The organism is Pseudomonas sp. Root71 (genome assembly GCF_001429045.1).
Classification (GTDB): domain Bacteria; phylum Pseudomonadota; class Gammaproteobacteria; order Pseudomonadales; family Pseudomonadaceae; genus Aquipseudomonas; species Aquipseudomonas monachiensis.
Window position 1 is genome coordinate 173,015 of the sequence record NZ_LMHY01000026.1, and the last position, 56,794, is coordinate 229,808.

52 protein-coding genes and 2 pseudogenes (2 of these 54 cut by a window edge) are annotated in these 56,794 nt (G+C 59.6%); 30 read left to right on the forward strand and 24 right to left on the reverse strand.

The features are described 5' to 3' along the window. The 8 genes from ASD95_RS19230 to ASD95_RS19270 form a co-directional block, all read left to right on the forward strand. Positions 1-160, forward strand: partial view of a response regulator gene (locus tag ASD95_RS19230; RefSeq protein WP_056721050.1) — the end only. 842 nt of this gene lie to the left of the window's left edge; the window shows 160 of its 1,002 coding nt (coding positions 843-1,002); its start codon lies off the left edge, out of view; it ends in the stop codon at positions 158-160. 215 nt (positions 161-375) lie between these two features. Next, a protein-coding gene (gene prfB / locus ASD95_RS29220) for a peptide chain release factor 2 (RefSeq protein WP_109790603.1) occupies positions 376-1,471 on the forward strand; the annotation gives its coding sequence in 2 pieces (ribosomal slippage) (positions 376-447 and positions 449-1,471; 1,095 coding nt in all). Between the two features lie 114 nt (positions 1,472-1,585). Further along, entirely contained in the window at positions 1,586-3,088 is a 1,503-nt protein-coding gene (gene lysS / locus ASD95_RS19245) for a lysine--tRNA ligase (protein ID WP_056721048.1), read from the forward strand. A 98-nt stretch (positions 3,089-3,186) separates the two neighbouring features. Beyond that, complete coding sequence (locus ASD95_RS19250; protein WP_056721047.1) at positions 3,187-3,903, forward strand: TetR/AcrR family transcriptional regulator; 717 nt, start codon at positions 3,187-3,189, stop codon at positions 3,901-3,903. A gap of 121 nt (positions 3,904-4,024) precedes the next feature. Continuing rightward, positions 4,025-4,579, forward strand: a complete 555-nt coding sequence (locus ASD95_RS19255; RefSeq protein WP_056721045.1) for a hypothetical protein — start codon at positions 4,025-4,027, stop codon at positions 4,577-4,579. A gap of 32 nt (positions 4,580-4,611) precedes the next feature. After that, entirely contained in the window at positions 4,612-5,889 is a 1,278-nt protein-coding gene (locus ASD95_RS19260) for a flavohemoglobin expression-modulating QEGLA motif protein (RefSeq protein ID WP_056721043.1), read from the forward strand. Positions 5,890-6,015: 126 nt separating this feature from the next. Next, complete coding sequence (locus ASD95_RS19265; protein ID WP_056721041.1) at positions 6,016-6,930, forward strand: alpha/beta hydrolase; 915 nt, start codon at positions 6,016-6,018, stop codon at positions 6,928-6,930. Then, on the forward strand, positions 6,927-7,256 hold the full coding sequence (locus ASD95_RS19270) for a hypothetical protein (protein WP_046041078.1): 330 nt from the start codon (positions 6,927-6,929) through the stop codon (positions 7,254-7,256). Before ASD95_RS19265 ends, ASD95_RS19270 begins: the two co-directional genes overlap by 4 nt. A gap of 75 nt (positions 7,257-7,331) precedes the next feature. Here the strand turns inward: ASD95_RS19270 and ASD95_RS19275 are convergent, their stop codons facing one another. The 3 genes from ASD95_RS19275 to ASD95_RS19285 all read right to left on the reverse strand — a co-directional run bounded on the left by ASD95_RS19275 (position 7,332) and on the right by ASD95_RS19285 (position 9,200). Then, positions 7,332-8,129, reverse strand: coding sequence for an OmpA family protein (locus ASD95_RS19275; RefSeq protein ID WP_056721038.1), 798 nt, complete (start codon positions 8,127-8,129; stop codon positions 7,332-7,334). Positions 8,130-8,174: 45 nt separating this feature from the next. Then, on the reverse strand, positions 8,175-8,588 hold the full coding sequence (locus tag ASD95_RS19280) for a DUF4398 domain-containing protein (RefSeq protein ID WP_056721036.1): 414 nt from the start codon (positions 8,586-8,588) through the stop codon (positions 8,175-8,177). 267 nt (positions 8,589-8,855) lie between these two features. Further along, positions 8,856-9,200, reverse strand: a complete 345-nt coding sequence (locus tag ASD95_RS19285; RefSeq protein WP_056721034.1) for a hypothetical protein — start codon at positions 9,198-9,200, stop codon at positions 8,856-8,858. Between the two features lie 202 nt (positions 9,201-9,402). Here ASD95_RS19285 and ppc point away from each other — a divergent pair, with 202 nt between their 5' ends. The 6 genes from ppc to ASD95_RS19320 all read left to right on the forward strand — a co-directional run bounded on the left by ppc (position 9,403) and on the right by ASD95_RS19320 (position 15,978). After that, on the forward strand, positions 9,403-12,033 hold the full coding sequence (ppc, locus tag ASD95_RS19290) for a phosphoenolpyruvate carboxylase (RefSeq protein WP_056721031.1): 2,631 nt from the start codon (positions 9,403-9,405) through the stop codon (positions 12,031-12,033). Between the two features lie 288 nt (positions 12,034-12,321). Then, a complete protein-coding gene (adk, locus tag ASD95_RS19300) occupies positions 12,322-12,969 on the forward strand; it encodes an adenylate kinase (protein ID WP_056721029.1) in 648 nt (215 codons plus the stop codon). Between the two features lie 94 nt (positions 12,970-13,063). Further along, positions 13,064-13,738 carry a tRNA (adenosine(37)-N6)-threonylcarbamoyltransferase complex dimerization subunit type 1 TsaB gene (gene tsaB, locus ASD95_RS19305; RefSeq protein ID WP_056721027.1) on the forward strand — a complete coding sequence of 225 codons (675 nt, stop codon included), beginning with the start codon at positions 13,064-13,066 and terminating at the stop codon, positions 13,736-13,738. Positions 13,739-13,956: 218 nt separating this feature from the next. Beyond that, entirely contained in the window at positions 13,957-14,262 is a 306-nt protein-coding gene (locus tag ASD95_RS19310; protein ID WP_056721025.1) for a hypothetical protein, read from the forward strand. Then, positions 14,262-15,122 (forward strand): DUF72 domain-containing protein, encoded by an 861-nt coding sequence (locus tag ASD95_RS19315; protein ID WP_056721023.1) that lies wholly within the window; start codon positions 14,262-14,264, stop codon positions 15,120-15,122. Before ASD95_RS19310 ends, ASD95_RS19315 begins: the two co-directional genes overlap by 1 nt. Positions 15,123-15,156: 34 nt before the next feature. Then, entirely contained in the window at positions 15,157-15,978 is an 822-nt protein-coding gene (locus ASD95_RS19320; RefSeq protein ID WP_056721022.1) for an isocitrate lyase/PEP mutase family protein, read from the forward strand. A gap of 3 nt (positions 15,979-15,981) precedes the next feature. On the opposite strand, the gene ASD95_RS19325 is transcribed toward ASD95_RS19320, so the two are convergent. Further along, positions 15,982-16,602, reverse strand: coding sequence for a hypothetical protein (locus ASD95_RS19325; protein ID WP_056721020.1), 621 nt, complete (start codon positions 16,600-16,602; stop codon positions 15,982-15,984). 93 nt (positions 16,603-16,695) lie between these two features. Here ASD95_RS19325 and ASD95_RS19330 point away from each other — a divergent pair, with 93 nt between their 5' ends. Further along, positions 16,696-17,478: a class I SAM-dependent methyltransferase gene (locus ASD95_RS19330; RefSeq protein WP_056721019.1), complete on the forward strand. Its 783-nt coding sequence runs from the start codon at positions 16,696-16,698 to the stop codon at positions 17,476-17,478. A 131-nt stretch (positions 17,479-17,609) separates the two neighbouring features. Here ASD95_RS19330 and ASD95_RS19335 read toward each other — a convergent pair whose 3' ends face one another. Then, complete coding sequence (locus ASD95_RS19335) at positions 17,610-18,248, reverse strand: TetR/AcrR family transcriptional regulator (RefSeq protein ID WP_056721017.1); 639 nt, start codon at positions 18,246-18,248, stop codon at positions 17,610-17,612. 93 nt (positions 18,249-18,341) lie between these two features. On the opposite strand from ASD95_RS19335, the gene ASD95_RS19340 reads away from it, so the two are divergent. Both ASD95_RS19340 and ASD95_RS19345 read left to right on the forward strand, forming a co-directional pair. Further along, a complete protein-coding gene (locus ASD95_RS19340) occupies positions 18,342-19,442 on the forward strand; it encodes an efflux RND transporter periplasmic adaptor subunit (protein WP_056721015.1) in 1,101 nt (366 codons plus the stop codon). A 6-nt stretch (positions 19,443-19,448) separates the two neighbouring features. Next, positions 19,449-22,514 (forward strand): efflux RND transporter permease subunit, encoded by a 3,066-nt coding sequence (locus tag ASD95_RS19345; RefSeq protein WP_056721012.1) that lies wholly within the window; start codon positions 19,449-19,451, stop codon positions 22,512-22,514. A gap of 126 nt (positions 22,515-22,640) precedes the next feature. Here the strand turns inward: ASD95_RS19345 and ASD95_RS19350 are convergent, their stop codons facing one another. From ASD95_RS19350 to plsB, 7 genes and pseudogenes are all read right to left on the reverse strand, one after another. After that, positions 22,641-22,991 carry a YbaY family lipoprotein gene (locus ASD95_RS19350; protein ID WP_162252400.1) on the reverse strand — a complete coding sequence of 117 codons (351 nt, stop codon included), beginning with the start codon at positions 22,989-22,991 and terminating at the stop codon, positions 22,641-22,643. A 271-nt stretch (positions 22,992-23,262) separates the two neighbouring features. Continuing rightward, positions 23,263-23,364, reverse strand: a pseudogene (locus ASD95_RS29225) (DUF4197 family protein); the annotation flags it as partial. Between the two features lie 57 nt (positions 23,365-23,421). Beyond that, on the reverse strand, positions 23,422-24,063 hold the full coding sequence (locus tag ASD95_RS19355) for a hypothetical protein (RefSeq protein WP_056721008.1): 642 nt from the start codon (positions 24,061-24,063) through the stop codon (positions 23,422-23,424). A gap of 237 nt (positions 24,064-24,300) precedes the next feature. Beyond that, positions 24,301-24,958: pseudogene (locus ASD95_RS19360) on the reverse strand (DUF4197 domain-containing protein). 27 nt (positions 24,959-24,985) lie between these two features. After that, positions 24,986-25,387, reverse strand: a complete 402-nt coding sequence (locus tag ASD95_RS19365; RefSeq protein ID WP_056721006.1) for a YbaY family lipoprotein — start codon at positions 25,385-25,387, stop codon at positions 24,986-24,988. A gap of 246 nt (positions 25,388-25,633) precedes the next feature. After that, positions 25,634-25,978, reverse strand: coding sequence for a hypothetical protein (locus tag ASD95_RS19370; protein ID WP_056721004.1), 345 nt, complete (start codon positions 25,976-25,978; stop codon positions 25,634-25,636). A 117-nt stretch (positions 25,979-26,095) separates the two neighbouring features. Next, positions 26,096-28,591, reverse strand: coding sequence for a glycerol-3-phosphate 1-O-acyltransferase PlsB (gene plsB, locus ASD95_RS19375; RefSeq protein ID WP_056721002.1), 2,496 nt, complete (start codon positions 28,589-28,591; stop codon positions 26,096-26,098). A 236-nt stretch (positions 28,592-28,827) separates the two neighbouring features. Here plsB and ASD95_RS19380 point away from each other — a divergent pair, with 236 nt between their 5' ends. Then, positions 28,828-29,037, forward strand: a complete 210-nt coding sequence (locus ASD95_RS19380; protein WP_007954750.1) for a cold shock domain-containing protein — start codon at positions 28,828-28,830, stop codon at positions 29,035-29,037. A gap of 92 nt (positions 29,038-29,129) precedes the next feature. On the opposite strand, the gene ASD95_RS19385 is transcribed toward ASD95_RS19380, so the two are convergent. The 4 genes from ASD95_RS19385 to ASD95_RS19400 all read right to left on the reverse strand — a co-directional run bounded on the left by ASD95_RS19385 (position 29,130) and on the right by ASD95_RS19400 (position 34,400). Then, positions 29,130-29,507 carry a hypothetical protein gene (locus tag ASD95_RS19385; RefSeq protein WP_056721000.1) on the reverse strand — a complete coding sequence of 126 codons (378 nt, stop codon included), beginning with the start codon at positions 29,505-29,507 and terminating at the stop codon, positions 29,130-29,132. A gap of 83 nt (positions 29,508-29,590) precedes the next feature. Continuing rightward, positions 29,591-30,400 carry a putative RNA methyltransferase gene (locus ASD95_RS19390; protein WP_056720998.1) on the reverse strand — a complete coding sequence of 270 codons (810 nt, stop codon included), beginning with the start codon at positions 30,398-30,400 and terminating at the stop codon, positions 29,591-29,593. Next, on the reverse strand, positions 30,400-31,551 hold the full coding sequence (gene dapE / locus ASD95_RS19395; protein WP_056720997.1) for a succinyl-diaminopimelate desuccinylase: 1,152 nt from the start codon (positions 31,549-31,551) through the stop codon (positions 30,400-30,402). The genes ASD95_RS19390 and dapE overlap by 1 nt, the downstream gene beginning before the upstream one ends. Before the next feature lie 257 nt (positions 31,552-31,808). Next, on the reverse strand, positions 31,809-34,400 hold the full coding sequence (locus ASD95_RS19400; RefSeq protein WP_056848065.1) for a glycosyltransferase: 2,592 nt from the start codon (positions 34,398-34,400) through the stop codon (positions 31,809-31,811). 264 nt (positions 34,401-34,664) lie between these two features. Between ASD95_RS19400 and tcdA the strand changes: the two genes are divergently transcribed. Continuing rightward, positions 34,665-35,477, forward strand: a complete 813-nt coding sequence (gene tcdA, locus ASD95_RS19405; protein WP_056720994.1) for a tRNA cyclic N6-threonylcarbamoyladenosine(37) synthase TcdA — start codon at positions 34,665-34,667, stop codon at positions 35,475-35,477. A 75-nt stretch (positions 35,478-35,552) separates the two neighbouring features. Here the strand turns inward: tcdA and ASD95_RS19410 are convergent, their stop codons facing one another. The 8 genes from ASD95_RS19410 to map form a co-directional block, all read right to left on the reverse strand. After that, positions 35,553-35,960 carry a SufE family protein gene (locus ASD95_RS19410; RefSeq protein ID WP_056720991.1) on the reverse strand — a complete coding sequence of 136 codons (408 nt, stop codon included), beginning with the start codon at positions 35,958-35,960 and terminating at the stop codon, positions 35,553-35,555. Further along, positions 35,957-37,162 carry an aminotransferase class V-fold PLP-dependent enzyme gene (locus ASD95_RS19415; protein WP_056720990.1) on the reverse strand — a complete coding sequence of 402 codons (1,206 nt, stop codon included), beginning with the start codon at positions 37,160-37,162 and terminating at the stop codon, positions 35,957-35,959. Before ASD95_RS19415 ends, ASD95_RS19410 begins: the two co-directional genes overlap by 4 nt. A gap of 84 nt (positions 37,163-37,246) precedes the next feature. After that, positions 37,247-38,281 (reverse strand): 2,3,4,5-tetrahydropyridine-2,6-dicarboxylate N-succinyltransferase, encoded by a 1,035-nt coding sequence (gene dapD / locus ASD95_RS19420; protein WP_056720988.1) that lies wholly within the window; start codon positions 38,279-38,281, stop codon positions 37,247-37,249. Positions 38,282-38,313: 32 nt separating this feature from the next. Further along, positions 38,314-38,676 (reverse strand): ArsC family reductase, encoded by a 363-nt coding sequence (locus ASD95_RS19425; protein ID WP_007978403.1) that lies wholly within the window; start codon positions 38,674-38,676, stop codon positions 38,314-38,316. A gap of 580 nt (positions 38,677-39,256) precedes the next feature. Then, positions 39,257-39,985 carry a M12 family metallopeptidase gene (locus tag ASD95_RS19430; RefSeq protein ID WP_056720987.1) on the reverse strand — a complete coding sequence of 243 codons (729 nt, stop codon included), beginning with the start codon at positions 39,983-39,985 and terminating at the stop codon, positions 39,257-39,259. Positions 39,986-40,149: 164 nt separating this feature from the next. Continuing rightward, positions 40,150-41,349 carry a succinyldiaminopimelate transaminase gene (gene dapC, locus ASD95_RS19435; RefSeq protein ID WP_056720986.1) on the reverse strand — a complete coding sequence of 400 codons (1,200 nt, stop codon included), beginning with the start codon at positions 41,347-41,349 and terminating at the stop codon, positions 40,150-40,152. Between the two features lie 67 nt (positions 41,350-41,416). Beyond that, entirely contained in the window at positions 41,417-44,119 is a 2,703-nt protein-coding gene (locus tag ASD95_RS19440) for a [protein-PII] uridylyltransferase (RefSeq protein ID WP_056720984.1), read from the reverse strand. A gap of 41 nt (positions 44,120-44,160) precedes the next feature. Beyond that, a complete protein-coding gene (gene map / locus ASD95_RS19445; protein ID WP_008057306.1) occupies positions 44,161-44,943 on the reverse strand; it encodes a type I methionyl aminopeptidase in 783 nt (260 codons plus the stop codon). Between the two features lie 371 nt (positions 44,944-45,314). Here map and rpsB point away from each other — a divergent pair, with 371 nt between their 5' ends. The 11 genes from rpsB to lpxD form a co-directional block, all read left to right on the forward strand. Then, a complete protein-coding gene (gene rpsB / locus ASD95_RS19450) occupies positions 45,315-46,052 on the forward strand; it encodes a 30S ribosomal protein S2 (RefSeq protein WP_008052780.1) in 738 nt (245 codons plus the stop codon). Positions 46,053-46,241: 189 nt separating this feature from the next. Continuing rightward, positions 46,242-47,105, forward strand: a complete 864-nt coding sequence (tsf, locus tag ASD95_RS19455; protein ID WP_008052779.1) for a translation elongation factor Ts — start codon at positions 46,242-46,244, stop codon at positions 47,103-47,105. 211 nt (positions 47,106-47,316) lie between these two features. Further along, positions 47,317-48,060, forward strand: coding sequence for a UMP kinase (gene pyrH, locus ASD95_RS19460; protein WP_056720982.1), 744 nt, complete (start codon positions 47,317-47,319; stop codon positions 48,058-48,060). Then, the gene (gene frr, locus ASD95_RS19465; protein WP_008000041.1) at positions 48,057-48,614 is read left to right on the forward strand and encodes a ribosome recycling factor; all 558 of its coding nucleotides are present in this window, start codon (positions 48,057-48,059) and stop codon (positions 48,612-48,614) included. The genes pyrH and frr overlap by 4 nt, the downstream gene beginning before the upstream one ends. 13 nt (positions 48,615-48,627) lie before the next feature. Further along, positions 48,628-49,383 carry a polyprenyl diphosphate synthase gene (gene uppS, locus ASD95_RS19470; protein WP_046041127.1) on the forward strand — a complete coding sequence of 252 codons (756 nt, stop codon included), beginning with the start codon at positions 48,628-48,630 and terminating at the stop codon, positions 49,381-49,383. Next, on the forward strand, positions 49,383-50,189 hold the full coding sequence (locus ASD95_RS19475) for a phosphatidate cytidylyltransferase (protein ID WP_056720980.1): 807 nt from the start codon (positions 49,383-49,385) through the stop codon (positions 50,187-50,189). The genes uppS and ASD95_RS19475 overlap by 1 nt, the downstream gene beginning before the upstream one ends. After that, positions 50,186-51,376: a 1-deoxy-D-xylulose-5-phosphate reductoisomerase gene (gene ispC / locus ASD95_RS19480; protein ID WP_056720978.1), complete on the forward strand. Its 1,191-nt coding sequence runs from the start codon at positions 50,186-50,188 to the stop codon at positions 51,374-51,376. The genes ASD95_RS19475 and ispC overlap by 4 nt, the downstream gene beginning before the upstream one ends. A gap of 53 nt (positions 51,377-51,429) precedes the next feature. Continuing rightward, entirely contained in the window at positions 51,430-52,782 is a 1,353-nt protein-coding gene (gene rseP, locus ASD95_RS19485; protein ID WP_056720976.1) for a sigma E protease regulator RseP, read from the forward strand. A gap of 74 nt (positions 52,783-52,856) precedes the next feature. Next, positions 52,857-55,247 (forward strand): outer membrane protein assembly factor BamA, encoded by a 2,391-nt coding sequence (gene bamA, locus ASD95_RS19490; RefSeq protein WP_056720974.1) that lies wholly within the window; start codon positions 52,857-52,859, stop codon positions 55,245-55,247. A 45-nt stretch (positions 55,248-55,292) separates the two neighbouring features. Further along, complete coding sequence (locus tag ASD95_RS19495) at positions 55,293-55,796, forward strand: OmpH family outer membrane protein (RefSeq protein WP_056720972.1); 504 nt, start codon at positions 55,293-55,295, stop codon at positions 55,794-55,796. Between the two features lie 3 nt (positions 55,797-55,799). Continuing rightward, positions 55,800-56,794, forward strand: the 5' portion of a protein-coding gene (lpxD, locus tag ASD95_RS19500; protein WP_056720970.1) for a UDP-3-O-(3-hydroxymyristoyl)glucosamine N-acyltransferase. Its footprint extends 61 nt past the window's final position; the window shows 995 of its 1,056 coding nt (coding positions 1-995); its start codon is at positions 55,800-55,802; its stop codon lies off the right edge, out of view.

Below are 56,794 nucleotides of genomic sequence, written 5' to 3' on the forward strand. Positions count from 1 at the left end.
GCATAACTCGCCCACCGAAGGTTCGAGCCTGACCATCAGCATCGGCCTGTCGACCATCACGCCGAAAGCGGGCAGCAACTGCCGCGACCTGATCCTGGCGGCGGACAAGGGGCTGTATTCGGCGAAGAACAATGGGCGTAATCAGGTGGGGGTCGGGTGATCTGGTGAAATACCACGCTCTGCAGGAGCTGCCGAAGGCTGCGATCTTTTGATCTTCGCCGTTAAAGCAAGATCGCAGCCTTCGGCAGCTCCTACAAGTGCTCGCCGTGACTCCCAAAACCATTCGCCGGTAAACCCGCCATGCGGGCTGCCGGGGCCGCTTGATTACGGTATACTCGCCGGCTTTCAAAAGTTCGCCAACGAGTGCTGCCCGTCATGGAAATCAACCCGATCCTGAACACCATCAAGGACCTGTCCGAGCGCTCCGAAACTATTCGGGGGTATCTTTGACTACGATCAAAAGCATGAGCGTCTGACCGAAGTCAATCGCGAGCTTGAAGATCCGAGTGTCTGGAACAAACCTGAATACGCCCAGGAACTGGGCCGCGAGCGCGCCGCGCTGGCGCAGATCGTCGATACCCTCGACGAGCTGAACACCGGTCTGGCCGATTGCCGCGACCTGCTGGACATGGCCGTCGAAGAGAACGACGAAGGCGCAGTGGGCGATGTCGTCGCCGAGCTGGCCCGTCTCGAGGAAAGTCTGGCCAAGCTGGAATTCCGCCGTATGTTCAGCCACGAAATGGACCCGAACAACGCCTACCTGGACATCCAGGCCGGTTCCGGCGGCACCGAAGCCCAGGACTGGGCCAACATCCTGTTGCGCATGTACCTGCGCTGGGCCGACAAACGCGGTTTCGACGCCACCATCATGGAACTGTCCGCCGGTGAAGTCGCCGGGATCAAGGGCGCGACCGTGCACATCAAGGGCGAATACGCCTTTGGCTGGTTGCGCACCGAGATCGGCGTGCACCGCCTGGTGCGCAAGAGCCCGTTCGACTCCGGCAACCGTCGCCACACCTCGTTTTCCGCGGTGTTCGTCTCGCCAGAGATCGATGACAAGGTGGAAATCGAAATCAACCCGGCAGACTTGCGGATCGACACCTATCGTTCCTCCGGTGCCGGTGGTCAGCACGTAAACACCACCGACTCGGCCGTACGTATCACCCACGTACCGACCAACACCGTGGTCAGCTGCCAGAACGAACGTTCCCAGCACGCCAACAAAGACACCGCCATGAAAATGCTGCGGGCCAAGTTGTACGAGCAGGAAATGCAAAAGCGCAACGCGGCGTCCCAGGCGCTGGAAGACACCAAGTCCGATATCGGCTGGGGTCACCAGATCCGTTCGTACGTGCTCGATGCCTCGCGGATCAAGGATCTGCGCACCAACATCGAACGCAGCGACTGCGACAAGGTGCTCGATGGCGACATCGACGAATACCTGGAAGCGAGCCTGAAGTCCGGGCTGTAAAACACGCAATACAAGATGATCCCTGTAGGAGCTCAGGGGGACGCCTAGTCCCTGCTGAGCAATCCCCGGGCCGCAGGGCCCGGGGGCAACGAACCTGATGGAATATTTAAAGACATGAGCGACCTAGAACTCGACCCGCAAGCCCTGCAACAGGAAGAAAACTCCCTGATCGCCCTGCGCAAGGAAAAGCTTGCTGCCGAGCGCGCCAAGGGCAACGCCTTCCCGAACGACTTCCGTCGCGAAAACTACTGCGAACAACTGCAGAAACAGTACGCGGACAAGACCAAGGAAGAGCTGGCAGAGGCTGCGATCCCGGTCAAGGTTGCCGGTCGCATCATGCTCAACCGTGGCTCGTTCATGGTGATCCAGGACATGACCGGGCGTATCCAGGTCTACGTCAACCGCAAGACCCTCTCCGAAGAAACCCTGGCCGCGGTGAAAACCTGGGACATGGGCGACATCATCGCCGCCGAAGGCACCCTGGCCCGTTCCGGCAAGGGCGACCTGTACGTCGAAATGACCAGCGTGCGCCTGCTGACCAAATCCCTGCGCCCGCTGCCGGACAAGCACCACGGCCTGACCGACACCGAACAACGCTATCGTCAGCGTTACGTTGACCTTATCGTCAACGAAGACGTGCGCCAGACCTTCCGTGTGCGTTCGCAAGTCATCGCCCACATCCGCAGCTTCCTGATGAAGCGTGACTTCCTGGAAGTGGAAACGCCGATGCTGCAGACCATTCCGGGCGGAGCGGCAGCCAAGCCGTTCGAAACCCACCACAACGCGCTGGACATGGAAATGTTCCTGCGTATCGCGCCTGAGCTGTATCTCAAGCGCCTCGTTGTCGGCGGCTTCGAGAAAGTGTTCGAGATCAACCGCAACTTCCGTAACGAAGGCGTTTCGACTCGTCACAACCCTGAATTCACCATGTTGGAGTTCTACCAGGCCTACGCCGACTACGAAGACAACATGGACCTGACCGAAGAACTGTTCCGCGAACTGGCGCAGCTGGTCCTGGGCAGCACCGACGTGCCGTACGGCGACAAGGTGTTCCACTTCGGCGAGCCGTTCGTGCGTCTGTCGGTATTCGACTCGATCCTCAAGTACAACCCCGAGCTGACCGCCGATGACCTGAACGACATCGACAAGGCTCGCGCCATCGCCAAGAAGGCCGGCGCCAAGGTGCTGGGCTTCGAAGGCCTGGGCAAGCTGCAGGTGATGATTTTCGAAGAGCTGGTCGAGCACAAGCTGGAGCAGCCGCACTTCATTACCCAGTACCCGTTCGAAGTGTCGCCGCTGGCCCGTCGCAATGACGACAACCCGAACGTCACGGACCGTTTCGAGCTGTTCATCGGTGGTCGTGAAATCGCCAACGCCTACTCCGAGTTGAACGACGCGGAAGACCAGGCCGAGCGCTTCATGGCCCAGGTGGCCGACAAGGACGCCGGCGACGACGAAGCCATGCACTACGACGCCGACTTCGTTCGTGCGCTGGAGTACGGCATGCCGCCAACGGCGGGTGAAGGCATCGGTATCGACCGTCTGGTGATGCTGCTGACCAACTCTCCGTCGATCCGCGACGTGATCCTGTTCCCGCACATGCGGCCGCAAGCGTAAGTGTTTCAAATAAAAAGCCGCCTTTGAGGCGGCTTTTTATTGCCTGTCTGGTACAAACGTATCAACTTGTTACTTTCATCTGAGAGGAAATACCTGTCGTGATTCGTGCAATAGCTCAAGAAGGTGCAGCGGGTGTCGCCACTGCGGTCGCTGAAAGTGTTCAGTACCAGGGTCGCAAGGCCAGCCGACAGGGCAGCGAACAGCGACGACAGGAAATCCTGGATGCCGCCATGCGCATTGTCGTGCGTGACGGTGTGCGGGCCGTACGGCACCGTGCGGTGGCCGCAGAGGCACAAGTGCCGTTGTCGGCGACCACTTACTATTTCAAGGATATCGATGACCTGCTCACCGATACCTTCGCCCAATACGTGGAACGCAGTGCGGCGTACATGGGCAAACTGTGGGTGAACAACGAGGGCCTGCTGCGCGAGATGATCGACAGTGGCGATGGCAGCCCGCAGGCGCGCTCGAAACTGGCGGACGACATTGCGCGGCTGATGACCGATTACGTTCACCGGCAACTGGTCAATCGCCGTGAGCATTTGATGGCCGAGCAGGCGTTCCGTCAGGAGGCATTGCTTAACCCGCGCCTGGCCGAACTGGTGCGCTCGCATCAGCAAATCCTGTTGCAGGGCTCTTGCCAGCTGTTCCAGGTATTGGGCTCGCGCGAGCCGCATCAGGATGCCAAGGTGTTGACGGCGATTATCGGCCGGATGGAATATCAGGGCCTGCTCAACGTAGACGAGCCTGCCGCCGAAGAGGAAATGCTCGGCATCCTGACGCGCTACATGCACCTGGTGCTGGCGTCGGTCTAATCCCCGTAGGAGCTGCCGAAGGCTGCGATCTTTTGATCTTGATCCTTTGAAAAACAAGATCAAAAGATCGCAGCCTGCGGCAGCTCCTACAGGTTAGCTGTGTGTTCATAGGGAGTTTCGAATGAAAGCCTGGCGTGTCGTTGTGATCGCCTTGTCGTTCCTGCTGCTCAGTGGCTGTCTGGTGACCTTCAAGGAGCCGCTGCCTGTCAGCGAACCCGCGCCCAAGGGATTGCTCGGCAAATGGACCAGCACCAATGCCTGGGGCGAGCCGCTCAACCTCGAACTGACCCGCATCGGCGACAACCGCTATCAGGCCGTCAGTTATTACCGGGCCAGGCCCAGGGAGCGGGAGGCCTATCCCTTCACAGTGACGCGCCATGGCAACCGCTGGTATCTGTCGGCGAAGGTGCCGGCACAGTTCGGCGGGCATTTCACCATTGGCGGGTTTGAACTGACCGACAAGCATGAATTGGTGGTCTACAACCTCGACCTCGACCAGATCAACCAGGCCATGAAGCAGAAAGCCCTGAGCGGTGAAAGCTTCCAGACCCACGACGGTGATGGCGTATTGGTCGACAGCCACATGGATCAAGTCGCAGCCTACCTCGACGACCCGGCCAATTCCGATGTGTTCGTCGAAGCCGTGCGCTACCAGCGTCAGGCCAAAGCCAAATAAGCAGTACAAACAGGTTTCTACAGGAGTTTCGGGTGGACGATTACCAACAGTCGATACGCATTTTGTCCGATCGCATCGTGCTGGCGCAGACGCCGATCCGCGTCCTCGATGCGGTCAAGTGGGACGACAACATTCGTAAGGGCTTCCTCAAGGCCAAGGGCAAGGAAATGCCGGCGGTGGACCGCGACTACTACCTCAATCGGCCGCTGGCGTTCGATTCCAGCAAAGTGAAGCTGGAGTTCCAGAACATCGAGCGCGACATCACCCGCCAGCTCGGCCAGTTCAACCCGGTCGGCCAGATCATGCGCCGCATGTGCAAGGAATACCGCATGGTGATCCGCATGCTCGAAGCGCGTGGCACCGAGGATTTCGGCCTGATCTCCCAGGAGTTGTACGGCGCCGCGTCCGACGCGTTCCACGCTGGCGACCCGACACTGTCCGACCTGGGCATGATGTTGTCCGAATACCTGAACAACATCGACGGCCGTGGCGACCTCAAGGATGAGCCAAAGACGCTGACGGCCAAGGATGCGGTCGACCTGTTGCAGCATCGCTTGAACAAGGTGTTTGGCGAAGCCGAGGAAACCATCCGGGTGTTCGAGTCCGACGGGATCGTCGCCGATGCGGCGGCCGGCGCCGATTACATCAAGATCCGCTCCGATGCGATGTTCAACCAGCGCGATGTACGCGCCCTGGAAGTCCATGAAGGGCTGGTGCACGTCGGCACCACCCTCAACGGCCTGAATCAGCCGATCTGTACCTTCCTCGCCAAGGGCCCGCCATCGTCGACGGTGACCCAGGAAGGCCTGGCGATCCTGATGGAAATCATCACTTTCGCCTCCTACCCGAGTCGCCTGCGCAAACTGACCAACCGCACCCGCGCCATCCACATGGTGGAGGAGGGAGCCGACTTCCTGCAGGTGTTCGAGTTCTTCCGCGAGCAAGGTTTCGAAATGCCCGAGAGCTACAGCAACGCCAGTCGCGTTTTCCGCGGCTCGGTGCCGACAGGTCTGCCATTTACCAAAGACTTGTCCTACCTCAAGGGCTTCATCATGATTTACAACTACATTCAACTGGCCGTGCGTAAAGGCAAGCTGGAGCAGATACCGCTGTTGTTCTGCGGCAAGACCACCCTGGAAGACATGCGTACCTTGCGCCAGTTGGTGGACGAAGGCCTGGTGGTGCCGCCCAAGTACCTGCCGGAACAGTTTCGCGACATGAACGCGCTGTCGGCGTGGATGTGCTTCTCCAACTTCCTCAACCACCTGAGCCTGGACCGGATCGAGGCGGATTACTCGAACATCCTGTGATGCTGTCAAAAGATCGCAGCCTTCGGCAGCTCCTACACTGATCCCCTGTAGGAGCTGCCGAAGGCTGCGATCTTGGCAATTGGAGCTTCACCGAAAATCCTTCCTTCCATCGCGAGGTTTCACCGGATGAGAACCCTCGGCATTCTCTGCCTTCTCCTGGCCTTGAACGGTTGCAGTTCGCTGCTGTTCTACCCCGAACCCGGCCAGTTGTTCACGCCGGAAAAGGCCGGGCTCGAATACCGCACGGTCACCCTGATCACCGCCGATGGCCTCAAGCTGAACGCATGGTGGCTGCCGGCGAAGAAGGGGGTCGAGGTCAAGGGTACGGTGCTGCACCTGCACGGCAACGGTGGAAACCTGCCCATGCACCTCGGTGGGAGCTTTTGGTTGCCGAAAAATGGTTACCAGGTGTTGCTTGTGGACTATCGCGGTTATGGCCTGTCCGAAGGTGAACCCAGCCTGCCGGCGATCTATCAGGACATCGACGCAGCCTTCAAATGGCTCGACCAGGCGCCGGAGGTCAAAGGCAAGCCGCTGATCCTGCTCGGCCAGAGCCTTGGGGGCTCGATGGCCGTGCATTACCTGGTCCAGCACCCTGAACGCCAGAAACAACTGAAGGCTTTTGTCCTCGACGGAGTGCCCGCCAGCTACCGAAGCATCGGTCAGTTTGCCTTGAGTACGTCATGGTTGACCTGGCCGGTGCAGGTGCCGTTGTCGTGGCTGGTGCCGGACGGCGACAGCGCGATCAACTCCATGACGCAACTCAAGGACGTGCCGAAACTGATCTACCACAGCATCGACGATCCGATCGTGCCTCTTTCCAACGGCATCCGTCTGTATCAAGCTGCGCCGCCGCCGCGGGTGCTGCAACTGACCCGTGGCGGTCATGTGCAGACGTTCGCCGACCCGGTCTGGCGCAAGGTCATGTTGCGTTATCTAGATGATCCGCAGCATTTCAACGGCCTGCGCCGGTTGGGTGAAATTCCCAACTATCCGGCACCCCCGAATTCAGAAGATGAACCACCAGAGAGTCCGCAATGAGTGAAGAACGTAACGCTATCCCGCTGATCATCACCGGTATCTGCAGCATCCTCGGCACTGTCGGTGCCCTGTGGTGGTACGGCTACCTGCATTTCGCCAAGCCTGAGGATGCGTTGCTGCTCAACGAATTCACCATGCTCAAGACCGTGCCGGGTGAAGACTACAAAGTCTCCCTGGAACCGGCCGCGCAAGTGGCGCAGTGCATCGATGGCGTGCTGGTGCTGTTCGACATGGAACAGAAAGGCCTGACCGGCGTGCTGGTCGACAGCAAGAAAAAAGCCGTGCGCTGCATGGGGCAGGAAACGCCGCAGAAGCTGGAGCAGTAAACCGGTATTTGTTGGCAATAGAGATCAAATGTGGGAGCAAGCCCGCTCCCACACTGGTTTCGCGCAGTAGCTTGATTATTGGGTGTATGAACTCATCGCCGAACGCGGAATCACCGGCTGATTGTCATTGGAGATGGTCACCTCTACCCGACGGTTCATCGCCCGGCCCGAGGTGCTGCTGTTATCCGCCACCGGATACTCCTTGCCGTAACCCTGGGCGACGATACGCGCCGGATCAACGCCCATCTTCACCAGCGCCGCCCGCACGGAGCCCGCGCGACGTTCCGACAGCGACTGGTTGTGCGACGCCGTACCGGTGCTGTCGGTGTAGCCCTCGACAATCACTTTGCGCTCGGGGTTTTCCTGGAGGTACTGCGCCAGTTTGCTGATGTTCGCCAGGCCGTTGGATTTCAGCTCGGCCTTGTCGGTGGCGAACAGCACATCACCGAAGGTCACCAGCGTCCCGCGATCGGTCTGCCTGGCATTGAGGCTGTCTTTCAACTGTTTGATCTGCTGGTCACGGGCGTCGAGGCGCGCCTGGGCCCGTTGCGCCGAGGCATCTTTCAGGCTGGCCTCGGCGGTGCGCAGGGCGATGGTCTGCCTGGCCACTTCGACGCGCTGGTTGGTCAAATAGGCTAGCTGGTCGACCTTGGCCGCGTCCTCCTTGTCCCTGTAGGCCTTATCGGCCAGGTCCAGAGAGTCGCTGGCCTCCTTGGTCTCCAGCGCCGCGACTTTGCTGGCCTGCGGATCGGCTTGCAGGCCAGTGTAGTTGTTGCGGGCCTGTTCGAGGTTGGCGTTCGGTGGTGTGGAGCAGGCTGTCAGGGCTACGGTGACAGCCAGCAGGGCAGGGATCATCAATTGATTGGATTTCATGATTTCGTCCTTTTAGTCGAGTGGGAATGCGGGGGGCCGCGCCGCTTACTGAACGGTGCGCTGGCTTTCCTGACGCAATTCCTGAACGCCTTTCTGCGCGTCCTTCACTGATTGTTCGGCCTTCATCGCCTGGGCCTTGCGCTCGGCCACGCGAGCGTCCCACTCGGCCTGTTCGGCGAGCATCCGGGCCTGGTCGTATTGCTTGTCGTGCATGGCAATTTCGGCTTGCTTGAGCTTGTCCTGGGCCGACTTCATTTCCACTGCGGCGAACTCGGTGCCGCCGGCGCTCACGGCGTCATTGACGGCCGATTGGGTGACCGCGTACTGCTCGGCCGGCGGATTACCGGCGCAACCGGCCAGCACGAGGCAACTGCCCAGGGCCAACGCCACCAGTTTGAGGCTTTGCGAACAGGTAAATGAGGGGGTTCCGGTTCGGGTTTTCATGGTCTTCAACTCCATTGGGCCAGTTCCTGAAAAACGTCGAAGTCCACCCCGGGCAGGGCGCTGAAACCATCAATTGCGGGGTATTTTGAAACGCTCGTCCCAGGCGTGGTTACTTGGGTTGACCCGAGGCTTTTTTTGAAAGTTCAGAGAAAATAGCCGGCTATCGAAAAACTTGGATCAAGTCGACAGCGCCCTTTAGGGCAGGAGAAGTGCGATTTTTTGAATTGGAATACGGGCTAATGTGGGAGCGAGCAAGCCCGTTCCCACAGGTTTTGCGGATGTTCAGTGTTTCTGTTTGTCTTCAGGCACCGACAAGTCATGCAAATGTCGACGGGACAACGCCAGAAAGCGCGGGGTCGGCCCGATGTCTTCGTACAGCGGATCGCCTTCTTCATCGGTGGCAACCACGGTCGTGCCCTTGACGTACGGGAAGCTTCTTTCCAGCTCTTCCAGTGCGGCGCCGATCAGATCGCCGAGCAGTTCTTCGGGATGCCGCTTGGGGTACATTTCGACGAGCGCGGCCAGCCGTGCGGCAGACTCCACGTCCAGATGAATCGAGTAGCCGGTGTCGGTCAGGCGACCCTTGGCGTTTTCTTCCCAGTGGTGGGCAAGCTCGCGGATTTTCATATTGACCTCATTGCGCTCCCGCTCGTGGCAGGCAGAGTGAGTGTCCGGCACTGGCCGGTGACAACCGTTGTACGGCTTACTGTTCAGACTAGCCTCAACAGGCAGGGTTTACAGGCCCTTCGTCGTCTTGCTTGTAAGAACCTGTCTGGGGCGGCACTCTCTTGTTTCTTAGCCGCCCGGATTTTTTGCTGGAGACCTGCTGATGACCGATATTGATGCACGCTTGCGCGAGGACGTTCACCTGTTGGGTGAGCTGTTGGGCAACACCATTCGTGAGCAATATGGCGATGGTTTTCTCGACAAGATCGAGCAGATCCGCAAGGGCGCCAAGGCTGACCGGCGCGGTTCCATGGACGCCGAACTCAGTGCCAGCCTCAATCAGCTGAGCGAAGACGAGTTGCTGCCGGTGGCGCGTGCGTTCAACCAGTTTCTCAACCTGGCCAACATCGCCGAGCAATATCAGTTGATTCACCGTCGCGAGGAATCCCGGGAGGCACCGTTCGAAGCCCGGGTGCTGCCGGAGTTGCTCGCGCGCCTGCGCGCCGAGGGGCATGGCGCCGACTCGCTGGCCCGGCAACTGGGCCGGCTGGAGATCGAGCTGGTGTTGACTGCGCACCCGACCGAAGTAGCCCGCCGCACGCTGATCCAGAAGTACGACGCCATCGCCGCGCAACTGGCGGCTCAGGATCACCGTGACTTGACCGGTGCCGAGCGCGAACAGATCAAGACCACCCTGCAGCGCCTGATCGCCGAAGCCTGGCACACCGAGGAGATCCGCCGCACGCGCCCGACGCCGGTGGACGAAGCCAAGTGGGGGTTCGCGGTGATCGAGCATTCGCTGTGGCAGGCCATTCCCAATTATCTGCGCAAGGCCGATCAGGCCCTGCACGCCGCCACCGGCCTGCGCCTGCCACTGGAGGCGGCACCGATTCGCTTTGCCTCGTGGATGGGCGGCGACCGCGACGGCAACCCGAATGTGACGGCGGCGGTGACCCGGGAAGTTTTACTGTTGGCGCGCTGGATGGCGGCTGACTTGTACCTGCGCGATGTCGATCGCCTGGCCGCCGAGCTGTCGATGCAGCAGGCCAGCGATGAATTGAAGGCCCGGGCGGGAGACAGCGCCGAGCCCTACCGGGCTGTGCTCAAACATCTGCGCGAACGCCTGCGGGCAACGCGAAACTGGGCACACGCCGCCTTGTCGACGCCCGCACCGGCGCCGATCGACGTACTGCAAGACAACCGCGAACTGCTCGAACCACTGGAGCTTTGCTACCGCTCCTTGCACGAGTGCGGCATGGGCGTGATCGCCGACGGGCCGTTGCTCGATTGCCTGCGTCGGGCCGTGACATTCGGCCTGTTCCTGGTTCGTCTGGATGTACGCCAGGACTCGTCGCGGCACACCGCGGCGATGACCGAAATCACCGACTACCTCGGCCTGGGTCGCTACGAGGACTGGAGCGAAGAAGAGCGCATCGCCTTCCTGATGCGCGAACTGAGCAATCGTCGGCCGTTGTTGCCGACATACTTCAAACCTTCCGCCGACACCGCCGAAGTACTGGCGACCTGCCGGGAAATCGCCGCTGCGCCGTCGGCATCCCTCGGTTCCTATGTGATTTCCATGGCCGGTGCGGCTTCCGATGTACTCGCCGTGCAGTTGCTGCTCAAAGAGTCAGGCGTGTTGCGGCCGATGCGCGTGGTGCCGTTGTTCGAAACCCTGGCCGACCTCGACAACGCGGGGCCGGTGATCGAGAAGCTGCTGCTGTTGCCGGGCTATCGCGCGCGCCTGCAAGGGCCGCAGGAAGTGATGATCGGCTACTCCGACTCGGCCAAGGACGCCGGCACCACCGCGGCGGCCTGGGCGCAGTACCGGGCGCAGGAGCGACTGGTGGATATCTGCCGTTCGCACGACGTCGAGCTGCTGTTGTTCCATGGTCGCGGCGGCACTGTGGGGCGAGGCGGCGGCCCGGCCCACGCGGCGATCCTGTCGCAGCCACCGGGCTCGGTGGCGGGGCGTTTCCGCACCACCGAACAGGGCGAAATGATTCGATTCAAATTCGGCCTGCCGGACATCGCCGAGCAAAACCTCAATCTGTACCTGGCCGCGGTGCTGGAGGCGACTTTGCTGCCTCCGCCGCCACCTACGCCCGAGTGGCGCCATTTGATGGACGAACTGGCCGCAGACGGTGTCAGCGCCTACCGCGCGGTGGTGCGGGAAAACCCGCAGTTCGTGGAGTATTTCCGCCAGTCGACGCCGGAGCAGGAACTCGGCCGTTTGCCGCTGGGCAGTCGTCCGGCCAAGCGCCGGGCCGGGGGGATCGAAAGCCTGCGGGCGATTCCGTGGATCTTCGGCTGGACCCAGACGCGCCTGATGCTGCCGGCCTGGCTGGGTTGGGAAGCGGCCCTGAGCAAGGCACTGGAGCGTGGCGAAGGCGAGCTGCTGGGGCAAATGCGCGAGCAGTGGCCGTTCTTCCGCACCCGCATCGACATGCTGGAAATGGTCCTGGCCAAGGCCGATGCCGACATTGCGCAGTCCTACGATGAGCGTCTGGTGGAGCCGAAACTATTGCCATTGGGTGCGCACTTACGCGACCTATTGTCGCAGGCGTGCACCATCGTTCTCGGCCTGACCGGGCAGTCGCAGTTGCTGGCACATAGCCCAGCGACCCTTGAGTTCATCCGCTTGCGCAACACTTACCTCGACCCGCTTCATCTATTGCAGGCCGAGTTGCTGGCTCGTTCAAGAGTGCAGGACGTGGCGCAGGGCAGCCCGGTAGAACAGGCCTTGCTGGTGTCTGTGGCGGGGATTGCCGCCGGTTTGCGTAACACCGGCTAAGGTTTTTGCCGTGGGCTGAGGCGTCCGGCAGGTGAGCCGGATGCCGACGTTTGACGGGGGCAAAAGTGCTGTCAGGCGACAGTTAATGATGGGGTTGCGACTTGGGAAACTGCGCGCAATGGTCGCAAGAGGCAGCGGTTTCTCCGACTTTTGGCGTCTTGTGTGGGCGCAGCCTGCTGTGTATCTTGATCAGCCTTTGACCGTTTGGGCGGTCACGACCCTATTTTTGAGATTGGCCCCACGAGGCGAATCTGACGTTATCCATATAAAAAATTGAGGAGCACATCGATGCGCGTCATTCTGCTGGGAGCTCCCGGGGCCGGTAAAGGTACTCAGGCTAAGTTCATCACCGAAAAATTCGGCATTCCGCAAATCTCCACCGGCGACATGTTGCGTGCAGCGGTCAAGGCCGGCACCGAGCTGGGCATCAAGGCCAAGAGCATCATGGATGCCGGTGGCCTGGTGTCCGATGACCTGATCATCGCACTGGTCAAGGACCGCATCGCCCAGTCCGACTGCGCCAACGGTTTCCTGTTCGACGGCTTCCCGCGCACCATTCCCCAGGCAGAAGCCCTGGTGACTGCAGGCGTCGAGCTCGATGCCGTGGTTGAAATCGCCGTTGAAGACGAAGAAATCGTCCAGCGTATCGCCGGTCGCCGTGTTCACGAGGCCAGCGGCCGCGTGTACCACATCGTCTACAACCCGCCGAAAGTGGCTGGCATTGACGACGTCACCGGTGAAGAGCTGGTACAGCGCAAGGACGACACCGAAGAAACCGTGCGTCATCGCCTGTCGGTCTACCACTCCCAGACCAAGCCGCTGGTTGAGTTCTACCAGACGCTGTCGGCTGCCAATGGCAAGCCTAGGTACAGCCACATCGAAGGCGTCGGTTCGGTTGAAGCGATCACCGCCAAGGTGCTTGCAGCCCTGAGCTGAAAAACCTGACCCGCTGCATCATCCACGGCCCGCTTGCGGGCCGTAGTTGTTTATACTGACGCACTTTTTTCTGATTTCTCTTGTGGATACATCGATGAGCACCTTGCTGGCCCTGGACACCGCGACTGAAGCTTGCTCCGTTGCCTTGCTGCATGATGGCAAGGTCACGAGCCATTACGAGGTGATCCCGCGCCTGCATGCGCAGAAGCTGCTGCCGATGATCAAGCAGTTGCTGGCCGATGCGGGCACCACGCTGCAAGCGGTCGACGCCATTGCGTTCGGCCGTGGCCCGGGGGCCTTCACCGGTGTGCGCATTGCCATCGGCGTGGTGCAAGGCCTGGCGTTCGCCCTGGATCGCCCGGTGCTGCCGGTGTCGAACCTGGCCGTGCTGGCGCAACGTGCGTTGCGTGAACACGGCGCCACTCAGGTCGCCGCCGCCATCGATGCGCGCATGGATGAAGTGTATTGGGGTTGCTACCGCGAAGCGGCCGGGGAGATGCGCCTGGTGGGGGCTGAAGCTGTACTGCCGCCGGAGTCCGCTGCATTGCCGGCCGATGCCGGCGGCGAATGGTTCGGCGCAGGCACTGGTTGGGGTTATGCCGAACGTATCGCCGTCAGCCTGAGCGGGCAGGACGCGGGCATGTTGCCCCATGCGCAAGACTTGCTGACTCTGGCGCGGTTTGCCTGGGAACGTGGCGAGGCGATCGTGGCCGATGAGGCGCAGCCGGTATATCTGCGTGACAAGGTGGCGACGCCCAAGGCGCGTTAAGCCTTTACAGATCGCAGCCTGCGGCAGCTCCTACAGAAGATCGCATTTCCCTGTAGGAGCTGCCGCAGGCTGCGATCTTTTCCAGGCACCACCAATCGTCTTTTTCTAACCCCAGCTTTTAAACCTTTTGTCTTTTATGTGTTCTAGTTATCACTCGGCGGTTTGCGAAGTGGGATATGAGCCACTAAACTGCCATCACTGATTCCGAGTATGCACGTATGCGTATAGACGGCGTTTCCTCTCAGTCCTACCCCATCAAGCGCAAGCCTCGCAAAGACCGCGTGGTGGAAGACGACGCCATTGATATCGAAGGCGAGCTGGAATTCCCGACTGAAGAGCAACTGGCTGCCCGCGCCGCCAAAGCTTCCGCGCAAAAACTGAGCAATCTCCCCGCCCGTCAGCAAGACATGATTTACCACCGTGCCATGAGCAAAAGCGTGGCGACAGCCTTGGCCAGCTACCTGAGCACCGCCGGTTTCGTCGATTGGGAAGCGGATGTGCTGGGTCTCGACCTGTACATCTGATGTTGCTGCCGTATTACCTCGGTTGTCCGTCCTGGAGCGAAAACGCCTGGCGCGACTACCTGTATCCGTCCGACGCCAGACCCGCCGACTTTCTTGATCTCTATTGCCAGGTTTTCAATGCCGTGGAAGGCAACACGACCTTCTACGCGAGCCCGGCTGCCAGCACCGTGCAGCGTTGGGCCGAGACCATGCCCGAACACTTTCGCTTCACCGCCAAGTTTCCCGGCGAGATCAGCCACGGTGGCGATCTGCGCGAGCAACTGACCGCCGCCGAAACCTTCGTGCAATTGCTCAGCCCGCTCGGCGAGCGAGTGTCGCCACTGTGGTTACAGCTGTCGAAAAGCTTCACGCCCCAACGCTTGCCGGAACTGGCCGGATTCATCGATGCCCTGCAGCGGCCGCTGGCCGTGGAAGTGCGGCACGACGAGTTTTTCGCCAAGGGTGACAGCGAACGAATGCTCAATCGTCTGCTGCTGGATCGCGGTGTCGAACGCATCTGTCTCGATCCCCGTGCTCTGTTCAGTTGCACCTCGACCGAGCCCTCGGTGCTCCACGCCCAATCGAAGAAACCTCGGGTGCCACCGCGCCCCGCGGCATTCACGCAATTCCCGCAGGTGCGTTTTATCGGCCATCCGACGCTTGAAGCCAACGATACGTTCCTGGAGCCGTGGGTCGAGAAAATCGCGCTATGGATCGAAGAGGGCCGTACGCCGTACATCTTCCTGCACACCGCCGATAACTTGCTGGCCGCGAAGCTGGCGCAGCGTTTTCATGCCAGGCTGATGCTGCGTTTGCCTGGCTTGCCGGCGCTGCCTGAGCTATACAGAGAACCCGTCGCCGAGCAACTTGGCCTGCTCTGAGGCGGATTCTTTCCCCTCTTCAGGAGCCTGCCCAATGGATGCGCAAACCCTTCGAGCCCAGGCGTTCAAAGCCCTTCATGAACGCCCCGGGGCTTTTGTGATTCCCAATCCGTGGGATGCCGGCTCGGCGAAAATGCTCGCCAGCCTTGGCTTCGAGGCGCTGGCAACCACCAGCGCCGGTTATGCCTTTTCCCAGGGCCGTGCCGATGGCGGACTGACTCTCGACGATACCCTGATGAACGTCCGGGCGATTGTCGCCGCCACCGACCTGCCGGTTGCCGTCGACCTGGAAAACGGCTTTGCCGACAACCCGGCCGACTGCGCGAAAAGTATCTTGCGCGCGGCAGAGGTCGGCGCCGTCGGTGGTTCGATCGAAGATGCCACCGGCCGCGAAGAAGGCCCGATCTACTGTTTCGAACACGCCGTGGCGCGCATCGAAGCCGCTGTGGCAGCCGCTCGCAGTTTGCCGTTCGACTTTACGTTGACTGCCCGGGCGGAAAACTTCCTGCACGGCAATCCCGATCTGGCCGACACCATCCGGCGCTTGCAGGCATTCGCCGAGGCCGGTGCCGATGTGCTCTACGCGCCGGGCCTGCGCAGCGCCGAGGATGTGCTGGCGGTGGTGCGCGCCGTGGCGCCAAAGCCGGTGAATGTGTTGATGTCGGGCGGCTTGAAGCTGACGGTCGCGCAGTTGGGTGAAATGGGCGTCAAACGCATCAGTGTCGGATCGGCACTGGCATTGGCGGCCTATGGAGAGTTCTTTCGCGCCGCCGAAGAAATCCAGACATCAGGTACGTTCGGTTTCACGTCCCGGTCGATGCCCTATCAGAAGGCCAATCAGTTTTTCAAAGGCTGAGGATCAGGCGGCGATGCGCAGGTTCTGCAGGATGATCGGGCGCGCCCAGCCATTGTCGAAATCGAATTGTTTCTGTTGTTCCACCAGCTCTTGCGGCGAGAACGGCGGGAACGGCTTGTCGAGCAGATCGAGTTCGAATTCGGCAATCGGCAGGTGCAGCGGACGCGGTTGCGGGGCAGGGCCACCTTCTGGCAGCGGTTGACCGGCGTTCAATACGATCGGGCGAACCCAGCCGCTTTCGAAGTCCTGCTGTTTTTGCTGGGCGACGATTTCGTCCGCCGGGAACGGTGGGGATGGCTTGTCGGCCAGGTCCATCTCGAATTCGGCGATCGGCAGGAACAGCGGCTCGGGCGGGCGGATTACGTTGTCCTTCACGTCGCATTCGCGCTGGGACACGATGTGGGCCAGCAGGTCGCTGCCGATCGTGGGTTCAACCGGGCTTTCGAGATCGACCGGTGGAAAGTTCAGCGATTGCGGCAGTACTTCACCCGACTGTTCTGCCAGCGCCCGGGCAAAGAAATCCTGCCAGATGTGGCTGACGCCGCTCAGTGCCTGGGTGTTTCGCAGGTTGTAGTCGCCGTAGGGCGAGATAAAACCTGTGATTGTGGGTTGAATGTCTGACATTTCTCTCGGTCGACGCTCAGCTCTGGCAAAATGCTCGATAGTTTTGTTATCGGCCGTTTTTGCCGATCATTAATTTTTTGAGCGTGTTTTCCGATGATTGATCAACCTGCGGCCTGCCGCATCCATGTCCAGGCCCTCGACGCGGCTTTCGAGCCACAAGCCGAACAATGGGCTGAGCGCCTGGGCTTGCCAATGCAAGTGGCAGACGGCGAGTTTGCCTTGCAGGTGGGTGACATGGGCTTGCAGCTGCAACAACTGGGGCCGGATGCGCCGGGGCCGGTGCGGGTGGACTTCGTCGAGGGCGGTGCGGCCCATCGCCGGCTGTACGGCGGCGGCAGCGGGCAGATGATCGCCAAGGCCGTCGGCGTCGCCCAAGGCGTGCGCCCGCGGGTGCTGGATGCCACGGCAGGGCTGGGCAAGGACGCGTTCGTGCTGGCCAGCCTCGGTTGCGAGATGAGCCTGATCGAGCGTCAGCCGCTGATCGGTGCCTTGCTCGAAGACGGCCTGGCCCGTGGCGCGGAAGATTTCGACGTGGCGCCGATCGTGGCGCGCATGCGCTTGCTCAAGGGCAATTCGATCGAGGTCATGCGCAACTGGGAAGGCGAACCACCGCAGGTGATCTACCTCGACCCGATGTTCCCGCACCGTGAGAAAACCGCGCTGGTGAAGAAGGAAATGCGCCTGTTTCGGCCATTGGTGGGCGATGACCCGGATGCGCCGGCATTGCTCGAAGCCGCGTTGGCCCTGGCCAGCCACCGGGTGGTGGTCAAGCGCCCGCGCAAGGCGCCGTGCATCGATGGGCCGAAGCCGAGTCATGCGCTCGATGGCAAGTCCAGTCGGTATGACATTTATCCGAAAAAGGCGCTCAAGCCGTAAGACCGAGTCGCCCCCTTCGCGAGCAAGCCCGCTCCCACATTTGATCGCATACTGTCTGACGGAACCGGGTCACTTGTGGGAGCGGGCTTGCTCGCGAATACGCCCGCCCAATCACCATAAACTCACCAGGCTCACTCAGGCCGATAAGCCCGCATAAACAATCCCACCACTTCCTGCACATGACTCTCGGCGGCCTCGTCGTCCAATGGTTCGCCACAGCCGAAGAGCAGCCGGAAATTCGCTGCGCCCTTGAGCAGGCAGAAGAAGTGTTCTGCTGCATTGTGCGGTTTGTCGATGCTCAATGCGCCGCTTTCGTTGACCTTGCTCAACAAGCGTTCCATACCGTGCAGCATGCGCTGAGGCCCGGCCTCGAAGAAGATCAGTGAGAGTTTTGGGTCCTGACTGCCCAAGGCCATGATCAAACGGTGCAGGTTCAGCGATTCGTCACTGTTGATCAGTTGATGAAATCCGCGTGCGATGTTCAGCAGCACGGTTTCCACGGCCACGCCTTCCGGCAGTTCGAAGAACAGCGTCGGCAACTGTTCCTCGCACTTGGCCATCACGGCGGCGGAGAACAGCGTCTCCTTGTCGTTGAAGTGGCTATAGACCGTCAGCTTCGACACACCGGCCTCGGCCGCGACGGCATCCATGCTGGTATTGGCATAACCCTTACTCAGAAACAGCGCTTTGGCCGCATCGAGAATCGCCTGGCGCTTGACCAGATCCTTGGGTCTGCCTGGTCCATTGGGTGCTGAAAGATTGTTTGGCATATTCGTTTTTATTACTGGACTGGTGAGTTTGCTATTAATAACATACTGCTCAGTATAATTATTCAAAGCACCATTAGCGAAAGGTCCTTCACCATGTTCCGCTATGCCTTGCCCCTCGCGTTGCCAGTCACCCTGGCTTTTTTATTGTCTGCGTGCGGTCACGAAGAGGCACCGCAGGTCAGCGTGCGCCCGGCCATGGTGGTCCAGCCAGAGCCTTCGGCGCAGGCCATGGAAAGCTATCCCGGTGAAGTTCGCGCACGGTATGAGCCGGACCTGGCGTTCCGTATCGGCGGCAAAGTCAGCCGACGACTGGTCGATGAGGGGCAGCGGGTCAAGGCCGATCAACCCTTGGCGGAGCTCGACCCCCAGGACGTGCGCCTGCAACTGGAGGCCACCCGGGCTCAGGTCGCCGCCGCCGAAGCCAATCTGAACCTGGTGCGTTCCGAGCGTGATCGCTACAAGACCCTGATGGAGCGCCAACTGGTCAGCCGCTCGCAATACGACAACGCCGAAAACCTCTACCGCTCCGGTGAGGCACGTCTCAAGCAAATCAAAGCCGAATTCAACGTTTCCAATAACCAGGCCAGCTATGCCGTGTTGCGTGCGCCGCAGGACGGTGTCGTGGCCAAGCGCCTGGTGGAGGTCGGGCAAGTCGTGGCTGCGGGGCAAACGGTGTTCACCCTGGCAACCGATGGTGAGCGTGAAGTCTTGATCAGCCTGCCGGAGCAGAACTTCGGCCGTTTCAAGGTCGGTGAGCCGGTGTCGGTGGAGCTCTGGACCCAGCCCGATCAGCGATTCGAAGGGCGTATCCGTGAATTGTCGCCGTCGGCTGATCCAAAATCGCGCACCTTCGCGGCCCGCATTGCCTTCAGTTCCGGCAAGGTTCCTGTCGAACTGGGCCAGAGCGCCCGAGTGTTCGTGCAGGCCGTCGACGTGGTTCCGCTGTCCGTTCCGCTGTCTGCGCTGACAGCGGAAAACGGCGTGACCTATGTCTGGGTCGTCAGTGCCAACAACACCTTGAAGAAAACCCCGGTGCGAATCGGTGCCTTCGGCGAGAAAACCGTACCGGTGCTTGAAGGGCTCAACGCCAGCGACTGGGTGGTGGCCGCCGGTGTCCATGTGCTTCTCGAAGGGCAGCAGGTGCGCCCGGTGGATCGCTCCAATCGCGTGGTCAATCTGGCGGACAAGGAGTAAGCCCCGATGCGCTTCAACGTTTCCGAATGGGCGCTGCGTAATCGCCAGATCGTCCTGTTCCTGATGCTGTTGCTGGCCATCGTCGGCGCACTTTCCTACACCAAGCTCGGCCAGAGCGAGGACCCGCCGTTCACCTTCAAGGCCATGGTGATTCGCACCAACTGGCCGGGAGCGACCGCCGAAGAAGTCTCGCGCCAGGTCACCGAACGTATCGAAAAGAAGCTGATGGAAACCGGCGAATACGAACGCATCATGTCGTTCTCCCGCCCCGGCGAGTCCCAGGTGACCTTCATCGCGCGCGACTCCATGCACTCGGTGGAGATCCCGGAACTCTGGTATCAGGTGCGCAAGAAGATCAACGACATCCGCCATACCTTGCCACCGGGGATTCAGGGGCCGTTCTTCAACGATGAATTCGGCACCACGTTCGGCAATATCTACGCCCTGACCGGTGAGGGTTTCGACTACGCCGTGCTCAAGGATTACGCCGACCGCATCCAGATCCAGCTGCAACGGGTCAAGGATGTGGGCAAGGTCGAACTGCTGGGCTTACAGGACGAGAAAGTCTGGATCGAACTCTCCAACGTCAAGCTCGCCACCCTCGGCTTGCCGCTGGCGGCCGTCCAGCAAGCCCTTGAAGAACAGAACGCGGTGTCCACGGCGGGGTTCTTCGAAACCAGCAGCGAGCGCCTGCAGCTAAGGGTGACGGGGAATTTCCAGACGGTCGACGAGATCAAGAACTTCCCGATCCGTGTCGGTGATCGCACTTTCCGCATCTCCGACGTGGCCGACGTGCGTCGTGGTTTCAACGATCCACCGGCGCCGCGCATGCGCTTCATGGCGCAAGACGCCATCGGCCTGGCGGTGGCAATGAAGGACGGCGGTGACATCCTGGTGCTGGGCAAGGCGCTGGAAGTCGAGTTTGCCCGCGTCCAGAAAAACCTCCCGGCCGGCATGGAGCTGCGTAAAGTTTCCGACCAACCGGCGGCGGTGAAAACCGGTGTTGGCGAGTTCGTGCAAGTGCTGGTCGAGGCGCTGGCCATTGTGTTGCTGGTGAGCTTCTTCTCCCTCGGCGTGCGCACCGGCATGGTGGTGGCCCTGGCGATTCCGCTGGTGCTGGCGATGACGTTCGCGAGCATGTATTACCTTGGCATCGGCCTGCACAAGATCTCCCTCGGCGCGCTGGTACTGGCCCTGGGTTTGTTGGTGGACGACGCGATCATCGCCGTGGAAATGATGGCGATCAAAATGGAGCAGGGCTTCGACCGGGTCAAAGCGGCGAGTTATGCCTGGACCAGCACCGCGTTCCCGATGCTCACCGGTACGCTGATCACCGCGGCCGGCTTCCTGCCGATTGCCACGGCGCAATCGGGCACTGGCGAATACACCCGCTCGATCTTCGAGGTGGTCACCATCGCGCTGTTGGCGTCGTGGGTGGTCGCAGTGGTATTCGTGCCGTACCTGGGGGAAAAACTCCTGCCGGACCTGGCGAAGATTCACGCCGCCAAACACGGTGCCGGTCAACCCGATCCGTATGCCACGCCGTTTTACCAGCGCGTCCGGCGTCTGGTGGAGTGGTGCGTGCGCTGGCGCAAAACCGTGATTCTGGTGACCGTGCTGTTGTTCGTTGCCTCTATCGTGCTGTTCCGCTTTGTGCCGCAGCAGTTCTTCCCGGCATCGGGTCGCCTGGAGTTGATGGTCGACCTGAAACTGGCCGAAGGCGCTTCGCTGAGCAACACTGCCGACGAGGTCAAGCGCCTCGAAGCGCTGCTCAAGGACAAGACCGGGATCGACAATTATGTGGCCTACGTCGGCACCGGTTCGCCGCGTTTCTACCTGCCGCTGGATCAGCAACTGCCGGCGGCGAGCTTCGCCCAGTTTGTCGTCCTGGCGAAAACCATCGAAGAACGGGAAACCCTGCGCAGCTGGTTGATCTCGACCCTCAACGAGCAATTCCCGGCTCTGCGTTCGCGGGTCACGCGCCTGGAAAACGGTCCGCCGGTTGGCTATCCGGTGCAGTTTCGCGTGACCGGGGAGCACATCGAGGAAGTGCGGGCGCTGGCGCGCAAAGTCGCGGCCAAGGTTCGCGAGAACCCCCATGTGGTCAACGTCCACCTGGATTGGGAAGAACCGAGCAAGGTGGTGTACCTGAACATTGATCAGGACCGCGCGCGGGCGCTGGGCGTGAGCACGGCGAACCTGTCGAGGTTCCTGCAAAGCTCCCTGACCGGTTCCAGCGTCAGCCAGTACCGTGAAGACAACGAGTTGATCGAGATCCTGTTGCGCGGCACCTTGCATGAGCGCACCGAACTGTCATTGCTGCCGAGCCTGGCGGTGCCGACCGATAACGGTCGCAGTGTCGCGCTGTCGCAGATCGCGACCCTGGAATACGGCTTCGAGGAGGGCATCATCTGGCACCGCAACCGCCTGCCCAACGTGACCGTTCGCGCCGACATCTATGGCAAAGAACAACCGGCGACGCTGGTGCAGCAGATCATGCCGACCCTCGATCCGATCCGCGCTGAATTGCCCGATGGCTACTTGCTGGATGTCGGCGGTACGGTAGAGGACTCGGCGCGCGGACAGAACTCGGTGAAGGCCGGGGTGCCGCTGTTCATCGTGGTGGTGTTGACCTTGCTGATGCTGCAGCTGCGAAGTTTTTCGCGCACGGCGATGGTGTTCCTGACGGCGCCGCTGGGGTTGATCGGGGTGACGCTGTTTCTGTTGGTGTTCCGTCAGCCGTTCGGTTTCGTGGCCATGCTGGGGACTATCGCGTTGTCGGGGATGATCATGCGTAATTCGGTGATTCTGGTGGATCAGATCGAGCAGGATATCGCGGCGGGGCTCAAGCCTTGGGAGGCGATCATCGAGGCGACGGTGCGGCGGTTCCGGCCGATTGTGCTGACGGCGCTGGCGGCGGTATTGGCGATGATTCCGTTGTCGCGCAGTGTGTTTTTCGGGCCGATGGCAGTGGCGATCATGGGGGGGTTGATTGTGGCCACGGCGTTGACTCTGTTGTTTTTGCCTGCCCTTTATGCCGCCTGGTTTCGGGTTCGCAAAGAGTCGGTTTGAGGGTTTGATCTTGGCGGCCTTCGGGCCGACCAGGTTCATGGTTTTTTGTTGGTTGAGAGGGTAATACGGTTGTCGTTGGCACCTGGGGACAGGCGGCGCCAACGACAACTTCAGCAAAACTGCCGGTTATGCGCCTGGCGAAACACTAACGATGCTCACCACCACATCTTTGACCCACATCATATCCGCGCTCAAATCCACTGGTACAGGTTTCGTGGAGGTGAAGACCACTTGGTCTTCATAGAGGATGTTTGCACTGATGGAGTAGGTGTTCCCGTACTGCAGTTTTGCAAGGTCGTAACTCAATGTGTATTCCATGATGTCGTTATTCACATTGGAATAGATCTCTGTAGCCAGCGTTTTCAGAGCATTTGACTGAGTGGTATCCACTAAGCTGACATGGAGGGACGAGCCAGGTCGAAGGTCAACTTTTTCGAAATAAACCACGTTGCCGGTAATTTCTTTTTCCCTATTCATTTTGATTTCCCTTTCAAAGAATCGTCGGTATTGACGAGTGCTAACCATAGAGTCGACACCACGAATTTTATGTAGGGCAATTCCTGCAATCTGTGACGAAGAGTGTGTTTGATATAGCAGAAACGTTCTCACTTCTACTAAGTCCTTGAGGGGGCGGCCACGGTCCGCGGTAATAGAAAACAACGGAAGACGAAAAAGCCCGCTGACCTTCACAGATTCAGGGGGCTTCTTTGGTATTGCGGACAGATAATAATTACAAGGTTCCAAACACCTACTTCGCCAAACTGGTTGCCGCAGCCGCCGGGTTCTGGCGGATGGTTTCTTCCTGTTTGCCGATCATCTCGAACAAGCCATTCAACGCCTGCTCGGTGACACTACGCCTGTGGCATGAAATAAGTGGATCTTGCGTCAAGTGTCGATCCGCAGGCTTTCAGGTAGAGGCACCGAAATCTGCAAGATGAACAACATCATTAGGCTTCAGTATCAGTTTCGCTGGATGAAGCCCCAGCGACAGTCGGCGCTGGCCATAGGTCTCAAATGAGCCGACCAGCGTGTAAAGTCGGCCCGGTTTGATCATGGACGGGTCATATTTCAGATAGAAATTAGGCTCCCCGGTCAAGCCGACCCCTTCACACACAAGGGTCTCGTCGTTCTCATCGCTAACGGGTTCAATCAGCTTTACATACAGTTTCGAGTCGGCAGGGTAACCGATCCTCGGCATCCAGGTCTTTTCCACGGCGATGTAGCCCACGGGGCTCAAATAAATGTCTGCATCGTGATCCCCTCCTGCCCAGTGGAATTCTCGCTCTATATCCAGCAAGAGCGCGGTGTTCTGGTGGGAAATTTTTACGTTGATGACATAGCGACTTCCGACGGCATTCAGGTTTGAATCGACACTGACACCAAAATTGATGGGACGTGCCGAGGGTAGTGTGTTACTGCCCCATATGCCGTGAAGGATCGGCACAGTTCTGTTGGTAATGTTTTGTACTCTGATATTGATGTCGCAGCCTTCCGGTACTTCGTAGTCCGGAGGAAAGTGCAAGAGCGCGTTGATTCTATGTTGCGTCATAATGATTTCCTTATCCGTTGGTTCGTCGAAATGACGAGCGCTGAGCGTATCCCCAAAGCAATCAAGCCTTGCGTAGGAAAAACTCTCTGTGAGAAGGCGAATCGCAGACGGATTTGATCAGAAACGTCCTTGTTTCCGGGAAAGGTGAAGGTCAGTTGCGTTCGACAAAACCCGCCTCATCTTCACTGCTATGCAGCGCACCAGTTCAGGCTTGCTACCACAGCAGTTTCTCGGGGCTTAGAGCGTGCCAAACACCTTCTTCGCCAAACTGGTTGCCGCAGCCGCCGGGTTCTGGCGGATGGTTTCTTCCTGTTTGCCGATCATCTCGAACAAGCCATTCAACGCCTGCTCGGTGAACAACGCCCATTGTCGCTGCTTGCCCGGCGAACGAGTTGTACTGCTGGGCCAGGCCAACCTTGTCGGTGGCTTGCTTGACGATGGGCAGGAACTTGGTGCGGATTTGTTCGCGGCTGGTTTTGCTCAGGTATTGGGTGGCTGAATCGTTGCCGCCGCTGAGGATGCCCTTGGCGTCTTCCACGGTCATTTTCTTCACGGCATCCACAAGGATCGGCTGGGCCTGGATCACGGCGCTTTCCGCCGCTTTGTTCATGCTGGCTTCCAGTTCGTCGACCTGGTCACCCATGCCGAACTGTTTCATCTTGCTCGCGACTTTGCCCAGCTTGCCCGGCAGTTCGATTTTCACGTCGGGGTTGTTGCTGAATCCGCCCGGGGTGCCGAGTTGTTTGACGGCCAGTTGCGCACCTTGGGTCAGTGCGTCCTTTAGCCCGCCGGTGGCGTCTTTCTGTGACAGGTCGGAGAGGGACAGCGCCAGGGCGTTGGCACAGATCATCAAGCCTGCGCACAGGCCGGCGAAGCGAAGGGTAGGGCGGAGCATGGCAGCTTCCTTTTTCGAAAAAGACACTTAGTAGCGGGCCGGATCGACGCGGACCTTCAGTGGTTGTGGGTCGGTTCCGTCCAGGCGCACGGCATGATTCTCGGTGGTGATGAACTTCAGTTTGCCGTCGACTTCAATGCGCGCACTTACCGAGTATCGATGATTGGGTTCTACCTTCAGCGGGTCGTAGCTGAGATGGAAGGCCTGTGGCACCTGGCCCTGGACTTGGCCGCGCTGTACGTCGATGACCTTCGCGGGGGCATCGGCGAGTGAAATGTCCTGCAGGCTGACGCTGAGGATCGCCGTCGGCGGCAGGGCGATGCGTTGCAGGTAGAAAACTTCGCCCTCGAGGCTGGCTTTCGGGGCAGGTTGCATGGATTGACAAGCGCTCAGTAAAGCGGCGAGTCCAAGGAGAGAGAGTTTTTTCATGAGGCGGATCCTTGTCATTGGCGCCCGAAGTGGGCCGGCGCCAACAACAATTTAGCGGATTTTTCCGGTAATAACCCCCGGCAATTTTTTGCCTCGCGCGTGAGGGGTTTCTTCAATTATATACTTGAGTATTCAGTCACTTGCGGAGCAAATTTTTTATAGCCGCTCTCATCATTGAAGAAGGTGCGGCTGCCGATAGATGTAGTGGCTCTTTGCTATTATCGGGTGGTTCGATGTGTTTATTAATTAAACAATGAATACAGGTTCGAGGTAGATGTCTTCGTGATGACGAGTGCCATATTGGAAATCGATCGATAGAAGTTCATCGGCCTTGGCGAGAAGCGTCCCGTCGGGAAGAAAAACTTCTGCGACAATTCGGTATGTACCGACAGGGCTTTCACTGGAGTCGCGTTCAATAATGAACTCAAATTCCCACCATTTATGCATCAGCGAGTTTTCTTTGTACGTTTTGATGAGCTTGGATTTATTGTCACTGAGATGTTTGTAAAGACTGGTTTTGGTAGTGTAGTCCGTTTGTATTTCGTATGGGGTTTTGCTGAAAAGAACTTTTCCAGAAATGTGTTTGTTCATCTAGCTATCCTTTTAGTTGAGCCTGGAATAGGCGAGAAGGATGCTAGCTGATCATTGAAGTCTGGTATTTCGCAGAAATACATCCTTTTATTTCTGCGTGGAAACTCAAGTTGTTGTTTATGTGTTCAGCGGGGCTTTTTCCGCCGCACTTTCATTACCGTGCAACGCCACCTGCCGAATCGACAGACGAATCTCTGCCGGCAACACCCGTTTGGCCGCGCCTTCGGCCAGTTCACCGAGCAGTTCGTGATAGCTCAGTTTGCCTGCCTCATCGCGCTTGAGCACGTCGAGGTCGAGCATGGTCTGGATGAAGTGGCGGAACAGGCTCTTGTCGAAGAACTCCGGGGCGTTCAGGCCATGCAGGATCGACAGGCGCTGGGCCATGACCGTGCACAGGTCTTCCAGTTCTTCGGCGCTGATGCTGTTCTGGCCGCTGTTGAGCAGCAGGGACACGGTCATGTAGAAGCGTTGCAAGGTCTGGGCGATGCTTTTCGACAGCAGCGTCAGCAGCACGAAATGCCGCGAGCTTGGCGCCGGGCGCAGGTACAGGTCATTCTCGAAGCGCAGCAGGCCTTGTTCGACGAAGGCCGCCAGCCATTGATCGATTACGGTATCCAGTTCGTCCAGCGACCAGCGAATGAACAACTCCGCTTGCAGGTAGGGATACAGCGCGCGGGTGTAGCGCAGGATCTGTTCACGGCTCATGCGCGAAGCGCTCTGGAAAAAGCTCGCCAGTAGCGCAGGCAGGGCGAAGATGTGCAAAACGTTGTTGCGGTAGTAGGTCATCAGGACGGCGTTCTGCTCGTCCAGATAGAGAATCTTGCCCAGGGCATCGCTCTGCTCGGACAGCAGGTCCATGTCCTTCACATGCTCGATCAGCGCCCGGCCATCGCCTTCCGGCAAGGTGGTGTGCGGCGAGTACGGGACCTTGCGCAGCAGCGCCAGGTACAGGTCCAGCACTCGCGCCATGGCCCGGTCATCCAGCGCCAGCCGGGTGGTCGACAGCAGCGCCAGTGCCACCAGATTGACCGGGTTGATCGCCGCCGCTTCGTTCAAGTGCCGGGCGACTTTCTCGCCGAGGCGGTTGGTGGTTTCGTTGAGCCAGGCGGGTCTGAACTGCGGGCCGAGCTCCTGTTGGCGCCAGTCCGGCTGTTCGCCGTCGAGGAATTCCGCCAGCTTGATCGGCTCGCCGAAGTTCACCGCCACCTGGCCGAAGCGCTGCTTGAGCGCACCAATCACTTTGAAGATATCGAAGATCGACTCTTTCTTCTTGGCCGCACCGCGCAACTCGCCAAGATAGGTTCGACCTTCCAGTACGCGCTCGTAGCCGATGTACACCGGCACGAAGACGATGGGCATGCGCGACGAACGCAGGAAGCTGCGCAGCGTGATCGCCAGCATCCCGGTCTTCGGTTGCAGCATGCGCCCGGTGCGCGAACGGCCGCCCTCGACGAAATACTCCACCGGGAAGCCCTTGGTGAACAGAGTGTGCAGGTATTCGTTGAACACCGAGGTGTACAGCGGGTTGCCCTTGAACGTGCGGCGCATGAAAAACGCGCCGCCGCGACGCAGCAGGCCGCCGATCACCGGCATGTTCAGGTTGATGCCGGCGGCAATGTGCGGCGGGGTCAGGCCGTTGCGAAACAGCAGATAGGACAGCAGCAGATAGTCGATGTGGCTGCGGTGGCACGGCACATAGATCACTTCGTGACCCGGGGCGACCTTCTGCACACCTTCGATGTGATTGACCTTGATGCCGTCGTAGATCTTGTTCCAGAACCAGCTCAGCACCACTTCCATAAAACGGATCGCCGTGTAGGTGTAGTCCGAGGCGATTTCGTTGCCGTAGCGCAGCGCCTGGGCTTTGGCTTTCTCAGGCGAGATGTTCTCGCGCTCGGCTTCGTCGAGAATCGCTTGTTTGACCTGTGGCTGGTTCAGCAGGCCTTTGACCAGGTTGCGGCGGTGGGAAATGTCCGGGCCGATCACCGCGGCCTTCAGGTTGCGAAAGTGCACCCGCAGGATGCGCTGGGCCATGCGCACGGTGCGTTCGTGGCCCTTGTCGTGCTCGATCAGTTCGCGCAGGTGAATCGGCGCGGAGAACTGCACGCGGGTCTTGCGTCCCAGCACGATGACGCTCAGCAAGCGACGCAGGCGCCCGGTAACGGCCCAGCTGTCGGCGAACAGGAGTTTCCATGGGCTGTTTTCGCTGTCTGGCGACTGGCCCCAGAACACACTGACCGGAATGATCTGCGCATCTTCTGCGGCGTTCTGGCTCAGGGCACTGACCAGGCGGGTCAGTGTCGGCGGCGCGCCGCGCTTGTCCTGACGGCCGAGCCAGTCGGGGTCCGGTGTCAGGTAGAAGAACGCGGCAGGTTCCAGCAGGTTGCCCACCGATACCGGCAGTACCGGACGTGGCAGGCCGGCCTTGCTGCATTCGGTGTCGACCACGGCGAGGTCGGTCAGCGAAGGGTTTTGCAGGACGTAGAACACCGGACGACTGCGGTCGAGGTTGAGGGTGAACGACGACTGGTTGATCGTCTCGGAGCGAACCCAGATGTACAACAGTCGGCGCAGGGTGCCAAACACAAGACGGCGGAACGGGGAGCGGGTCATACGGCTTCTGCGTGAGTGAATAAAACCAAGCGTTTGCTCGGGAGGGCGATAGTGTGCCGGATTCGCTTAAAATCGGCAAAAAAGCGGCGAAGTAAACTCCTGTTGAGAGTTTTAACGTCTGTCATATACTCGGCGCTCTGTCGCCGTTGCCCTCATGGGACCGGTATGCGCAGGCTGACGTTCCCGAGGCTTTCCTGCGAAAAGCCCGATCAATAATAAAAAGGGAGTATGAACAAATGGCAACACGCGAAACCGGCAATGTGAAGTGGTTCAACGACGCCAAGGGCTACGGCTTCATTCAGCGCGAGGACGGGGTGGACGTGTTCGTGCACTACCGCGCGATTCGCGGTGAAGGCCACCGTTCGCTGACCGAAGGCCAGCAGGTTGAATACGCGGTGGTGGAAGGGCAGAAGGGGTTGCAGGCTGAGGATGTGGTGGGGTTGTAACTTTCAAGATCAAAAGATCGCAGCCTGCGGCAGCTCCTACAGGTGTACACATAACCTTGTAGGAGCTGCCGCAGGCTGCGATCTTTTTGCTTTTATGCGGTTTTCCAGGTGATTTCTTCTTCACCATCGACACTGATGCGAATCCAGCGGTCCGCTGTCTCTTCACCTTCTTCCTCGACCCAGGTGCCCGGTGCGCAACGCACTTCCACGTTCAGCGCGGCAAACGCAGCGCGAGCGCAGGCGATGTCGTCGTCCCACGGGGTCTGGTCGCTTTCCAGGTACAGGCTGTTCCACTTGCCGACGGCTTTTGGCAGCCAGGTCACTGGCACGTTGCCAGCCGTGCACTTGTAGGTCTGGCCCTTCTGGACCCAATCGGTGCACGGGCCCAATGCCGCACCCAGCCAGGCGGAAATGGCCTTGTGGTCGACGTCGGCGTCTTTCAGGTAAATCTCGATATCGGGTTGGCGCATGGATGTCCTCACTGCGGGTCTGAAAAATCCATTCGCGGATTTAGCCGGTCTTGAGCATTTGCCCGAGACCAAAAGATAGAAAGTTATTGAAGAACGAAATAATCGTAGCGCATCGACACGGTGACCTCGAACGGCTCGGCCTGTTCGATAACGGCAGCACGACGCTCGGCACTGGCGCGCCAGCCGTGGGGCGTCATGGCCAGCAGGTTGGCGCGGTCCTGACCGCTGACCAGCGTCAGCTTGAACGTCAGCGTCTCGCTGTGCGCCAATGCCATGCCTTCCGGCACCAGGTCCAGGTGCTTGTCGTCAATGTACTCGCGCACTTCGTCGTACAGCCGCTCACGCAGTTCCATCAGGTGGCCGCTGGTTGGCCCGACTTTCATCAGGCCGCCGCCAACACTGAGCAGGCGCTTGGCTTCTTCCCAGTCCAGCGGGCTGAAGACACTGGCCAGGAACTGGCAACTGCCGGAAGCCAGCGGCACCCGCGCCATGCTGGCGATCAACCAGGTCAGCTTCGGGTTGCGTTTGCAGGCGCGTTTGACCGCTTCCCGGGAGATGTCCAGGGCATAACCTTCGGCATATGGCAGTGCCTCGGCGATTTGCGCGGTGTAGTAACCCTCGCCACAACCGATGTCCAGCCAGTGCTGCGGTGCATAACCAGCAGCCAGTTCCGCCAGACGCTTGGCCACCGGGGCGTAGTGCCCGGCGTTCAGGAAGTCGCGGCGGGCTTCGACCATCGCCTGGTTATCCCCAGGGTCGCGGCTGTTTTTGTGCTGCACCGGCAACAGGTTCAAGTAACCCTGGCGAGCGCGGTCGAAACGATGCCCGGCGGGGCAGGCCACGCCGTTGTCCACCGCATTGAGCGGCTCACTGCAGATCGGGCACGCAAGCATCAGGCGAGCAACTTGATCAGGGTCTGGTAGTAGATCTCGGTCAGCACGTCGAGATCGGCGGCCAGTACGCGCTCGTTGACCTGGTGGATGGTCGCGTTGACCGGGCCCAGTTCAACCACTTGGGTGCCCATGGTCGCGATGAAGCGGCCATCGGAGGTACCACCGCTGGTGGACGCCTTGGTTTCACGACCGGTGATGTCCTTGATGCTCGCCGACACCGCGTCGAGCAGCGCGCCCGGTTCGGTGAGGAACGGCAGGCCAGACAGCGCCCAGTCGATGTGCCAGTCCAGGCCATGCTTGTCGAGGATGTCGGCGACGCGCTTTTGCAGGCCTTCGACTGTCGACTCGGTAGAAAAGCGGAAGTTGAACACCGCCACCAGGTCACCCGGGATCACGTTGGTCGCGCCGGTACCGGAGTTGACGTTGGAGATCTGAAAACTGGTTGGCGGGAAGAAGTCGTTGCCGTGGTCCCAATGCTCGGCAGCCAGTTCCGCCAGGGCCGGGGCTGCGAGGTGGATCGGGTTCTTCGCCAGGTGCGGGTAGGCCACGTGGCCCTGCACACCGCGCACGGTCAGCTTGACGCCGAGGGAGCCGCGACGACCGTTCTTGACCACGTCACCCACCAGGGTGGTGCTCGACGGTTCGCCGACGATGCACCAGTCCAGACGTTCCTTGCGCGCGGCCAGGCGCTCAACAACGGCCTTGGTGCCGTGGTGCGCCGGGCCTTCTTCGTCGCTGGTGATCAGGAAGGCGACTTTGCCCTTGTGATTCGGGTAGTCGGTGACAAAGCGCTCGGAGGCGACGGTCATGGCGGCGAGGCTGCCTTTCATGTCGGCGGCGCCACGGCCACAGAGCATGCCGTGTTCGTCGATCAGCGCGTTGAACGGCTCGATCTGCCAGGCCGCCACCGGGCCGGTCGGGACCACGTCGGTGTGGCCGGCGAAGCACAGCACCGGACCGTCGTCCTGGCCGTGGGTGGCCCAGAAGTTATCCACATCTTCGATGCGCATCGGTTCCAGGGTGAAACCGGCATCACCCAGGCGCTGCATCATCTGCTTCTGGCAATCGGCGTCGATCGGCGTCACGGACGGACGGCGGATCAGGTCGATGGCGAGTTGGAGGGTCGGCGAAAGGTCGGCGTGGGCCGTCATGGAAAACTCCGGAAATCATTAGATATGGGCTTTGGCTTTTAATATGGGGGCGGCGGTTCGACGCTTCGACTTGCTCGCGAATGCGGTGTGTCAGTCAACATACTCCTGGACTGTTACAACGCATTCGCGAGCAAGCCCGCTCCCACAGGAATTGTGTGCGGTCAGTACGACCTGTATCACGCCAAGCCCCGCAAAATGGCGCTTATCTTAAAGCAAAACGGCGACCATTGGCCGCCGTTTAGTGCATCCGCAGAGATTTAGACGACAGGTGCCGTTTCAGGTTCGGCGGTCGGTTTCGGCAGCGACGACAGGAGCGCCATGATCAGCGCCGCGACGTACGGCAGCGACTGCACCAGCAGCATGGTGACCCAGAAGCGCATGTCGTTGCTCGGCAGGCCCTGCACCAGGAAGATCCCCAGCGCCGCGCCCCACAACAGCAGCATGATGAACATCTCTTCCCGTGCTTCGGAAATCGCCACCCAGAAGCCGTGGTTGTCGGCATTCTTCGGCGTACGGAAGAACGGAATGCTGCTGGTGAAGAAGCCGTACAGCACCGCTTTGGCGATGGTGTGGGACAACGCCAGACCGGCCAGCGCCGCGCAGAAGGCATCCTTCAAATTCACTCCGACCGCACGACGGTAGAGGAAGATGATTTTGGCGACTTTGAACACGAACAGCGCCAATGGCGGGATTGCGAAGATCAGCAGCGGCGGATCGACCCGTTGCGGCACGATGATCATCGCCGCCGACCACAACAGCGCGCCGACGGTGAAGAAGATGTTCATGCCGTCCGCCACCCACGGCAACCAGCCCGCGAGGAAGTGGTAGCGTTGGCCGCGGGTCAGTTCGGTGTCCTTGCCGCGCAGCAGGCTGGCGGTGTGACGCTTGATGATCTGGATCGCTCCGTAGGCCCAGCGGAAACGCTGTTTCTTGAAGTCGATGAAGGTATCGGGCATCAGGCCCTTGCCGTAGCTGGTGTGGTAATACGCCGCCGACAGGCCTTTTTCGAATACCCGCAGGCCCAGTTCGGCGTCTTCACAGATGCACCAGTCGGCCCAGCCCAGTTCTTCGAGCACCGAGCGACGGGTCATGGTCATGGTGCCGTGCTGGATGATCGCGTCACGGTCGTTGCGGGTGACCATGCCGATGTGGAAGAAGCCTTTGTATTCCGCGTAGCAGAGCTTCTTGAAGGTGCTTTCGTTCTGGTCGCGGTAATCCTGCGGCGACTGCACCACGGCGATTTTCGGGTCGGCGAAGTGCGGCACCATGTGCTTGAGCCAGTTCGGGTGCACGCAGTAATCGGAGTCGATCACCGCGATCACTTCGGCATCCTTGGCGGTGTGCGGGATCAGGTAGTTCAGCGCGCCGCCCTTGAAGCCGGCCAGCGGTGCGACGTGGAAGAACTTGAAGCGCGGGCCGAGGGTTTCGCAATAATCGCGCACCGGTTCCCAGACCGCCGGGTCCTTGGTGTTGTTGTCGATGATCAGGACTTCGAAGTCCGGATAGTCGAGGTTGGCCAGGGCGTTGAGGGTCTGTTTGACCATCTCCGGCGGTTCGTTGTAGCAGGGCACGTGAATCGACACTTTCGGGCGGTAGCTGGAGTCGCCTTCCACCGGCAGGAACTCGCGCCGGCGCTTGTGCACCCACACCGCTTCGGCCAGTTCATGGGCTTCGGTCAGCAGCACGATAAACACCCCGAGCGCACCGAGGGCGAGCAAGAAGCCCACGGTCAGGCTGAACCAGGTGCTGTATTGCTGGCTGTAGTCGTAACCGATCCACACCAGCACCGAACCGCACAGGAACGCAATGAAGGTCAGGAAGGTGCGACCGCGCTGGCGCAGGGCCGATCCGTCGATCATCAGCAGGGTCAGCGACAACAGCGCCAATACCACCGAGCCAATGGCCAATACGCGCCATTGCGGAATCGCTACCACCGGGCCTTCGAAGTTGAATTTCTGCTGGCGCGCGGCGTTGAACACGCCCCAGTAGGCGCCGACGGAACCTTCGTCGCTGACTTTCCACGGCTGGTCAAACGCTTCGATCACGAAGTAGTTGAAGCCCTGGCGGTTGAGCTTGTTGACCAGGGTTCGCAGGTAGATCGCCTGGTCTGCCGGTGAGGCATCGGCGCCACCGCGCATGCGGCCGTTGCTCGGCCAGCCCACCTCGGACAGCAGCAGTGGTTTTTTCGGGAACATCTTTTTCAAGTCGCGGGCGCGATCCAGGACGAACTGCCCGGCCTTGTCCATCGGGACGAACTCCCAGTAAGGCAAGATGTGCGCGGCGATCAGGTCGACGTGCCTGGCCAGTTCCGGATGTTCTTCCCACACGTGCCACTGTTCGGACGTGGTCACCGGCACTTTCACGGCAGCGCGCACGCGATCGAGCATGACGCTGAGTGCCTGGGCGGTGATTTCCTTGCGGTAAATGGCCTCGTTGCCGACCACCACGCGAACCACGCTGCGCGAGGAATTGGCGATTTCAATGGCGCGGGTGATTTCCCGTTCGTTGCGTTCCTGGTCCGGGCTGATCCAGATCCCCAGGGTTACCCGCAAGCCGAACTCTTCCGCCAGTTTCGGGATGTTTTGCAGGGTGCCATCGACCGAGTAGATGCGGATGTTGTCCGTCAGCTTGCTCATGATCTCCAGGTCGCGACGCATTTGATCGTCGGTCGGGAACTGGTCCTTCTGCGGGAACTGGCCCTGCTGGAAGGGCGAGTACGAGAAACCGGAGATCTGTTCAGGCCAGTTGGGGGCGGTGACCGGGCGATTGATCAGCGCCCAGAAGCCGGTAAACAAGGCGGCGATGGCGAGCACCACGACCAGGTTGAGTCCAAATTTACGCGATGACATAGTTATTTCGGGTTCCAAAGACTGTGGAACGAAGGAACGGTTGGCGGTCGCCAAGGGGCGCGCATCCTACACCGGGCATTCTCTAGTCGTACAGCGGACACGGAATTGCCGGACATTGGGCAATCCAAGTCGGTTTAAGTTCTTTCGTTAGAGCGTGTAGGGCGAATCTTTGTTCGATGTAGTTTTCGTGGATGTTGCCCGTTCATAGCGCAATGATGCTCTTGGGCGCCGACGGCCCTATAATGCGCGCCGGTTTTTGGGGTAATGGTCATGAGTACAGAAGATCCGCGGTTTGCTGGCATCGCCCGTTTGTATGGCATCGAAGGCCTTGAGCGCCTGCGCGCGGCCCATGTGGCGATCGTCGGCGTCGGTGGTGTCGGTTCCTGGGCGGCGGAAGCCATGGCCCGTTGTGGCGTGGGCGAGATTTCGCTGTTCGACCTCGACGACGTCTGCGTCAGCAACGCCAATCGCCAGTTGCACGCGCTGGACAGCACTGTGGGCAAGCCCAAGGTCGAGGTGATGGCCGAGCGTCTGCGCGGGATCAACCCGGACTGCACGGTGCACGCGGTGCCTGACTTCGTGACCCGCGACACCATGGCCGAGTACATCACGCCGAACATCGACTGCGTAATCGACTGCATCGACAGCGTCAACGCCAAGGCCGCGCTGATCGCCTGGTGCAAGCGGCGCAAGATCCAGATCATCACCACCGGCGGCGCGGGCGGGCAGATTGACCCGACGTTGATCCAGGTCTGCGACCTCAATCGCACGTTCAATGATCCATTGGCTTCGAAAGTACGTTCCACGCTGCGCCGCGACTACGGCTTCTCACGCACGGTGACCCGCCATTACAGCGTGCCGTGCGTGTTTTCCACCGAGCAACTGCGCTACCCAAAACCGGACGGCAGCATTTGCCTGCAGAAAAGTTTTGTCGGTGATGGGGTCAAGCTCGATTGTGCCGGCGGGTTTGGCGCGGTGATGATGGTGACGGCGACGTTTGGTATGGTCGCGGCGACCAAGGCTGTGGACAAGATTGTCGCGGGTGTGCGGCGGCCGGCGGAGCGGGTCAAGCCGTAGGAGCTGCCGAAGGCTGCGATCTTTTGATCTTGTTTTTTAAAAGCAAGATCAAAAGATCGCAGCCTTCGGCAGCTCCTACGCGTCGCTTAGGCTACGCATTCGCTGCAGCACCGCATTCAAACCATTGCTGCGGGACTCGGACAACTGCCGCCCCAGCCCCAACTGATTGAACCAGTCCGGCAAATCCACCTGCTGCAACTCGGCCGCCGACAAGCCGTTGACCCGCGCCAGCAGCAACGCCACCAACCCGCGAATCAACCGTGCATCGCTGTTGGCGCTGAATTGCCAGTGGCCATCGCGCAATTCGCCCACCAGCCACACCTGGCTTTCACAGCCGTGCACCCGGTTGGCATCACACATCTGCGCCTCACTCAACGCCGGCAGGCGCTCGCCCCATTGCATCAGCAGGCGTGCGCGTTGTTCCCAGCCGGCCGCTTTCTGAAAGGTGTCCAGTGCCGTCACGGCATCGGCGGGCAGGTTCATCGCAATAGCTCCAGTGCCTGATCCAGGGCTTCGAAGAACCGCTCCAGGTCTTCGGAATCGTTGTACAGCGCCAGCGACACCCGAATCGCTCCGGCCAGTTCGAAGCGTTTGAGCAGCGGCATCGCACAGTGATGGCCAGCACGCACCGCGATCCCTTGTTCGGTCAGCAAATGCGCGAGATCGGAGTTATGCACACCCTCGACGGTGAAACTGGCCAGCGCCACTTGTGGCTTGCCCAGCAGGCGGATGCCGTTGCGCGCCTCCAGGCCCTTGAGCAGGCAGGCATGTAGCGCAGCTTCATGGGCGGACACGGCGTCCTGATCGAGTCCGGCGAGGTAATCCAGTGTCGCGCCAAGGCCGATCACGCTGGCAATCGGCGGCGTCCCGGCCTCGAAACCCAGCGGTGCCGGGCGAAAGCGTGCGTCTTGATAATTGGCATCGAGCACCATTTCACCGCCGAACTGCCAGGGACGCAGTTGTTGCAGCGCCGTATTGCGACCGAACAGCACCCCCAACCCATCGGGGCCGTAGAGCTTGTGGCTGGAGAACACATAAAAGTCGCAGCCCAGCGCTTGCACGTCGTGGCGACCATGAACCACGCCCTGGGCGCCGTCGATCACGGTCAGGGCGTTGTGCGCCTTGGCCAGTGCCAGTAATTCAGGCAGCGGCTGCCACGCGCCAATCACGTTGGAAAGTTGACTGACCGCCAGCAGACGCGTGCGTGGGCCGATCAGACCGGCCGCGGCTTCAAGGTCGATCACGCCCTCGGCATCCAGCGGCAGGATCACCAGTTTCAGCTCGCGACGGTGCGCCAGTTGCTGCCACGGCAGCAGGTTGGCGTGATGCTCCAGGGCGCTGATGACAATCTCGTCGCCCGGATTGAAAAGATGTTCCAGGCCATAGGCCAGTAGATTCAGCGCGGATGTCGCACCGTGGGTAAAAATGATCTGCCCGCAATCGCCAGTATTGAGCCATTGCGCAACCTTGCGGCGGCTGTCCTCGAACGCCTGGGTGGCGTGGGCGCCGGGCAAATGCTGCGCCCGATGCACGTTGGCCGCGCCATTGGCGTAGTAGTGCGCCAGGGCATCGAGCAGGGCTTGAGGTTTTTGCGTGGTGGCGGCGTTGTCCAGATAGGTCTGGTCTTGCCGTTGCAGGGCGGCGATAGCCGGAAAATCGGCACGCCAGGGAGAGAGAATCATCATGTGTTCAGCCCTGTGAACTTGGGCGGATGTACACCGGACCTTGTGGGAGCGACGCACCGTCGTTCCCACAGGTGCCTGCGGCACTTAGTTGTGAGCGTGCAGCGCTTCGTTCAGTTCGATGGCCGATTTGTGGGTTTTGCATTCCACGGCACCGGTCTCCGAATTGCGACGGAACAGCAGGTCCGGCTGGCCAGCCAGTTCACGGGCCTTGACCACTTTGACCAGTTGATTGTTCTCGTCCAGCAGCGCCACCTTGGTGCCGGCGGTCACATACAGGCCCGACTCGACGGTGTTGCGGTCGCCCAACGGGATACCGATACCGGCGTTGGCGCCGATCAGGCAGCCTTCACCGACCTTGATCACGATGTTGCCGCCGCCCGACAGGGTGCCCATGGTCGAGCAACCGCCGCCCAGGTCCGAACCCTTGCCGACGAATACGCCAGCGGATACGCGGCCTTCGATCATGCCCGGGCCTTCGGTGCCGGCGTTGAAGTTGATGAAGCCTTCGTGCATCACGGTGGTGCCTTCGCCCACATAAGCGCCCAGGCGCAGACGCGCCGCGTCAGCGATACGCACGCCGGCCGGAACCACGTAGTCGGTCATTTTCGGGAACTTGTCCACCGAGAACACTTCCAGCAGTTCGCCGCGCAGGCGGGCTTCGAGTTGCAGTTCGGCCAGCTCGCTCAGGTCGACCGCGCCCTGGCTGGTCCAGGCCACGTTTGGCAGCAACGGGAAAATCCCGGTCAGGTTCAGGCCGTGCGGCTTGACCAGGCGATGGCTCAGCAGGTGCAGCTTGAGGTAGGCCTCGGGGGTGGACGACAGCTGGGCGTCTTCAGCCAGCAGGGTGGCAACCAGCGGTTTGTGGCTCTCGGCCAGGCGGGTCAGCAGGGCCGCCTGGGCAGCGTCGACGCTTTTCAGGGCTTCAGCCAGTTGCGAGGCCTGTGCGGTACTGAACGCGATGGCCTGATTGCCTTCGGTGTAGCCCAGGATCGGTGCGATAGCGGCGAGGACTTCAGCCGATGGCTTGAGTACCGGGGCGGCGTAGAACACTTCCAGCCATGCGCCTTGACGGTTTTGAGTGCCGACGCCGAAGGCCAGGCTGAACAGGGTAGTGGACATGTGTATACCTCTAACAAAATTGAACGGGCTGCTTACTTGAGCGCGGCCGCGTAGATATCTGGCTTGAAGCCAATCAGGGTTCGGTCACCGAGATCGAGCACCGGGCGCTTGATCATCGAGGGTTGTGCGAGCATCAGTTCGATGGCTTTCGTCTGGTCGAGATCGGCTTTGCGTTCGTCGTCGAGCTTGCGAAAGGTCGTGCCTGCACGGTTCAACACCACTTCCCAACCGTGCTCGCTGCACCATTGGGTCAGGTGTTCACGGTCGATACCGACCGCCTTGTAATCATGAAAGTCATAGCTGACAGCGTGTTCATCGAGCCAGGTGCGCGCCTTTTTCATGGTGTCGCAGGCTTTGATGCCGAAAAGGTGCAACGTTTTGCTTGAAACGGTCAAGGATTTGCCCCCTTTGCAGGTGCTGGAAATAATTGGTCCGGGATTATGCCATGGCCTTTCAGTTAAAACGCAAAACCTGTGGGAGCGAGCCTGCTCGCGATTGGGCCATGACATCCAGCATCATGGTTGGCTGATGCGCAGCCATCGCGAGCAGGCTCGCTCCCACAGGGGTTGCGGTGTTTCAGGGCACTCTGTACCTGTGCGACGTAGGTGCAAGGGACACCCGTAGTCTAAGCGGCCAATATGGCACTTCAATGCTGTCGATTTTCCGGGAACCACTGTTTATGCAAACCGCCGCTGGGGCCTTACTCGCCTGGCGACGCTGGGTTTGCATGTGGCAATCGACCCTGAACTGTTTCTGTTTCTGTTTCTGCCGCCGCTGTTGTTCTTCGACGGCCGCAGAGCTCAAGGCGCGAATGATGTCCGAGTATCGCCATCAATTGGAGTTGTACAGCCTCAGCCGTCATCACCAGATGGGTGATGACGTGTTGCGCGAGGTGTTGGGGGGAATTGGACCGAAGTGAGGCCAGGCTTGGAGCGGTAAAGTGAGTTGGTAAGTAATGTCTTGAATCCGGCTGCATTATTGTTTTGGGTAAATCTTGCGCATCAGGCGACGATCATTTTGACTAAGTATCGTATTTTTTTGTACCGACCAATCGCCCGTCGTAAGTTCGTTGGATATGGGGTAGTGCATGATTGAAGTTGGATCGTAGACCGTCGTGCGGGTGAGTTTGTCTTCAAGTAATTTGAATAAGTTGTGATCGACCTCTTCTTTGCTCCACTGATAGGCGGATAAGTAAAAATCATAGACGGCGGGTTTGTTCCATGGAATATCGGCTTTTGGATGTTGATGTTCATGTTGCATCCCCAGCGCATGGCCAAATTCATGTAGAACAGTGGCTTCGAATCCGGGGTGCTCTGGATCCGTGCCGATGTTCATTGTGTTTTCATCAGGACCGCGCAACATGGCATCAGTGCCAATGGCGGAGTAGTTAAGGGGGGGCTCCATGGTGATACGGATATCGCCCTCTGTGCCGTTGACAAAATCCAGTTTGAGATTGATGGAGGGTTGCCATACTTTGATGGCCTTTATCGCTGCCTCACGGTGTGTGCTGGATGGCGGGTTGAGGAAAGCAATTTTCAGCGTTCTGTGGCTAGCCCAGAACTTGGAATGAATGGCGACGCCGCGTTTGTTTCGACCACCTGGTGATGCGGTGGGGGCATTGCTGGGGTTTTCATTGATGGCCGTCTCGTATGAATCTTGCTCATTTAATGGGCCGATAATTTTGCAGGGCTGTTCATTCAGCATTGACTATCTCCTTGTCGATAACTTCCTAAGGTTGAAAAAACGCTTGGGTTCGGCGTGGAGATTAGTTTTTTAGTTATTCGAAGGTAAAGTTTCTGACTATTAGAGAGTGTTGCGCTAGTTGAAGGTCGCCCGCACTGCATTGCACAGTGCGGGTGGTTTTTGAATTATCGATTACGAGTGACAAAATCACGAATGCGCTCGGCAGCCTCGACACACTCCGCCAACGGCGCAACCAACGCCATGCGCACGCGTCCGGCTCCCGGATTGACGCCATCGACATCCCGCGACAGATAAGAACCCGGTACCACGGTCACGTGCTCCTCCTCGAACAGGTCGCGGCAGAACGCAGCGTCGTCACCGGCTACATTCGGCCACAGATAGAAGCTGCCATCCGGCCGCTGTACGTCAATGACCGGGCTGAGGATTTCCAGCACCGCATCGAACTTCTCGCGATACAGCGCCCGGTTGGCGCGCACGTGCACTTCGTCATTCCAGGCGGCAACGCTGGCCAGTTGGGTTTGAACCGGCATCGCGCAGCCGTGGTAGGTGCGGTAGAGCAGGAATCCCTTGAGGACGTCGGCATCACCGGCCACAAAGCCCGAACGCAGGCCTGGCAGGTTTGAACGCTTGGACAGGCTGTGGAACACCACGCAGCGTTTGAAGTCCTTGCGGCCTAATTCCGCGCAAGCGCTGAGCAGGCCTGGTGGTGGAGTCTGTTCGTCGAAATACAGTTCGCTGTAGCACTCGTCCGCGGCGATTACGAAATCGTGTTCATCGGCCAGGGCGATCAGTTTTTTCAGGGTGTCGACCGGGATCAAGGCGCCGGTCGGGTTGCCTGGCGAGCACAGGAACAGGATCTGGCAGCGCTTCCAGATGTCCGGCGACACGGCGTCGAAATCCGGGTTGAAGCCGTTTTCGTCCAGGCACGGCAGGTAATGCGGCTTGGCCCCGGCGAGGAACGCCGCGCCTTCGTAGATCTGGTAGAAGGGGTTCGGGCTGACTACCAGCGCGTCATCGCCACGGTTGACTACGGTCTGGGTGAAGGCAAACAAGGCCTCGCGGGTACCGTTGACCGGCAGCACGTTGCGCGCCGGGTCGATCCAGCCCTTGGGGACATCGAAGCGCCGCTCGCACCATGCCGCGATGGCTTCACGCAGCTCCGGGATACCGAGTGTGGTCGGGTACACGGCCATTTTTTCCAGATTGCTGGCCAAAGCCTCAGCGACAAAGCTTGGCGAACGGTGTTTCGGCTCGCCGATGGACAGCGCGATCGGACGCTTGTCCGGGTTTGGCGTCACGCTGCCGAGCAGGGCGCGGAGTTTCTCGAACGGGTAGGGCTGGAGCTGGGACAGAGCGTTGTTCATCGGGGGCCTCTTTCAATGTGGGAGCGAGCTTGTGGCTAGGGGGCTCCCACAGGGGAAATATGTTGATTCAGATGCTGATGCGCGACAGTTTGATATCAGGTTCCTGGTTGACGCTCAGCTGTTCGACGATCGCATCCTGCAGGCGGCTGCACAGCAGCGGGTCGGACAGCGGCTGATTGTTGGCGTCGGTGATGAAGAACACGTCTTCCACGCGCTCGCCGAGGGTGGCGATCTTGGCGTTCTGCAACGACAGGTCGAACTCCAGGAAGATCGTGCCAATGCGCGCCAGCAGGCCCGGGCGGTCGGGCGCCGTGAGTTCCAGCACCGTCACCGGGCGCTGGGCGTCGTTGTGGATCGTCACCTGTGGCGCAAAGGCGAAATGCTTGAGCTGACGCGGTACCCGGCGCTGGATGATGGTCGGGTAGTTGTCCGGGTTGCGCAGGGCTTCGGTCAGGCCCTCGCGGATCTGTTTTACCCGCGCCGGGTTATCGCCAATCGAGTCGCCGTCGGTGTCGAGCACGATATAGGTGTCGAGGGTGAACTGGCTGCTGGAGGTGATGACCCGGGCGTCGTGGATGTTCAGGTTGAGCTGGTCCATCGCGGCCACAGTCACGGCAAAGAAGTCGTGCTGGTCAGGGGCGTAGATGAAGATCTGCGTGCCACCTTCGAACTCGCGCTGGGTGGTTTCCTTGATCAGCACCAGTGGTCCGCCGTCGGCCGGTTGCTGGAGGATCGCGTCACTGTGCCAGGCGACGTCGCCGGCGGTGTGGCGCAGGAAATAGTCATCACCCAGCTGCGCCCACAACTGCTCGACGTCGTCCGGGTCGGTGCCGCCGCGCACCAGGATATCCAGGGCGGCGCTCTGGGTCTGGCGGATCTGCTCTTCGCGATCCACCGGGTTCTCCAGGCCGCGACGCAGGGCGCGCTTGGTCTCGGTGTAGAGCTGGCGCAGCAGGCTGGCGCGCCAGGAGTTCCACAGGGTCGGGTTGGTGGCGTTGATGTCGGAGACGGTGAGCACATACAGGTAGTCGAGGCGGGTTTCGTCGCCGACGATCTGGGCGAAATCGTGGATCACCTGCGGGTCGGACAAGTCCTTGCGCTGGGCGGTGGTCGACATCACCAGGTGGTTTTGCACCAGCCACACGATCAGGCGGCTGTCCCACACTGGCAGCTGATGGCGCTGGCAAAACGCCTCGGCATCGACCGCTCCGATGTCCGAGTGGTCGCCATGTCGGCCTTTGCCGATGTCGTGGTACAGGCCGGCCATGTAGATCAGCTCGGGTTTGGGCAGTTTTCCCATGAGCTTGCTGGCCAGCGGGAATTTTTCCGACACCTGGGTGTACTGCAACTTACGCAGGTGCTTGATCAGGTTCAGGGTGTGGGCATCGACCGTATAGATGTGGAACAGGTCGTGTTGCATCTGCCCGACGATGAAACCGAATTCGGGCAGGTAACGCCCCAGGATGCCGTAACGATTCATGCGCCGCAGGTTGCGGTGGATGCCGATCTTGCATTTGAACAATTCGATAAACAGGCTGGTGTTGCGAATATCGTTGCGGAAGTCGTCGTCGATCAGGTGGCGGTGTTCCCGCAGCAGGCGAATGGTGTCGGCGCGCACGCCCTTGATTTCCGGCTGCTGGGCCATCAGCACGAAGATTTCGAGCATGGCGAACGGCGTGCGGCGGAAAACGTTGTCGTTGCGTGCCTCGATGTAGCCGTCATGCAACTGGAAACGCGAGTTGATCGGCTGCGGTGGCGATTCGTCTTCCGGTGCGAGGATGACTTCCTCGAAGTGCTGGATGATCAGGTCGCTGAGCTGGGCGATGCTCATGACCACCCGGTAATACTGCTGCATGAAGTTTTCGATGGCTTGCTTGGCGTCGTCGCCTTTGAAGCCCAGCAGCCCGGCAATAGTGCGCTGGTGATCGAACAGCAGGCGGTCTTCGGAGCGGCCAGCCAACATGTGCAGGGCATAGCGAACCTTCCACAGGAACTCCTGGGAGGAGGCGAGCAGGGCGTTTTCACTCTCCACCAGGAACCCTTCCCCAGCCAGTGCCCGCAGGTTCAGGGTGCCGTACTCGCGACGGGCTACCCACAGAATCGTCTGGATATCCCGCAGGCCGCCGGGTGAGCCTTTGACGTTGGGTTCCAGGTTGTATTCGGTGTCGTTGTACTTGTGGTGGCGAGCCTTTTGTTCGGCACGCTTGGCCAGGAAGAAGTCCTTGCTCGGCCACATGTGCCCGGTACCGGTGACGTCCAGCATGCGCTGGCGCAAATGCTCGGGGCCGGCGATGGTGCGGCTTTCCATCAGGTTGGTGACGACCGTCAGGTCGGCGCGGGCCTCGACGGCGCACTCGTCGACCGAACGAACGCTCTGACCGACTTCCAGGCCGATGTCCCACAACAGCGTCAGAAAACGCTCGATGGAATCGCGGAAAACCTCGTGGTCGGCGCTGTCCAGCAGGATCAGCAAATCGATGTCGGAATAGGGGTGCAATTCGCCACGGCCGTAGCCGCCGACCGCGACCAGTGCGATGTCGGCGTCCTCGCTCCAGCTGAACTGCTCCCAGGCCTTTTGCAGGATGTTGTCGACGAACCAGGCGCGATCCTCGATCAGCCGGCGAATGTCCCGGCCGTTGCGAAAGCGCGTGTCGAGCACTTCGCGGGCCTGGCGGATCGCCTTCTTGAAGGCCGAGATCGGGCTTGCCTTCAGGGCCAGTTCAGCCTGGAACTGGCCGCGGTCGAAGAGTTCGGGATCCACCTGCGGCATCGATTGGCTTTCCTTTCTATAGGCGATGTACGGTAACGGGATCAGGCCGAAACGCGAGGGATGGTGTCATCGCTGCGCAAGGTGAAGATCTCGTAACCGGTTTCGGTCACCAGCAGGGTGTGTTCCCACTGTGCCGAGAGCTTGCGGTCCTTGGTGATCGCGGTCCAGCCATCGCCCAGTACCTTGGTGTCGGCACGGCCCTGGTTGATCATCGGCTCGATGGTGAAGGTCATGCCAGCCTTGAGTTCCATTCCGGTGCCGGCTCGGCCGTAGTGCAGGATCTGCGGCTCTTCGTGGAACACCTTGCCGATACCATGGCCGCAGAATTCACGAACCACCGAGAAGCCGTTCTTTTCCGCGTGCTTCTGGATGATTTCGCCGATGTCGCCCAGGCGGCAGCCGGGCTTGACGATCTCGATCGCCTTGTACATGCATTCCTGGGTCACCTGGGACAGGCGCTCAGCCCAGACCGGCACGGTGCCGACGTGGAACATGCGGCTGGTATCGCCGTGGTAACCGTCCTTGATGACGGTGACGTCGATGTTCAGGGTGTCGCCATCCTTGAGCGGCTTGTCGTTCGGGATGCCATGGCAGACCACATGGTTGATCGACGTGCAGATCGACTTTGGATAGCCCTTGTAGTTGAGCGGGGCAGGGATGGCTTTCTGCTCATTGACGATGTAGTCGTGGCAGATCTGGTTCAGTTGGTCGGTGGTAACGCCCGGCTTGACGTATTCGGCAATCATTTCCAGCACATCGGCGGCCAGTTTGCCGGCGATACGCATTTTGGCGATATCCTCGGGGGTTTTGAGGGTGACGGTCATACAGGCTCTCTCTGCGCCAGGCGGCGCTTTCTAAACGGAAAGGGCATTGCGCGATCGAACTTCGCGGCCCTGAAAAATGCGATTCTACCAGACGAGCAGCGCAAATCTGCGCCCGCGTGCATCGCTTCTCTCTATAGAATGGTGCATTCTTGGCGGATTCCAAGGGATTGAGCAAAACGCTCGCCAGGATTTCAGAATCCGGGTTCCGTTTTGCCCTGCCTTATGGTATAAAATGCGCCGCTTTCCGGGGATGTCCCGTAAAGCCTAAATCCACACACGTGTCGACACGATGACCTGGGTGCCTTCAGCTGATGCTGCTGGTTGGTCATTGGGATACGTGGAGGCCAAACCCGACTTATTAAGGAACTATCATGTCCCAAGTCAACATGCGCGATATGCTGAAGGCCGGTGTGCACTTCGGTCACCAGACCCGTTACTGGAACCCGAAAATGGGCAAGTACATTTTCGGCGCGCGTAACAAGATCCACATCATCAACCTTGAAAAAACCCTGCCAATGTTCAACGAAGCTCTGACTTTCGTAGAACGTCTGGCCCAGGGCAAAAACAAGATTCTGTTCGTCGGCACCAAGCGTTCCGCTGGCAAGATCGTTGCTGAAGAAGCAGCACGTTGCGGTTCGCCGTACGTCGATCACCGCTGGTTGGGCGGCATGCTGACCAACTTCAAGACCATCCGTGCTTCCATCAAGCGTCTGCGTGACCTTGAAGTTCAAGCCGAAGACGGTACTTTCGCCAAGCTGACCAAGAAAGAAGCGCTGATGCGCACTCGTGACCTGGAAAAGCTGGATCGTTCCCTGGGTGGTATCAAGGACATGGGCGGTCTGCCAGACGCTCTGTTCGTTATCGACGTTGATCACGAGCGCATCGCGATCACCGAAGCCAACAAGCTGGGCATCCCGGTTATCGGCGTAGTCGATACCAACAGCAGCCCGGAAGGCGTTGACTACATCATCCCAGGCAACGATGACGCAATCCGCGCTATCCAGCTGTACATGGGTTCGATGGCTGACGCTGTCATCCGCGGTCGCAACAATGTTGCCGGCGGCACCGTTGAGTTCGCAGCTGAAGAAACTCAGGCTGCAGCTGAGTAATTGACGCCCTGGCGTTGACTCAGTAAGCAAAAAGGGGGCTTGGCCCCCTTTTTGCCACCTCGAAAACCATTTGTCGGCGCCCACTGCTCTATCTGTAACGTGCGGCAGCTAACAAGGGTGGTTGGGGAAGAATTGATCGCCCGTTCGATCGGGTGGAATGGTTGAAAACCTATCCAAGAGGATTTTGAAATGGCAGAGATTACTGCAGCGTTGGTCAAAGAACTGCGCGAGCGTACTGGCGAAGGCATGATGGACTGCAAAAAGGCCTTGACCAAGGCTGGCGGCGACATCGAGAAAGCCATTGATGACATGCGTGCTTCGGGCGCCATCAAGGCTGCCAAGAAAGCTGGCAACGTTGCCGCTGAAGGCGCTATCGCCATCAAGGCTGACGACAAGGCAGCCGTGCTGCTGGAAGTCAACTCGCAGACCGACTTCCTGGCCCTGCAAGACGACTTCAAGAACTTCGTTGCTGCCTGTGTAGAAAAAGCTTTCGACGAAAAACTGACCGACGCAGCTCCGCTGATCGCCGCTCAGGAATCGGCTCGTGAAGCACTGGTTGCCAAAGTAGGCGAGAACGTCAACATTCGTCGCCTGGTGCGCGTAGAGGGCGACGTTGTCGGCACCTACCTGCACGGTAACAAGATCGGTGTTGCTGTTGTTCTCAAGGGCGGCGATGTTCAGCTGGCCAAAGAGATCGCCATGCACGTGGCGGCAAGCAATCCTGAGTTCCTGCTGCCATCGCAGGTTTCGCCAGAGGCCATCGAGCGCGAGAAGGGCGTTTTCCTGACCCTGAACGAAGACAAGATGAAAGGCAAGCCGGCAGAAATCGTCGAGAAGATGATCGCTGGCCGCATCACCAAGTTCCTGGCTGAAGCCAGCCTGGTCGAGCAAGCTTTCGTCATGAACCCGGAAGTCACCGTAGGTGCCCTGGCCAAGAAAGCCGGCGCTGAAATCGTTTCCTTCACTTACTTCAAAGTAGGCGAAGGCATCGAGAAGCCAGTGGACAACTTCGCAGAAGAAGTTGCTGCCCAGCTGGCTGCCGCCAAGCAATAAGACGGTTTTTTAACTGTCGCCCAGAAGAGGCTGCCCGCTCACGCGCGCAGCCTCTTTTCAGATGGGGTATCAATTTTTATTTGGTTTCCCTTTGGAACTGGCTTACAAAGCCATGTTCCGATGGCGCTGAAGCAGCGCCAAGCTAGATTGAACAGCCAGCTGTAAACAGCTCGCAAAGAATTTTTAAAATACGCCGCAGGAGAGATTCGCAATGGCTCAGCAGGGCAGTGGTTATCAGGCTCGCTATAAACGCATTCTACTCAAGCTTAGCGGCGAGGCCCTGATGGGCTCGGAAGAGTTCGGGATCGATCCGAAAGTTCTGGATCGCATGGCATTGGAAGTTGGCCAGTTGGTCGGCATCGGTGTTCAGGTCGGTCTGGTTATCGGTGGTGGCAACCTGTTCCGCGGTGAAGCGCTGAGCAAGGCTGGCATGGACCGTGTCACCGGCGACCACATGGGCATGCTGGCCACTGTTATGAACGCCCTGGCCATGCGCGACGCTCTCGAGCGCGCCAACATCTCGGCCATCGTGATGTCCGCTATTTCCATGGTTGGCGTGACCGATCACTACGATCGTCGCAAGGCCATGCGCCACCTGAACTCCAAGGACGTGGTGATTTTCGCGGCCGGTACCGGCAACCCGTTCTTTACGACGGATTCGGCAGCCTGCCTGCGTGCAATCGAAATCGATGCCGACGTCGTGCTCAAGGCGACCAAGGTCGATGGCGTCTACACCGCTGACCCGTTCAAAGACCCGCATGCCGAGAAGTTCGATCATCTGACTTATGATGAAGTGCTGGATCGCAAGCTGGGTGTGATGGATCTGACGGCCATTTGCTTGTGCCGCGACCACAAGATGCCACTACGCGTATTTAACATGAACAAGCCCGGCGCCCTGCTGAATATCGTACACGGCGGCGCGGAAGGGACCCTGATCGAGGAAGGCGCACAATGATCAACGAAATCAAGAAAGACGCTCAAGAGCGCATGCAGAAATCCGTGGAATCGCTGGCGCACAACTTCGGCCGCATTCGTACCGGCCAGGCGCACCCGAGCATCCTGGAAGGCGTGATGGTGCCGTACTACGGCTCCGACACCCCGATCAAGCAAGTGGCCAACATCACCGTCAAGGACGCCCGTACCCTGCAAGTCGTTGCTTTCGAGCGCAACATGCTGGGTGCCGTCGACAAGGCGATCGGTAGCGCGGGTCTGAACCTGAACCCGACCAACCTCGGCGAACTGCTGCTGATCTCCATGCCTGCCCTGACCGAAGAAACCCGCAAGGGCTTCACCAAGCAGGCTCGTGACGTCGCTGAAGATGCCCGTGTTGCCGTGCGCAACATCCGTCGCGATGCCAACAGCCAGCTCAAGGATCTGGTCAAGGAAAAAGAGATCAGCGAAGACGAGGAGCGTCGTGCGACTGGCGAGATCGACGATCTGACCAAGAAGTTCGTGGCTAAAATCGACGCGGACCTGGCGCAGAAAGAAAAAGACCTGATGGCCGTATAAGGGTCGCGTTTTCATGGAAAAGACCAAGCAGTCTGCACCGTCCGCGGTGCCGCGCCATGTCGCGATCATCATGGATGGTAACAATCGCTGGGCGAAAAAACGCTTTATGCCGGGTGTCGCCGGGCATAAAGCGGGCGTGGATGCGGTGCGTGCCGTCATTGAAGTTTGTGCCGAGGCCAAGGTCGAAGTGCTGACCCTGTTCGCCTTTTCCAGCGAGAACTGGCAGCGTCCGGCCGATGAGGTCAGCGCTTTGATGGATCTGTTCTTCAAGGCGCTGCGTCGAGAGGCCAAGCGCCTCAACGACAACAACATCAGCCTGCGCATCATTGGCGATCGCTCGCGTTTTCATCCAGAGCTGCAGGCTGCCATGCGTGAAGCCGAGGCCATGACGGCCGGCGCCAATCGATTTGTCCTGCAGATAGCCGCCAATTACGGCGGTCAGTGGGATATCGCGCAAGCAGCGCAACGACTGGCGCGAGAGGTCCAGGCCGGACACCTGCGTCCGGAAGACATCACGCCCGATCTGCTGCAGACCTGTCTGGCCACGGGCGACCTGCCGCTGCCGGACCTGTGTATCCGTACCGGTGGCGAGCACCGCATCAGCAACTTCCTGCTCTGGCAGTTGGCCTATGCCGAGCTGTATTTCTCCGACCTGTTCTGGCCGGACTTCAAACACGATGCCATGCGCAATGCGCTGGCCGATTACGCTTCCCGCCAGCGCCGCTTCGGTAAAACGAGCGAGCAGGTCGAGGCTGGAGCCCGGGTTTAATGCTTAAACAACGAATCATCACCGCGCTGATCCTGCTACCGATTGCCCTGTGCGGGTTTTTCCTGCTTGAAGGTTCCGGTTTTGCACTGTTCATCGGGCTGGTCGTGACCCTCGGTGCCTGGGAATGGGCGCGTCTGGCGGGTTTCGCCGCTCAAGCGTTCCGCGTCGGCTATGCCGCTGTGGTCGCTTTGGCGCTGTTCCTCATGTACATCCTGCCCGGCCTCGCGCCTTGGGTATTGGGCGCTTCGGTGCTGTGGTGGGCAGTGGCGACGTATCTGGTGCTGACCTATCCGCGTTCGAGCGAGCATTGGTCCAATGCGGCGACCAAGTTGGTGATCGGCCTGCTGATTCTCCTGCCGGCCTGGCAAGGCCTGGTGCAGATCAAGCAATACCCGCTGGGTAATTGGCTGATCATGGCAGTGATGGTGTTGGTTTGGGGGGCCGATATTGGCGCCTACTTCTCCGGTCGTGCTTTCGGCAAGCGCAAGCTCGCACCGCAGGTCAGTCCGGGCAAAAGCTGGGAAGGCGTGTACGGTGGTCTGGCGTTGAGCCTGGTGATTACCACAATCGTTGCTCTGGTGCGCGACTGGACGGTGGCCGAACTGTTCAAGGGGTTGATCGGTGCCGCGCTGATCGTGTTCATTTCGGTGGTGGGTGATCTCACTGAAAGCATGTTCAAGCGTCAATCCGGGATCAAGGACAGCAGCAATCTGCTTCCGGGTCACGGCGGCGTGCTGGATCGTATCGATAGCCTGACGGCAGCGATTCCGCTGTTTGCGGTGCTGCTGTGGATGGCGGCCCCATGAGCCGCCCGCAACAGATTACCGTTCTGGGCGCGACCGGCTCGATTGGCCTGAGTACGCTCGACGTCATCGCTCGTCACCCGGATCGATATCAGGTCTTTGCCTTGACTGGCTTCACCCGCTTGAGTGAATTGCTGGCGCTTTGCGTGCGCCATGTCCCGCGATTTGCCGTGGTACCTGAAGTCGCAGCTGCCCGTACCCTGCAGGATGATTTGCGCGCGGCGGGTCTTTCGACCCGTGTCCTGGTGGGCGAGGAGGGTTTGTGCCAGGTCGCTTCCGATCCGGAAGTCGATACGGTCATGGCGGCCATCGTCGGTGCGGCGGGATTGCGTCCGACACTGGCGGCGGTCGAGGCTGGCAAGAAGATCCTCCTGGCTAATAAAGAAGCGCTGGTCATGTCCGGCGCGCTGTTCATGCAGGCCGTGCGCAAGAGTGGTTCGGTGTTGCTGCCGATCGATAGCGAGCACAACGCGATTTTCCAGTGCATGCCGCTGGATTATGCCCGTGGCCTTGAGTCGGTCGGTGTGCGCCGGATTTTGCTGACGGCTTCAGGCGGTCCGTTCCGGCAGACGCCAATGGCTGAGCTGGCGCATGTTTCTCCCGATCAGGCGTGTGCTCATCCGAACTGGTCCATGGGGCGAAAAATCTCCGTGGACTCGGCCAGCATGATGAACAAGGGGCTTGAGTTGATCGAAGCCTGCTGGCTGTTCGATGCCAGGCCATCCCAGGTCGAGGTGGTGATTCACCCGCAAAGTGTGATCCATTCGCTGGTCGACTACGTCGACGGTTCCGTTCTGGCACAGCTGGGTAATCCGGACATGCGCACGCCCATCGCCAATGCCCTGGCCTGGCCGGAGCGGATCGATTCGGGTGTGGCGCCGCTGGATCTGTTTGCCATTGCGCGACTGGACTTCCAGGCGCCCGATGAAGAGCGTTTTCCTTGCCTGCGTCTGGCCCGTCAGGCGGCCGAAGCGGGTAACAGCGCGCCGGCCATGCTCAATGCGGCGAACGAGGTGGCGGTGGCGGCATTTCTCGACGAACGGGTTCGTTACCCGGAAATCGCGAGTATCATCGAGGAAGTACTGAATCTGGAGCCCGTAGTGGCTGTGGATGATCTCGATGCAGTGTTCACGGCAGACGCGAAGGCGCGATTGCTGGCCGGACAATGGTTGAGCCGTCACGGGCGGTAAATGCTGTGGATAGTTGGCCCACGCAGCAGCGGATAGGAATGCGGAGAAAGTAGATGAGCGCGCTCTATATGATTGTCGGCACCCTGGTCGCTCTGGGTGTGCTGGTTACCTTCCACGAGTTCGGCCATTTTTGGGTTGCGCGTCGCTGTGGGGTCAAGGTGCTGCGCTTCTCCGTAGGCTTCGGCATGCCTTTGCTGCGCTGGCATGACAAGCAGGGCACCGAATTTGTCGTCGCCGCCATCCCGTTGGGTGGCTACGTCAAGATGCTCGACGAGCGCGAAGGTGAAGTGCCGCTCGACCAGATCGACCAGTCCTTCAATCGCAAATCCGTTCGTCAGCGCATAGCCATCGTAGCGGCGGGGCCGATAGCCAACTTCCTGTTGGCATTGGTGTTCTTCTGGGCGTTGGCGATGCTCGGCAGCGAGCAGGTGCGTCCGGTCATCGGCGCTGTCGAGTCCGGCAGTATTGCAGCCAAGGCGGGTTTGAGCCCCGGCCAGGAAATCGTGGCCATTGATGGCGAGGCGACTTCCGGCTGGGCGGCGGTGAATCTGCAACTGGTGCGTCGCCTGGGCGAGAGCGGTTCATTGCAGGTATTGGTGCGCGAACAAGGCTCCACGACCGATTCTCCTCGTGAACTTGCGCTGGACAAATGGCTCAAAGGGGCTGATGAGCCCGATCCTATCCATTCATTGGGGATTCGTCCGTGGCGTCCGGCATTGCCGCCTGTCCTGGCCGAACTCGATCCAAAGGGGCCGGCTCAGGCTGCCGGCCTGAAGACCGGTGACCGGTTGCTGGCGCTTGATGGCCGTGCGCTGGATGACTGGCAGCAGGTTGTCGATACCGTCCGTAAGCATCCCGATACCAAAATCATGCTGCGGGTTGAGCGCGACGGTGCTCAAATCGACGTCCCTGTGACGCTTGCCGCTCGCGGCGAGAGCAAATCGCCCAGCGGTTATTTGGGGGCAGGGGTGAAAGCGATCGACTGGCCGCCGGAGATGATCCGCGAGGTCAGCTACGGGCCATTGGCAGCAATTGGCGAAGGGGCACGACGCACCTGGACCATGAGCGTGCTGACCCTCGATTCACTGAAGAAAATGTTGTTCGGTGAGCTCTCGGTAAAAAACTTGAGTGGACCGATAACCATTGCTAAAGTGGCGGGCGCTTCGGCCCAGTCGGGTGTTGCTGATTTCCTGAATTTCCTTGCTTATCTGAGTATTAGCTTGGGTGTTCTGAATTTGTTGCCCATTCCGGTACTGGATGGGGGGCATTTGTTGTTTTATCTGATCGAGTGGGTGCGTGGTCGTCCCTTGTCAGATCGGGTGCAAGGTTGGGGGATACAGATCGGCATCAGTTTGGTGATTGGGGTGATGTTGCTTGCTCTTGTCAATGATCTGGGTCGACTGTAACGCTTCGCTGAATTGCGAATCTGCCGCATTTTGCGGCAGTTTGTTTATTGCCAGTTGGAATAAGAAAGGACTTCATGAAACGTCTGCTGCTAACTGCGGTTCTCACCGTATTGATGATCGCCGAAGTTCACGCCGAGTCCTTCACTATCTCTGATATTCGCGTCAATGGCCTCCAGCGGGTCTCCGCGGGTAGCGTCTTTGGTGCTTTGCCGTTGAACGTCGGTGAACAGGCGGATGATCGTCGCCTGGTGGAATCCACTCGTGCGTTGTTCAAAACCGGTTTCTTTCAAGATATCCAGCTGGGCCGCGATGGCAACGTCCTGGTCATCACGGTAGTCGAGCGTCCGTCGGTCGCCAGTATCGAGATCGAAGGTAACAAGGCGATCTCTACCGAAGACTTGATGAAAGGCCTCAAACAATCCGGTCTGGCCGAAGGCGAGATCTTCCAGCGTGCCACCCTTGAAGGTGTGCGTAACGAACTGCAACGCCAGTACGTCGCCCAGGGTCGCTACTCGGCTACCGTCGACACCGAAGTGGTGCCACAGCCGCGTAACCGCGTCGGCCTGAAGGTCAACATCAACGAAGGCACCGTTGCGGCTATCCAGCACATCAACGTTGTGGGCAACACGGTTTTCCCTGATGAAGACCTGATCGACCTGTTCGAACTCAAGACCACCAACTGGTTGTCGTTCTTCAAGAACGACGACAAGTACGCCCGTGAGAAACTGTCCGGTGACCTGGAGCGCCTGCGTTCCTACTACCTGGACCGTGGCTATATCAACATGGATATCGCTTCGACCCAGGTCTCCATTACGCCGGACAAGAAGCACGTCTACATCACCGTCAACGTCAACGAAGGCGACAAGTACACCGTTCGTGACGTCAAGCTCAGCGGTGACCTGAAAGTCCCTGAAGACCAGGTCAAGTCCCTGCTGCTGGTGCAAAAAGGCCAGGTGTTCTCGCGCAAGCTGATGACCACCACCTCCGAACTGATCACCCGTCGCCTGGGGAACGAGGGTTACACCTTCGCCAACGTCAACGGCGTGCCTCAACCGCACGAAGAAGATCACACCGTAGACATCCTGTTCGCGGTCGATCCGGGCAAGCGTGCCTACGTGAACCGCATCAACTTCCGTGGCAACACCAAGTCCGAAGACGAAGTGCTGCGTCGTGAAATGCGCCAGATGGAAGGCGGCTGGGCTTCGACCTACCTGATCGATCAGTCCAAGACCCGTCTGGAACGTCTGGGCTTCTTCAAGGAAGTCAACGTTGAGACTCCGGCCGTGCCGGGTGTCGATGACCAGGTGGACGTCAACTACAGCGTTGAAGAACAAGCCTCCGGTTCGATTACCGCCAGCGTCGGTTTCGCCCAGAGCGCCGGTTTGATCCTCGGTGGTTCGATCACCCAGAACAACTTCCTGGGTACCGGTAACAAGGTCAGCGTCGGCTTGACCAAAAGCGAATACCAGACCCGCTATAACTTCGGTTTTGTCGACCCCTACTGGACCGCCGACGGCGTGAGCCTGGGTTACAACGCGTTCTACCGCACCACTGACTATGACGAACTCGATACCGACGTCGCCAGCTACGCCGTGGACAGCCTGGGTGCCGGTGTGAGTGTCGGTTATCCAATCAGCGAGACTTCGCGTCTGACCTTCGGCCTGAATGCGCAACAGGACACGATCAAGACTGGCGTTTACACCGTCGACGAGATCTTCGACTTCGTTAACCAGGAAGGCGACAAGTACCTGAACTTCAAGGCTTCGGCCGGTTGGTCCGAGTCCACCCTGAACAAAGGCGTTTTGGCGACTCGTGGTCACTCCCAAAGCTTGACGGCGGAAGTCACTGTGCCGGGTAGTGACTTGTCGTTCTTCAAACTCGACTACCGTGGTCAGTTGTTCCAGCCGCTGAGTGAAAACTACACCATGCGCCTGCACACCGAATTGGGTTATGGCGACGGCTACGGTTCGACCGAAGGCTTGCCATTCTATGAAAACTACTATGCTGGTGGTTTCAACTCGGTTCGTGGCTTCAAGGACAGTACACTGGGGCCGCGTAGTACTCCGAGCCGCGGCGCACTCGAAACGGGCAACCCGGGTACTCTTGCTGACCCGGACCAGGATCCACTGCCGTTCGGTGGTAACGTCCTGATCCAGGGTGGTGCAGAGATTCTGTTCCCGCTGCCGTTCGTCAAGGATCAACGATCCCTGCGTACTTCGGTATTCTGGGATGTGGGTAACGTATTCGACTCCAAATGCGAGCAGACGACCAACACCAACCCTGCGTCGAAGTCCAATACGCAGTGTAACGATGTCAGTCTGAGCAACATGGCCAGTTCTGTCGGTGTGGGAGTGACCTGGGTCACCGCACTGGGGCCTCTGAGTTTCGCCCTGGCCATGCCAGTCAAGAAACCGGATGACGCTGAAACTCAAGTGTTCCAATTCTCTCTCGGCCAGACGTTCTAAGCGTCTGACCCAAGATAACGACAATGAATTTTGTAGGAGTGCATCGTGCGTAAGTTGACTCAATTGGTTCTCCTGGCCAGCGTACTGGTCGCTGGTCCGGCGTTCGCCGACATGAAAATTGCTGTTCTGAACTATCAGATGGCTCTGCTGGAGTCCGACGCGGCCAAGAAATACGCCGTGGATGCCGAGAAGAAGTTCGGTCCTCAACTGACCAAGCTCAAGTCGCTGGAAACCAGCGCCAAGGGCATTCAGGATCGTCTGATGGCCGGTGGCGACAAAATGCAGCAGGGCGAGCGTGAGCGTCTGGAGCTTGAATTCAAGCAAAAGGCCCGTGACTTCCAGTTCCAGTCCAAGGAGCTGAACGAAGCCAAAGCCGTTGCCGACCGTGAAATGCTGAAGCAGCTCAAGCCGAAACTGGACAGCGCTGTGGAAGAAGTCATCAAGAAAGGTGCTTTTGACCTGGTCTTCGAGCGTGGCGCAGTGATTGATGTCAAACCTCAGTACGACATCACTCGCCAGGTTATCGAGCGCATGAATCAGCTGAAGTAACCCATGACCGTGACCATTAAGCTCGGCCAGCTGGCCGAGTTCCTCGGCGCCACGCTACGTGGCGACCCCGAGAAAGCAATTACTGGGCTAGCCACCTTGCAGGAGGCTGGCCCAGCTCAGTTGAGCTTTCTTGCAAACCCCCAATACCGCAAGTACCTGGCAGGCAGTCAGGCAGCAGCCCTGTTGCTCAAGGCCGCTGACGCCGAAGGTCATGGCGGGGATGTGCTGGTGGTGCCGGATCCGTATGCAGCCTACGCGCGTGTTTCTCACCTGTTCGATCCCAAGCCCAAGGCGGCAGCCGGGATTCATCCGACGGCGGTGATCGCGGCGGATGCGGTTGTCGACCCGGCGGCGAGTATCGGCGCTTTTGTGGTGATCGAAAGCGGTGCGCAGGTGGCAGCCGGTACGACTGTCGGCGCGCATTGCTTCATTGGCGCTCGCAGCGTGGTGGGCGAGGGTGGCTGGCTCGCGCCGCGAGTGACCTTGTATCACGACGTGCGCGTCGGCAAGCGTGTCGTCATTCAGTCCGGTGCGGTGCTCGGCGGCGAAGGCTTCGGTTTTGCCAATGAAAAAGGTATCTGGCAGAAAATCGCCCAGATCGGTGGTGTGCTGATCGGCGATGATGTTGAAATCGGCGTGAACACGGCTATAGATCGCGGTGCGTTGGCCGATACCGTCATCGGTAACGGCGTGAAGCTCGATAACCAGATTCAGATTGCCCACAACGTTCAGGTGGGCGATCACACCGCCATGGCGGCGTGCGTCGGGATCTCCGGCAGCACCAGAATCGGCAAGCATTGCATGCTCGCCGGTGGCGTAGGCCTGGTGGGACACATCGACATTTGCGACAACGTTTTCATTACCGGGATGACCATGGTGACCCACTCGATTACCGAGCCAGGCGCCTATTCTTCCGGTACGGCCATGCAGCCGGCAGCCGAGTGGCGCAAAAGCGCGGCACGTATCCGTCAGCTCGATGACATCGCGCGACGTCTGCG

Bases quoted from the DNA above. Each gene is read 5' to 3' on its own strand.
- lysS (WP_056721048.1), top strand. From the start codon at position 1,586: ATGAGCGACCTAGAACTCGACCCGCAAGCCCTGCAACAGGAAGAAAAC.
- ASD95_RS19255 (WP_056721045.1), top strand. From the start codon at position 4,025: ATGAAAGCCTGGCGTGTCGTTGTGATCGCCTTGTCGTTCCTGCTGCTC.
- ASD95_RS19265 (WP_056721041.1), top strand. From the start codon at position 6,016: ATGAGAACCCTCGGCATTCTCTGCCTTCTCCTGGCCTTGAACGGTTGC.
- ASD95_RS19270 (WP_046041078.1), top strand. From the start codon at position 6,927: ATGAGTGAAGAACGTAACGCTATCCCGCTGATCATCACCGGTATCTGC.
- ASD95_RS19275 (WP_056721038.1), bottom strand. From the start codon at position 8,129: ATGAAATCCAATCAATTGATGATCCCTGCCCTGCTGGCTGTCACCGTA.
- ASD95_RS19280 (WP_056721036.1), bottom strand. From the start codon at position 8,588: ATGGAGTTGAAGACCATGAAAACCCGAACCGGAACCCCCTCATTTACC.
- ASD95_RS19285 (WP_056721034.1), bottom strand. From the start codon at position 9,200: ATGAAAATCCGCGAGCTTGCCCACCACTGGGAAGAAAACGCCAAGGGT.
- ppc (WP_056721031.1), top strand. From the start codon at position 9,403: ATGACCGATATTGATGCACGCTTGCGCGAGGACGTTCACCTGTTGGGT.
- adk (WP_056721029.1), top strand. From the start codon at position 12,322: ATGCGCGTCATTCTGCTGGGAGCTCCCGGGGCCGGTAAAGGTACTCAG.
- tsaB (WP_056721027.1), top strand. From the start codon at position 13,064: ATGAGCACCTTGCTGGCCCTGGACACCGCGACTGAAGCTTGCTCCGTT.
- ASD95_RS19310 (WP_056721025.1), top strand. From the start codon at position 13,957: ATGCGTATAGACGGCGTTTCCTCTCAGTCCTACCCCATCAAGCGCAAG.
- ASD95_RS19315 (WP_056721023.1), top strand. From the start codon at position 14,262: ATGTTGCTGCCGTATTACCTCGGTTGTCCGTCCTGGAGCGAAAACGCC.
- ASD95_RS19320 (WP_056721022.1), top strand. From the start codon at position 15,157: ATGGATGCGCAAACCCTTCGAGCCCAGGCGTTCAAAGCCCTTCATGAA.
- ASD95_RS19325 (WP_056721020.1), bottom strand. From the start codon at position 16,602: ATGTCAGACATTCAACCCACAATCACAGGTTTTATCTCGCCCTACGGC.
- ASD95_RS19330 (WP_056721019.1), top strand. From the start codon at position 16,696: ATGATTGATCAACCTGCGGCCTGCCGCATCCATGTCCAGGCCCTCGAC.
- ASD95_RS19335 (WP_056721017.1), bottom strand. From the start codon at position 18,248: ATGCCAAACAATCTTTCAGCACCCAATGGACCAGGCAGACCCAAGGAT.
- ASD95_RS19340 (WP_056721015.1), top strand. From the start codon at position 18,342: ATGTTCCGCTATGCCTTGCCCCTCGCGTTGCCAGTCACCCTGGCTTTT.
- ASD95_RS19345 (WP_056721012.1), top strand. From the start codon at position 19,449: ATGCGCTTCAACGTTTCCGAATGGGCGCTGCGTAATCGCCAGATCGTC.
- ASD95_RS19350 (WP_162252400.1), bottom strand. From the start codon at position 22,991: ATGAATAGGGAAAAAGAAATTACCGGCAACGTGGTTTATTTCGAAAAA.
- ASD95_RS19355 (WP_056721008.1), bottom strand. From the start codon at position 24,063: ATGACGCAACATAGAATCAACGCGCTCTTGCACTTTCCTCCGGACTAC.
- ASD95_RS19365 (WP_056721006.1), bottom strand. From the start codon at position 25,387: ATGAAAAAACTCTCTCTCCTTGGACTCGCCGCTTTACTGAGCGCTTGT.
- ASD95_RS19370 (WP_056721004.1), bottom strand. From the start codon at position 25,978: ATGAACAAACACATTTCTGGAAAAGTTCTTTTCAGCAAAACCCCATAC.
- plsB (WP_056721002.1), bottom strand. From the start codon at position 28,591: ATGACCCGCTCCCCGTTCCGCCGTCTTGTGTTTGGCACCCTGCGCCGA.
- ASD95_RS19380 (WP_007954750.1), top strand. From the start codon at position 28,828: ATGGCAACACGCGAAACCGGCAATGTGAAGTGGTTCAACGACGCCAAG.
- ASD95_RS19385 (WP_056721000.1), bottom strand. From the start codon at position 29,507: ATGCGCCAACCCGATATCGAGATTTACCTGAAAGACGCCGACGTCGAC.
- ASD95_RS19390 (WP_056720998.1), bottom strand. From the start codon at position 30,400: ATGCTTGCGTGCCCGATCTGCAGTGAGCCGCTCAATGCGGTGGACAAC.
- dapE (WP_056720997.1), bottom strand. From the start codon at position 31,551: ATGACGGCCCACGCCGACCTTTCGCCGACCCTCCAACTCGCCATCGAC.
- ASD95_RS19400 (WP_056848065.1), bottom strand. From the start codon at position 34,400: ATGTCATCGCGTAAATTTGGACTCAACCTGGTCGTGGTGCTCGCCATC.
- tcdA (WP_056720994.1), top strand. From the start codon at position 34,665: ATGGTCATGAGTACAGAAGATCCGCGGTTTGCTGGCATCGCCCGTTTG.
- ASD95_RS19410 (WP_056720991.1), bottom strand. From the start codon at position 35,960: ATGAACCTGCCCGCCGATGCCGTGACGGCACTGGACACCTTTCAGAAA.
- ASD95_RS19415 (WP_056720990.1), bottom strand. From the start codon at position 37,162: ATGATGATTCTCTCTCCCTGGCGTGCCGATTTTCCGGCTATCGCCGCC.
- dapD (WP_056720988.1), bottom strand. From the start codon at position 38,281: ATGTCCACTACCCTGTTCAGCCTGGCCTTCGGCGTCGGCACTCAAAAC.
- ASD95_RS19430 (WP_056720987.1), bottom strand. From the start codon at position 39,985: ATGCTGAATGAACAGCCCTGCAAAATTATCGGCCCATTAAATGAGCAA.
- dapC (WP_056720986.1), bottom strand. From the start codon at position 41,349: ATGAACAACGCTCTGTCCCAGCTCCAGCCCTACCCGTTCGAGAAACTC.
- ASD95_RS19440 (WP_056720984.1), bottom strand. From the start codon at position 44,119: ATGCCGCAGGTGGATCCCGAACTCTTCGACCGCGGCCAGTTCCAGGCT.
- map (WP_008057306.1), bottom strand. From the start codon at position 44,943: ATGACCGTCACCCTCAAAACCCCCGAGGATATCGCCAAAATGCGTATC.
- rpsB (WP_008052780.1), top strand. From the start codon at position 45,315: ATGTCCCAAGTCAACATGCGCGATATGCTGAAGGCCGGTGTGCACTTC.
- tsf (WP_008052779.1), top strand. From the start codon at position 46,242: ATGGCAGAGATTACTGCAGCGTTGGTCAAAGAACTGCGCGAGCGTACT.
- pyrH (WP_056720982.1), top strand. From the start codon at position 47,317: ATGGCTCAGCAGGGCAGTGGTTATCAGGCTCGCTATAAACGCATTCTA.
- frr (WP_008000041.1), top strand. From the start codon at position 48,057: ATGATCAACGAAATCAAGAAAGACGCTCAAGAGCGCATGCAGAAATCC.
- uppS (WP_046041127.1), top strand. From the start codon at position 48,628: ATGGAAAAGACCAAGCAGTCTGCACCGTCCGCGGTGCCGCGCCATGTC.
- ASD95_RS19475 (WP_056720980.1), top strand. From the start codon at position 49,383: ATGCTTAAACAACGAATCATCACCGCGCTGATCCTGCTACCGATTGCC.
- ispC (WP_056720978.1), top strand. From the start codon at position 50,186: ATGAGCCGCCCGCAACAGATTACCGTTCTGGGCGCGACCGGCTCGATT.
- rseP (WP_056720976.1), top strand. From the start codon at position 51,430: ATGAGCGCGCTCTATATGATTGTCGGCACCCTGGTCGCTCTGGGTGTG.
- bamA (WP_056720974.1), top strand. From the start codon at position 52,857: ATGAAACGTCTGCTGCTAACTGCGGTTCTCACCGTATTGATGATCGCC.